54 protein-coding genes (2 of these 54 only partly in view) are annotated in these 56,113 nt (G+C 63.3%); 32 read left to right on the top strand and 22 right to left on the bottom strand.

Annotated features, from left to right (window positions below):
• The 7 genes from AC1DYW_RS14225 to AC1DYW_RS14195 all read right to left on the bottom strand — a co-directional run.
• On the bottom strand, positions 1 to 339 hold the start of the coding sequence (locus AC1DYW_RS14225) for an ABC transporter permease (protein WP_111543179.1). Its footprint begins 645 nt before the window's first position; only the first 339 of its 984 coding nucleotides appear in the window; the start codon lies at positions 337 to 339; the stop codon falls past the left edge of the window.
• A 191-nt stretch (positions 340 to 530) separates the two neighbouring features.
• Positions 531 to 2,261: an ABC transporter substrate-binding protein gene (locus AC1DYW_RS14220; RefSeq protein WP_477226632.1), complete on the bottom strand. Its 1,731-nt coding sequence runs from the start codon at positions 2,259 to 2,261 to the stop codon at positions 531 to 533.
• Between the two features lie 310 nt (positions 2,262 to 2,571).
• A complete protein-coding gene (locus AC1DYW_RS14215) occupies positions 2,572 to 3,459 on the bottom strand; it encodes an ABC transporter permease (protein ID WP_477226631.1) in 888 nt (295 codons plus the stop codon).
• Entirely contained in the window at positions 3,456 to 4,415 is a 960-nt protein-coding gene (locus AC1DYW_RS14210; protein ID WP_477226630.1) for an ABC transporter permease, read from the bottom strand. The genes AC1DYW_RS14215 and AC1DYW_RS14210 overlap by 4 nt, the downstream gene beginning before the upstream one ends.
• A gap of 76 nt (positions 4,416 to 4,491) precedes the next feature.
• Entirely contained in the window at positions 4,492 to 6,129 is a 1,638-nt protein-coding gene (locus AC1DYW_RS14205) for an ABC transporter substrate-binding protein (protein WP_477226629.1), read from the bottom strand.
• A 40-nt stretch (positions 6,130 to 6,169) separates the two neighbouring features.
• Positions 6,170 to 6,946 (bottom strand): DUF427 domain-containing protein, encoded by a 777-nt coding sequence (locus AC1DYW_RS14200; protein ID WP_477226628.1) that lies wholly within the window; start codon positions 6,944 to 6,946, stop codon positions 6,170 to 6,172.
• A 15-nt stretch (positions 6,947 to 6,961) separates the two neighbouring features.
• On the bottom strand, positions 6,962 to 8,320 hold the full coding sequence (locus AC1DYW_RS14195; protein WP_477226627.1) for an LLM class flavin-dependent oxidoreductase: 1,359 nt from the start codon (positions 8,318 to 8,320) through the stop codon (positions 6,962 to 6,964).
• Positions 8,321 to 8,513: 193 nt separating this feature from the next.
• Between AC1DYW_RS14195 and AC1DYW_RS14190 the strand changes: the two genes are divergently transcribed.
• From AC1DYW_RS14190 to AC1DYW_RS14115, 16 genes are all read left to right on the top strand, one after another.
• The gene (locus AC1DYW_RS14190; RefSeq protein WP_477226626.1) at positions 8,514 to 10,322 is read left to right on the top strand and encodes a dipeptide ABC transporter ATP-binding protein; all 1,809 of its coding nucleotides are present in this window, start codon (positions 8,514 to 8,516) and stop codon (positions 10,320 to 10,322) included.
• A 161-nt stretch (positions 10,323 to 10,483) separates the two neighbouring features.
• Positions 10,484 to 10,849 (top strand): hypothetical protein, encoded by a 366-nt coding sequence (locus AC1DYW_RS14185; protein ID WP_477226625.1) that lies wholly within the window; start codon positions 10,484 to 10,486, stop codon positions 10,847 to 10,849.
• A 211-nt stretch (positions 10,850 to 11,060) separates the two neighbouring features.
• On the top strand, positions 11,061 to 12,407 hold the full coding sequence (locus tag AC1DYW_RS14180) for a multicopper oxidase family protein (protein ID WP_477226624.1): 1,347 nt from the start codon (positions 11,061 to 11,063) through the stop codon (positions 12,405 to 12,407).
• A gap of 28 nt (positions 12,408 to 12,435) precedes the next feature.
• Complete coding sequence (locus AC1DYW_RS14175) at positions 12,436 to 12,876, top strand: DUF411 domain-containing protein (protein ID WP_477226623.1); 441 nt, start codon at positions 12,436 to 12,438, stop codon at positions 12,874 to 12,876.
• Positions 12,877 to 12,916: 40 nt separating this feature from the next.
• Positions 12,917 to 13,357, top strand: a complete 441-nt coding sequence (locus tag AC1DYW_RS14170) for a DUF411 domain-containing protein (RefSeq protein WP_477226622.1) — start codon at positions 12,917 to 12,919, stop codon at positions 13,355 to 13,357.
• A 171-nt stretch (positions 13,358 to 13,528) separates the two neighbouring features.
• Entirely contained in the window at positions 13,529 to 13,951 is a 423-nt protein-coding gene (locus AC1DYW_RS14165; protein WP_477226621.1) for a hypothetical protein, read from the top strand.
• Positions 13,952 to 14,248: 297 nt separating this feature from the next.
• Entirely contained in the window at positions 14,249 to 16,111 is a 1,863-nt protein-coding gene (locus tag AC1DYW_RS14160; RefSeq protein WP_477226620.1) for an ABC transporter ATP-binding protein, read from the top strand.
• Positions 16,111 to 18,003, top strand: coding sequence for an ABC transporter ATP-binding protein (locus AC1DYW_RS14155; protein ID WP_477226619.1), 1,893 nt, complete (start codon positions 16,111 to 16,113; stop codon positions 18,001 to 18,003). Before AC1DYW_RS14160 ends, AC1DYW_RS14155 begins: the two co-directional genes overlap by 1 nt.
• 111 nt (positions 18,004 to 18,114) lie before the next feature.
• A complete protein-coding gene (locus AC1DYW_RS14150) occupies positions 18,115 to 18,375 on the top strand; it encodes a hypothetical protein (protein WP_477226618.1) in 261 nt (86 codons plus the stop codon).
• A 95-nt stretch (positions 18,376 to 18,470) separates the two neighbouring features.
• The gene (locus AC1DYW_RS14145) at positions 18,471 to 19,163 is read left to right on the top strand and encodes a helix-turn-helix domain-containing protein (protein ID WP_457150706.1); all 693 of its coding nucleotides are present in this window, start codon (positions 18,471 to 18,473) and stop codon (positions 19,161 to 19,163) included.
• A 3-nt stretch (positions 19,164 to 19,166) separates the two neighbouring features.
• Positions 19,167 to 20,249: an extracellular solute-binding protein gene (locus AC1DYW_RS14140; RefSeq protein ID WP_477226617.1), complete on the top strand. Its 1,083-nt coding sequence runs from the start codon at positions 19,167 to 19,169 to the stop codon at positions 20,247 to 20,249.
• A 26-nt stretch (positions 20,250 to 20,275) separates the two neighbouring features.
• Positions 20,276 to 21,184, top strand: a complete 909-nt coding sequence (locus AC1DYW_RS14135; protein ID WP_477226616.1) for an ABC transporter permease — start codon at positions 20,276 to 20,278, stop codon at positions 21,182 to 21,184.
• On the top strand, positions 21,181 to 21,969 hold the full coding sequence (locus AC1DYW_RS14130) for an ABC transporter permease (protein ID WP_477226615.1): 789 nt from the start codon (positions 21,181 to 21,183) through the stop codon (positions 21,967 to 21,969). Before AC1DYW_RS14135 ends, AC1DYW_RS14130 begins: the two co-directional genes overlap by 4 nt.
• Position 21,970: 1 nt before the next feature.
• Complete coding sequence (locus AC1DYW_RS14125) at positions 21,971 to 23,089, top strand: ABC transporter ATP-binding protein (protein WP_477226614.1); 1,119 nt, start codon at positions 21,971 to 21,973, stop codon at positions 23,087 to 23,089.
• A 30-nt stretch (positions 23,090 to 23,119) separates the two neighbouring features.
• Entirely contained in the window at positions 23,120 to 24,502 is a 1,383-nt protein-coding gene (locus AC1DYW_RS14120) for an NAD(P)/FAD-dependent oxidoreductase (protein WP_477226613.1), read from the top strand.
• A gap of 54 nt (positions 24,503 to 24,556) precedes the next feature.
• Entirely contained in the window at positions 24,557 to 24,916 is a 360-nt protein-coding gene (locus tag AC1DYW_RS14115) for a cupin domain-containing protein (RefSeq protein WP_477226612.1), read from the top strand.
• Positions 24,917 to 25,007: 91 nt separating this feature from the next.
• On the opposite strand, the gene AC1DYW_RS14110 is transcribed toward AC1DYW_RS14115, so the two are convergent.
• From AC1DYW_RS14110 to AC1DYW_RS14070, 9 genes are all read right to left on the bottom strand, one after another.
• Entirely contained in the window at positions 25,008 to 25,265 is a 258-nt protein-coding gene (locus tag AC1DYW_RS14110) for a BrnA antitoxin family protein (protein WP_095091088.1), read from the bottom strand.
• 164 nt (positions 25,266 to 25,429) lie between these two features.
• Entirely contained in the window at positions 25,430 to 28,300 is a 2,871-nt protein-coding gene (locus AC1DYW_RS14105; RefSeq protein WP_477226611.1) for a nitrate reductase, read from the bottom strand.
• Positions 28,301 to 28,303: 3 nt separating this feature from the next.
• Positions 28,304 to 28,633: a nitrite reductase small subunit NirD gene (nirD, locus tag AC1DYW_RS14100; RefSeq protein WP_477226610.1), complete on the bottom strand. Its 330-nt coding sequence runs from the start codon at positions 28,631 to 28,633 to the stop codon at positions 28,304 to 28,306.
• Between the two features lie 220 nt (positions 28,634 to 28,853).
• Positions 28,854 to 31,304 (bottom strand): nitrite reductase large subunit NirB, encoded by a 2,451-nt coding sequence (gene nirB / locus AC1DYW_RS14095; protein WP_477226609.1) that lies wholly within the window; start codon positions 31,302 to 31,304, stop codon positions 28,854 to 28,856.
• A gap of 4 nt (positions 31,305 to 31,308) precedes the next feature.
• Complete coding sequence (locus AC1DYW_RS14090) at positions 31,309 to 32,106, bottom strand: ABC transporter ATP-binding protein (RefSeq protein WP_477226608.1); 798 nt, start codon at positions 32,104 to 32,106, stop codon at positions 31,309 to 31,311.
• A 10-nt stretch (positions 32,107 to 32,116) separates the two neighbouring features.
• Positions 32,117 to 33,007 (bottom strand): nitrate ABC transporter permease, encoded by an 891-nt coding sequence (gene ntrB, locus AC1DYW_RS14085; RefSeq protein WP_457150717.1) that lies wholly within the window; start codon positions 33,005 to 33,007, stop codon positions 32,117 to 32,119.
• An 86-nt stretch (positions 33,008 to 33,093) separates the two neighbouring features.
• Complete coding sequence (locus AC1DYW_RS14080; protein WP_477226607.1) at positions 33,094 to 34,422, bottom strand: CmpA/NrtA family ABC transporter substrate-binding protein; 1,329 nt, start codon at positions 34,420 to 34,422, stop codon at positions 33,094 to 33,096.
• Between the two features lie 347 nt (positions 34,423 to 34,769).
• Positions 34,770 to 36,008 carry a CmpA/NrtA family ABC transporter substrate-binding protein gene (locus AC1DYW_RS14075; RefSeq protein WP_477227076.1) on the bottom strand — a complete coding sequence of 413 codons (1,239 nt, stop codon included), beginning with the start codon at positions 36,006 to 36,008 and terminating at the stop codon, positions 34,770 to 34,772.
• Positions 36,009 to 36,010: 2 nt separating this feature from the next.
• Positions 36,011 to 36,613: an ANTAR domain-containing response regulator gene (locus tag AC1DYW_RS14070; protein ID WP_477226606.1), complete on the bottom strand. Its 603-nt coding sequence runs from the start codon at positions 36,611 to 36,613 to the stop codon at positions 36,011 to 36,013.
• Positions 36,614 to 36,937: 324 nt separating this feature from the next.
• On the opposite strand from AC1DYW_RS14070, the gene AC1DYW_RS14065 reads away from it, so the two are divergent.
• From AC1DYW_RS14065 to AC1DYW_RS14010, 12 genes are all read left to right on the top strand, one after another.
• Positions 36,938 to 38,104, top strand: a complete 1,167-nt coding sequence (locus AC1DYW_RS14065) for an alpha-D-ribose 1-methylphosphonate 5-triphosphate diphosphatase (protein ID WP_477226605.1) — start codon at positions 36,938 to 36,940, stop codon at positions 38,102 to 38,104.
• 48 nt (positions 38,105 to 38,152) lie between these two features.
• Complete coding sequence (gene imm45 / locus AC1DYW_RS14060; protein WP_477226604.1) at positions 38,153 to 38,536, top strand: Imm45 family immunity protein; 384 nt, start codon at positions 38,153 to 38,155, stop codon at positions 38,534 to 38,536.
• Positions 38,537 to 38,632: 96 nt separating this feature from the next.
• Positions 38,633 to 39,100 carry a hypothetical protein gene (locus AC1DYW_RS14055; protein WP_477226603.1) on the top strand — a complete coding sequence of 156 codons (468 nt, stop codon included), beginning with the start codon at positions 38,633 to 38,635 and terminating at the stop codon, positions 39,098 to 39,100.
• 276 nt (positions 39,101 to 39,376) lie between these two features.
• Positions 39,377 to 40,426 carry a PilN domain-containing protein gene (locus tag AC1DYW_RS14050; protein ID WP_477226602.1) on the top strand — a complete coding sequence of 350 codons (1,050 nt, stop codon included), beginning with the start codon at positions 39,377 to 39,379 and terminating at the stop codon, positions 40,424 to 40,426.
• 2 nt (positions 40,427 to 40,428) lie between these two features.
• On the top strand, positions 40,429 to 41,028 hold the full coding sequence (gspM, locus tag AC1DYW_RS14045; RefSeq protein WP_477226601.1) for a type II secretion system protein GspM: 600 nt from the start codon (positions 40,429 to 40,431) through the stop codon (positions 41,026 to 41,028).
• A complete protein-coding gene (locus AC1DYW_RS14040; protein WP_477226600.1) occupies positions 41,025 to 41,618 on the top strand; it encodes a hypothetical protein in 594 nt (197 codons plus the stop codon). Before gspM ends, AC1DYW_RS14040 begins: the two co-directional genes overlap by 4 nt.
• The gene (locus AC1DYW_RS14035) at positions 41,615 to 42,526 is read left to right on the top strand and encodes a hypothetical protein (RefSeq protein ID WP_477226599.1); all 912 of its coding nucleotides are present in this window, start codon (positions 41,615 to 41,617) and stop codon (positions 42,524 to 42,526) included. The genes AC1DYW_RS14040 and AC1DYW_RS14035 overlap by 4 nt, the downstream gene beginning before the upstream one ends.
• Positions 42,523 to 44,190 (top strand): GspE/PulE family protein, encoded by a 1,668-nt coding sequence (locus AC1DYW_RS14030; RefSeq protein ID WP_477226598.1) that lies wholly within the window; start codon positions 42,523 to 42,525, stop codon positions 44,188 to 44,190. The genes AC1DYW_RS14035 and AC1DYW_RS14030 overlap by 4 nt, the downstream gene beginning before the upstream one ends.
• Entirely contained in the window at positions 44,190 to 45,407 is a 1,218-nt protein-coding gene (locus tag AC1DYW_RS14025; protein ID WP_477226597.1) for a type II secretion system F family protein, read from the top strand. The genes AC1DYW_RS14030 and AC1DYW_RS14025 overlap by 1 nt, the downstream gene beginning before the upstream one ends.
• Entirely contained in the window at positions 45,404 to 45,877 is a 474-nt protein-coding gene (locus tag AC1DYW_RS14020) for a GspH/FimT family pseudopilin (RefSeq protein ID WP_477226596.1), read from the top strand. Before AC1DYW_RS14025 ends, AC1DYW_RS14020 begins: the two co-directional genes overlap by 4 nt.
• Positions 45,874 to 46,230, top strand: coding sequence for a PulJ/GspJ family protein (locus AC1DYW_RS14015; protein WP_477226595.1), 357 nt, complete (start codon positions 45,874 to 45,876; stop codon positions 46,228 to 46,230). Before AC1DYW_RS14020 ends, AC1DYW_RS14015 begins: the two co-directional genes overlap by 4 nt.
• Positions 46,227 to 46,952 carry a PulJ/GspJ family protein gene (locus AC1DYW_RS14010; protein WP_477226594.1) on the top strand — a complete coding sequence of 242 codons (726 nt, stop codon included), beginning with the start codon at positions 46,227 to 46,229 and terminating at the stop codon, positions 46,950 to 46,952. The genes AC1DYW_RS14015 and AC1DYW_RS14010 overlap by 4 nt, the downstream gene beginning before the upstream one ends.
• Positions 46,953 to 46,965: 13 nt before the next feature.
• Here the strand turns inward: AC1DYW_RS14010 and gspG are convergent, their stop codons facing one another.
• Genes gspG through gspD form a run of 3 tightly spaced genes read right to left on the bottom strand, consistent with a single transcriptional unit; the run spans position 46,966 to position 50,062 of the window.
• On the bottom strand, positions 46,966 to 47,442 hold the full coding sequence (gspG, locus tag AC1DYW_RS14005; protein ID WP_477226593.1) for a type II secretion system major pseudopilin GspG: 477 nt from the start codon (positions 47,440 to 47,442) through the stop codon (positions 46,966 to 46,968).
• Entirely contained in the window at positions 47,442 to 47,936 is a 495-nt protein-coding gene (locus tag AC1DYW_RS14000; protein ID WP_477226592.1) for a prepilin peptidase, read from the bottom strand. Before AC1DYW_RS14000 ends, gspG begins: the two co-directional genes overlap by 1 nt.
• 2 nt (positions 47,937 to 47,938) lie before the next feature.
• Positions 47,939 to 50,062, bottom strand: a complete 2,124-nt coding sequence (gspD, locus tag AC1DYW_RS13995; protein ID WP_477226591.1) for a type II secretion system secretin GspD — start codon at positions 50,060 to 50,062, stop codon at positions 47,939 to 47,941.
• A gap of 125 nt (positions 50,063 to 50,187) precedes the next feature.
• On the opposite strand from gspD, the gene AC1DYW_RS13990 reads away from it, so the two are divergent.
• A complete protein-coding gene (locus AC1DYW_RS13990) occupies positions 50,188 to 50,496 on the top strand; it encodes a KTSC domain-containing protein (protein ID WP_245331348.1) in 309 nt (102 codons plus the stop codon).
• Here the strand turns inward: AC1DYW_RS13990 and AC1DYW_RS13985 are convergent.
• The 3 genes from AC1DYW_RS13985 to AC1DYW_RS13975 all read right to left on the bottom strand — a co-directional run bounded on the left by AC1DYW_RS13985 (position 50,391) and on the right by AC1DYW_RS13975 (position 53,503).
• Positions 50,391 to 50,822: a hypothetical protein gene (locus AC1DYW_RS13985; RefSeq protein ID WP_477227075.1), complete on the bottom strand. Its 432-nt coding sequence runs from the start codon at positions 50,820 to 50,822 to the stop codon at positions 50,391 to 50,393. The two genes, AC1DYW_RS13990 and AC1DYW_RS13985, sit on opposite strands and share 106 nt — an antisense overlap.
• A 235-nt stretch (positions 50,823 to 51,057) precedes the next feature.
• Positions 51,058 to 51,285, bottom strand: coding sequence for a hypothetical protein (locus AC1DYW_RS13980; RefSeq protein ID WP_477226590.1), 228 nt, complete (start codon positions 51,283 to 51,285; stop codon positions 51,058 to 51,060).
• Positions 51,286 to 51,466: 181 nt separating this feature from the next.
• Positions 51,467 to 53,503, bottom strand: a complete 2,037-nt coding sequence (locus AC1DYW_RS13975; RefSeq protein ID WP_477226589.1) for an oxidoreductase — start codon at positions 53,501 to 53,503, stop codon at positions 51,467 to 51,469.
• A gap of 148 nt (positions 53,504 to 53,651) precedes the next feature.
• On the opposite strand from AC1DYW_RS13975, the gene AC1DYW_RS13970 reads away from it, so the two are divergent.
• The 3 genes in view from AC1DYW_RS13970 to AC1DYW_RS13960 are tightly spaced (at most 48 nt apart) and all read left to right on the top strand, a layout consistent with a single transcriptional unit that may run on beyond the window.
• Positions 53,652 to 54,281, top strand: a complete 630-nt coding sequence (locus tag AC1DYW_RS13970) for a TetR/AcrR family transcriptional regulator (protein ID WP_457154040.1) — start codon at positions 53,652 to 53,654, stop codon at positions 54,279 to 54,281.
• 15 nt (positions 54,282 to 54,296) lie between these two features.
• Positions 54,297 to 55,091: a pyrroline-5-carboxylate reductase family protein gene (locus tag AC1DYW_RS13965; RefSeq protein WP_477226588.1), complete on the top strand. Its 795-nt coding sequence runs from the start codon at positions 54,297 to 54,299 to the stop codon at positions 55,089 to 55,091.
• Between the two features lie 48 nt (positions 55,092 to 55,139).
• Positions 55,140 to 56,113, top strand: the start of a protein-coding gene (locus AC1DYW_RS13960) for an oxidoreductase (RefSeq protein WP_457154038.1). Its footprint extends 1,012 nt past the window's final position; only the first 974 of its 1,986 coding nucleotides appear in the window; it begins with the start codon at positions 55,140 to 55,142; the stop codon falls past the right edge of the window.

The following is a 56,113-nucleotide window of genomic DNA, read 5'->3' as shown; positions in this document are numbered from 1 at the left end:
GGAAAAGATGATCGCCGTGGTGACCAGGAACGCGGTCCAGCCGGCCGAACGGGCGAGGACCTGGGTGACGGTCTGCGGGTAGTATTTGACCGACACGCCGAGATCGAGCCGGGCGAGGCCGGTGATGTAGTCGACGAATTGTCCCAGGATCGGCTGTTCGACGGCACCGAAGCGGGCCTTGATCGCCTCGATCGCCGCCGGTGTCGCGCGCGGCCCAAGCTGTGCGATCATGCCGTCGACCGGGCTTCCCGGCATCAGCCGGGGAACGGTGAAATTCATCACGATGGCAAACAGGAAGGCGACGAAATAGACCCCAAGCCGTCGAAGAGGAATCCGCATCGGCTGTTCCTTGTGCTCGATTGCCTTCTCCGTTTGGCGGAGAAGCTGTCGCTGGAAGCGACGGACGAAGAAGCGGCTGCAGGCATCTTACCATGTCCGGCATCCGGCCTCGCGTCGACCGCCGCCGAAGCCAGGATTTTGCGACACGGACCCCTCTCCCCTCATGAGGGGAGAAGGGCATTACTTCAGACTTATTGTACCGGCTTCAGGCGCAGCAGATGCATCAACCGCATGCGGTTGTTGTCGTGGTTCTCCGGGTTCATCACCGGTTCGTCCTTGGTCACCCAGCCGGTGAAGCGCTTGGTCGAATACTGATACCAGGTCGGTCCGTTGAACACCGGCACCACCGGGAAATTGTCGGCGATGATCACCTGCACCTGGTCGAACAGCTTCTTGCGGTCTTCGTCGGTGGTCGCCTTGCGGTAGGCGTCGAACACCTTGTCCAGTTCCGGATCGGAGTAGCGCGACGGCGCACTGGTGATGCGCCCGGCAAAGGCCGTCGACAGCGACTGGTAGTAGCCGCGGAACGGCGTCGGTCCGTCGGCGCGGGAGTTCATCACCGCATCGAACGAGCCGTCGAGAATCTGCTTTTGCCACTGTTCGTATTCCGGTGTCGCCACCGAGGCGTTGATGCCCGCCTTGCGCAGGCCTTCTGTGGCGATCTGCACAGCGTCGATCCAGTCGGTCCAGCCATTGGGAACGATGATCGCGAAGGCGATCGGCTGGCCCTTCGGCGTGGTGCGCATGCCGTCGGCGCCCTTCTTGTAGCGGGCGTCGTCAAGCACCTTGTTGGCCTTGTCGACGTCGTAGGTCATCCACACATCCTTGTCGCCTTCGGCCGCCTTGTTGCGCCAGGCGTCGAAGCGCGGCGGCAGGCCGCTGGCGTGCAGGTTGACCACCGGATAGCCAAAGCCGGCAATGTCCACCATCGCCGTGCGGTCCATGACCAGGCTGAAAGCGTGACGGAAATTGATGTCGTTGAAGGCCTCGGCCAGCGCCGGATTGGCGGTCTTGAAGTTCACCTGGAAGGCGATGGTTTCCGCCGGCGGCTGCCAGTAGCCATTATGGTCCTTGTCGAGCGCGACATAGGTCTTGTCGATCTCGGGCAGGAACGAGCCGATCCAGTCCATCGAACCCTCCGGCAATAATGCCAGCATCTGGTCGTTGCCGGAGATCTGCGGCAGCTTCAGGCAGTCGACATGCAGCGAGGCGGCGTCCCAGTAATTCGGGTTGCGGCATTGCTCATAGACCTGCGGCGTGAAACGGCGGATCTCGGTCATCGGGCCCGAGCCGATCGGTTTCTCGTTCTTGAAGGCGAGCGGATCGGCCACATCCTTCCAGATGTGCTCGGGCACGACAGGGAAATCGGCCATCGATTCCGGGAAATGCGTGTCGACATCCTTCAGAGTGATCTTCACTTCGGTCGGCGAAGGCGCTTCGACCGAGGCGACGCTGCCGCCGACGCCTACAATGTCGACCGCCGGGTTCTTCAGCATCAGCTCGAGCGTGAATTTCATGTCGGCCGAGGTCAATGGCTGACCATCCGACCATTTGACGCCGTCGCGCAGCGTGTAGGTGATCGATTTCAGATCGTCGGAGAATTTGTAGCCCGTCGCCAGCCGGAAGATCGGCTTGCCGCTGTCATAGTCGTTGAAGATGACGAGCGGCTCGTAGGCGAAATCCATCGTGCTCTGGCGGCGCCCGCCAAGGTCGAAGGGGTTGAAGTTCTGCACCCAGCTCGTCTGCTCCTCGATGTGCATGGCGAGCACCGATTCGGCGGACGCCGGTCGCGCGCCGAAGGAGAAAGTCGTGGCGATGGTCGCGGCGACGAAAGCCGTGCCAATCAACAACCGCCGGCGTGAAACAGCCGTCGACGGGTCTTGCAGGGAACGCATATGCGGGTCTGGCAGCCTGTCAGTCATACTTCATCTCCCATTGTTGATCGGCATTTCCGCCTCTTCGGGCGAGTAACGTAAATCAATTTGATTTAATCCTAGGAGGTAAAGGGGGCCAGCGTCAACGGCTCTGTTCGGCCGTCCCCATGAAGCACGCTCCCGCCCTTGTCGAAACGTGCGGCAACGAGGGAAGGGTTTCGTCAGCGGAAGGACCTGGATCGCGATGCGGAGGGATCGCGTCGAGCCCTATTCCAGGTGTTCAATGCACCGGTGTCGCGGGACGATCATTGTGACGGGATGGTTTCCCTCTCCGCCGCCGGCGGAGAGGCATCAAAGCTCACACATCGCTATTTTCGAAGGCACCGATGCCTTGTGCGATGAGGTTGGTCGCCATCACCAGCGATACGATTGCCGCGGAATTGAAGACGACGACCCACCATTTGCCGCCGGTCAGGAAGCCGTAGCCGTCAGCAACGGCCAGTCCCCAGTCGGCGGAAGGCGGCTGGATGCCGAGGCCGAGAAAGCTCAGGGTGGCGATCGAGAAGAACGCGTAGCCCAGCCGGGTGACGAGCTCGATGAGGATCGTTTCCCGAACATTAGGCAGTATCTCCAGTAACATGATGGCGAGAGCACCCTCCCCGCCGAGCCGGGCGGCACTGACATAATCGCGCTGCTTCTGCTCGCGCACGGCGGCCCGAACGGTGCGCGCCACCAACGGCGCGTAGGCGATGGCGATCACCAGAACAACGGTCAGGTTCGATGGGCCGATTGCGACAAGTGTCATGGTCACGAGAACGATGAACGGAAACGCCATCAGCGTGTCGAGCAGCCGCGCCCCGATGGCATCGACCAGGCCATCGAAATAGCCGAGCACCAGACCGATGATGCTGCCGGCGGTGACACCGGCAAGCGTGGCGAGCGGCGCAACCAGCAGGATATCGCGCGATCCGACGACGATGCGGGACAGCACGTCGCGGCCGAGTTGGTCGGTGCCGAACCAATGCACGGCATCGGGCGGCGTCAGCATCGCCAGAAAATCCTCGGCATAGGGATCGTAGGGAACGAAGAGATTGCCGAACAGCGCGCACGCGATCCAGAACAGCAGCACCAGCGAACCGGCCACGACCGACGGAGGCAGTCCGGCAAAAGCACTGCCGATCCTGCGCGTCGCCGCCAAGCCGACCACCGCGCGCCGCGGTGCGGGAAACTCCGCCAGGTCTGTCATGATGATACCCTTCGGCGTTGTCGCGGATCGAGCAAGGCCAGCACGAGGTCGCCTGCCGCCGCCGACAGCACGAATATTGCCGCCATCACCAGCACACCGGCTTCAAGCATCGGGAAATCGCGTGCCTTGGCCGCATTCAGAACCAGATTGCCAAGGCCCTGGATACCGAACAGCGCTTCGATCACCACCAGCCCGCCAAGCATGTAGCCGGTCTGGGTCGCAAGCACCGCGATGGTCGGCGTCAGCGCATTGCGCAGCACATGTCGAAAAATGATCTCGCGCCGCTCGAGCCCTTTCAGGATGGCGGTGCGTGTATAGTCGGCGGCCACAGCCTCGATCACGCCTGCCCGCGTCATGCGGGCGATATAGCCGGCAAGGTTCAGCACCAGCGGCAGCGCCGGCAGGATCAAATAAAAGCCATTCGTCCAGAAGCCCGCGCCATCGGGTGCGACACCCGAGATCGGGAACCAGTTCAGCCACAGGCCGAAAACGATGAGCAGCATCAGGCCCGACACAAAGTCCGGGACAATGCCGAAGGAAACGCCCGCCATCACGATCAGCCGGTCGATGAAGCGGCCCGCATTGAGACCGGCGATGACGCCGGCGCCGACCCCTAGCGGAACAAGGAAAACCAGGATGATGCCGGCAAGCGCCGCGGAGCGCTTGAGGCTTTCCAGCACGAACGGCGCCACCGGTCCGCCCATCGACAGCGAGGTGCCGAAATCGCCGGTGAGCGCGTTGCTGAACCAACGCCAGTACTGGACGAGCACCGGCTGGTCGGCGCCGAGCCGCTTGTTCAGTTCCGCCACCGCTTGCGCATCGGCAAAAGGCCCGAGCATGACGCGGCCGACATCGCCGGGCAGAACCTGCCCGGCAAAGAAGACCAGAATGCTGACCAGCCATAGCGTGAGCAGAAGTGTGCCCGCGCGCGCCGACACGGTGCGGCCACTCAGCATCGCGTCCTGCTGCCTCGCCTTGAACCAGTCCCATTCCGATGGAATCGGAATGGGAAGCTATCTCCGCGCTCGAGCATCATGCCTGGACGAAGGTAACGCGGTCGAGCAGCAGGTGCGAGATCGCCGTGAAGCGCACACCCTCCACCTTGGTGCTGGTGATCCGGCTGTACTGCGAGAAATAGCTGATGATCGCCGGCGTTTCGTCAAGCAGGAGGGTCTGGATCTTGCCCGCGGCGAGGCGCTGGGCGTTGAGGTCGCGCGCTTTGGAGTAGTCGAGCAGCAGAGCATCGTAGGCCGGGTTCTTGAAATGCGCCGCGTTCCAGGCCCCCGAACTCTTCAGGGTCGCGTTGAGGAAGATGTCGGGCGTGCCGCGATGGCCGTAATCGGTGATGCCGAGGACCGAATCCAGCCAGGGCGAGCTGCCGAAGGTCGCCGAGCCGTAATAGGCGTCCTGCGGCAGGACATTGAGCTTGACGTCGATGCCGGCCTTCTTGGCGAAGTTCTGTATGATCACCGCATAGTCGGGAATGTCATAGGCCCGCTCGGTGGTCAGCGTCACCTCGAAGCCGTTCGGCACACCCGCCTCGCCCAGCAGCCGCTTGGCCTCGGCGATGTCCTGCTTGCGCTGCGGGACCGACGGGTCGGCGGAGGGGAAGATCGGCGCGAACGGGGTGTCGTTGCCGACGATGGCGCGGCCTTTCAGCAGCCCCTTCACGATCGCCTCGCGGTCGAGCGTAAGCGCCAGCGCGCGACGGATGCGCTTGTCGGTGAACGGCGCCTGGTCGGTCCGCAGGTGCACCTGGTCATGCGAGCTTGCCTGCACGCTCAGCAGCTTGAAGTTGGGATTGCCCTCGATCGCCAGCTCCAGCCGCGTCGTGCTCGGGATGACGTCGAGCTGGCCGGCCTGCAGCGCCAGCACCTGGGCCTGCTCATCGTCGAAGAACTTGATCTCGACGCGGTCGGGCAGCGCCTTGTCGCCCCAATAGTCTGGATTGCGCACGAAGCTCGCGCCCTGCTTGGGACGGAAGGATTCGAGCTTGAACGGGCCGGTGCCGTTGAAGGTCTTCTCGAAATCGCCGGCATAGTCGGCCGGCAGGATGACGGCATTGTAGACGTCGGAGGAGACATAGAAGGGGAAGTTGCTGTTGGGACCGTCGAGGTCGAAGGCGACGGTTTCGTCGTCGACCGGCTTGGCGCCGCCCTTGGACAGGATGCCCTTGTAGGCCGACAGCGCCGATGAGCCGCTGGCCGGATCGACAAGCCGCTCGAAGCTCGCCACCACGTCCTTGGCGGTGACCGCGCGGCCATCGTGGAATTTCACCCCTGGCCGCAATTTGAAGGTCCAGCGGCTGGCGGTCTCGTCGGCCTCCCAGGACAAAGCGAGCTTCGGCTGCAGCCCGTCCTTCGGATCGTCGAGGATCAAATATTCGCCGACCTGGCTGATCACCCCGATGCTGGCCGGATCGGTGACCGATACGGGATCGATCGCCTTGGTCGGCTGGCCGAGGCCGACGCGGACAATGCCGCCGGCAGCGGCTGATGCGCGCGCGCCTCCAAGTCCCTGCGACGCGGCAAAGCCTGTGAGGCCGAGCAGCGCTGCGTATTTCAGCAGATCGCGGCGCTTGAGAAAGCCGCCCTGATATTCGTCGACGGCGACATTCCATATGTCCCCCGACAGATTGCGAACGGCGTCGATATCTCTGTGTTTGGTCATGTTCTAAACCCCTGTCTGAAATGAAGATTGAAAAGATGCTCTATGCGACGGGTTCGCCGTCGAGATGGATGCGATCCACGGCCTGCGGGTAGAAGGCGACGAGGCCCTTGATCTTGGGCATCTCGGCGATCGGGTCGCCGTAGCTCCAAGCGATGTCCGGGCGCACCGAACCGTCGCTCAAGAGCCCGGACCAATAGGAAGCGATGCCCTTGTAAGGACATCGCGTCGTTGTGGCGGACGCCGTCAGCCGCTCCAGATTGATGTCATCCGGATGCAGGTAGAAGCGCGTCGGCAGATGCGTCTCGAACAGCAGTACCGGGCGGTGGCTGTCGGCGATCGGCTCACCGTCGAACCAGACCTGCACATGGCTCGTGCTTTGCAGCACATCGATGCGCGCATAGGGATCTCGGGCATGGACGAAGACCTCTTCGTCCTCCTCGAACCACTGGTCCACGAGCTTCCAGCTGAAGGCGATGCGACCGGCGAGCGGCGACAGGTCTTCACCCGGTGGCGACACGAACGACCAGGCCGCGTTGGCGCTTCGCCTGTCGCCGGTGTCGATATCCCAGTAGGCCGTCTCGCCACCGACCGCGTGCGGCTCGCGATGCAGCGAGGGCTTCAGCACCGACGCATCGACCGACGCCACCGGGAAGAAGTAGATCGGCAGGAAGTGGTTGGAGCGCAGCACCAGCACGTTGCGGCTGTCGGCGATGGTGCGGCCGTCGAATTTGACGCGCACGCGCTTGGGGCTGTGCAGGACATTGACGAGATGCGGCGCGGTCGCTTCGCGCGGCTGAAGTCTGGGTGCGGCGGTCATCTTCGGTCTCTGGGGTCAGGACACGGCGCGCGCATTGTCGCGCTGCTCGGCGAAGCGGTTGGCTGGCCGCGCCAGGCCGAAACGGTCGCGCAGCGTTCCCGGCGCGTATTCGGTCGGGAACACGCCGCGGCGCTGCAGCTCCGGCACCACCTGCTCGGCGAAATTCACCCAGTCCTCCGGCAGCAGCGGGAACATCAGGTTGAAACCATCGGCGGCACCCGAGACGTACCAATCCTGCAACTGGTCGGCGATCTGCGCCGGCGTGCCGGCCACGGTCGGCACCGAACCGCTGTTGGCCAGCTTGCGGGCAATCTCGCGCAGGCTGAGATTCTGCTTCGACCACTGCCGGACCCGGTTGAGCGACGTGCGTCCGCCATTGAAGGTGCTCTCGTCCGGCAGCGGCGGCAGCGGCCCGTCCGGCGGATAGGCGGAGAGATCGATACCGCTCCAGCTCGACAGAAGGTCAATGCCGACCTGGTCGGGAAGCAAGGTCTGCAGATACTCCTGCTTTTCCCGGCCTTCCGCCTCGGAGGCGGCAACGATCGGCAGGATGCCGGGCAGGATCTTGAAGCTCTCCGGCCGCCTGCCGTGACGGGCAAGACGCTCGTTGATGTCCTGGCGATACTTGATGCCGTCTTCCCTGGTGCTGAAGATGGCGAAATGCACATCGGCCTGGGCGGTGGCAAAGTTCTTGCCGTCCTCGGACGAGCCGGCCTGGACGATCAGCGGATGGCCCTGCGGTGGCCGCGAGACGTTGAGCGGTCCGCGCACCTTGAAGTGCTTTCCCTTGTGATCGATCGGGTGGACCTTGTCGGGATCGGCGAAATAGCCCGATGCCTTGTCGATCAGCAGCGCTTCGTCTTCCCAGCTGTCCCACAGCGCCTTGACGATATCGAGGAATTCGGCTGCGCGCTCATAGCGGAATGCATGTTCGATATTGCCGTCGCGGCCGAAGTTGCGTGCCTCCTCGTCCATGGCCGAGGTGACGACATTCCACGACGCCCTGCCCTTGCTGATATGGTCAAGCGAGGCGAAGATGCGCGCCACATTGTAGGGCTCGCTGTAGGAGCTCGACGCCGTGGTGATCAGGCCGATATGCCTGGTCACGCCGGCCAGCGCCGACAGCAGCGTCAGCGGCTCGAGCCGGGCATTGGCATAGTGGGCGACGCCGCTCTTGACCGAATCCCAGATCGACACGTGGTCGGCGACGAAGATGGTATCGATCTTGGCGCGCTCGGCCGTCTGTACGAGATCGCGGTAGAAGTCGAAGTCCAGCACCTCCCGGCCCGGCGCCCGCGGATGGCGCCACGACATCCGATGATCGCCCTGCGGGTTGAAGAAAAATGCGCTGAGGATCATGTGATCTCGAGCCATGCCGGCCTCCTTCCAAATCTGCTCTCCGGAGACCGTCGCGCTGCTTTGGCAGACGGCAACAATCTCTCGTGAGCGATGAAAGGTAGATTGCGCTCCGGCTTAATTCGAGTAATTTTATAGAGATTATGTATTGCCAAAGCGGAAGCGATTGCCCTCGATCGCCGCGCTGGAAGAAAGTAGTTTCAAGCTCCCAATGTCCTCCTCGGTTCTCAACGTCGATCAGCTTTGCATCGCCTATGACGGGCGCAACGGATCGCATCCAGCCGTCAGCGGCGTGTCGCTGCACATAGGCCAAGGCGAAGCGCTTGGCCTGGTCGGCGAGTCGGGATCGGGCAAAAGCTCGGTGGCGCTCGCCATCCTGCGCTATCTGCCGAAAAATGCCCGCATCGCGGCATCGGCGCTTGAGTTCCAGGGCCGAGAAATCCGCGACCTCTCCGCCGAGCAGCTTCGCCAGTTGCGGGGCAACCACATCGCGGCCGTCTATCAACACCCGGGCGCCGCCCTCAATCCAAGCATGACGATCGGCCGCCAGATCACCGAGACGATCATGCGGCATCGCCCGGTTCGCCACGACGAGGCACGCGCGCGCGCCGCCGAATTGCTCGGGCGCGTCAGGGTAAGCCGTCCGAACCGGGTGCTGGATCTCTATCCGCACGAATTGTCCGGCGGCATGCAGCAGCGCGCCAACATCGCCATCGCGATCGCGCTCGATCCGTCGCTGCTGGTGCTGGACGAGCCGACGACGGCGCTCGACGCCAGCGTGCAGTCGGAGATCATCGCCATCCTGCACGACCTGCGCAAGGATCACAAAACCAGCGTGCTTCTGATCAGCCACGACATCAACATGATCCGCCGCTCCTGCGATCGCGTGGCGGTGATGCAGTCGGGAACGGTGGTCGAGAGCGGGGTCGCCACTGATGTCTTCGACAACCCCCGCCACGCCTACACAAAGGCGCTCATCGCCTCGATCCCGGCCCTCAACTACACCAAGCGGGACGGCAGACTGGCCGAGACCGACGGACCCGGTCTGGCAGTGCACCCGACGCCCAACGATGAAGACGCCGGCGCGCGGAAAGAACGCCAGATCGCGATCGCCTGCAAGGGCATCAGCCATGCCTTCGGCAGCCAGCCAGTACTCAGCGATATCGACCTCGACATAGGCCAGGGCGAAACGTTCGGGCTGATCGGCGAATCCGGCTCCGGCAAGTCGACCTTGGCAAGGATCGTCACCGGCCTGCAGACGCCTGACGCCGGATCGGTCGAGCTGTTCGGCAGGACGGTCGCGCCACGCGTTGAGAAGAGAAAACTGGGCGACCGGCGCGATGTGCAGATGGTCTTCCAGTCGCCGGATCGCACACTGAACCCACGCCAGCGGATCGGCAGGATCCTCGGCCGTCCGCTGCGGCGGCTCGCCGGCCTGCGCCGCGGCGAGGTCAAAGCGCGCGTCAGCGAACTCTTGCAGTCGGTCCGCCTTGCCGGCGCGACGGCCGAGCAGAAATCGCGATCGCTGTCCGGCGGCCAGCGGCAACGGGCGGCCATCGCGCGGGCCTTCGCCGGCGTACCGAAGGTCGTCGTGCTCGACGAACCCACCTCGGCGCTCGACGTCTCCGTCCAGGCGACCGTTCTCAATCTGCTCAACGACCTGCAGCGCGACAAGGACACGACCTATCTGTTCATCAGCCACGACCTCAGGGTCGTGCGCTACATGGCCGACAGGATCGGCGTGCTCTATCGCGGCCGCCTGGTCGAAACCGGTTCATCCGACCAGATCTTCCAGGGCCCCAATCACCCCTACACGCAACTGCTCCTGGCCGCGTCCTCCGATGAGGCCGCGCCGAAACTGTCCGCTCCGGGGGAGATCGAGGCGGCCGGTACGCAGAGCAAGGGATGTTCCTTCGCCGACCGCTGCCCCCTGGTCGTGCCCGACTGCAGAAAGGCCGAACCGCCCGCCAGGCAGGTCGCACCCGGCCACCTGATCGCTTGCTGGCGGCAGGGTTCGTGAACGGATCGCCTGCAGCCCAACGGCTCGCAACGGCATCTTTCCGTTCAGGCTCAGTGCGCTGCCATCATTGTCGCAGGATTGGAATCCCGCTTGCAAATGCCGTCTGTTGAGGCCAGCCTAAAGGGATGATGGCACGCAGGTCGCCAAAACATGTCCTTGTCATGCTGCTCGCGGTGTTCTTGACCGCCGGGTTCAGCCTGTCTGCCGTCCAGGCGAGCGCCATGTCGGCGAAGATGATGACGACCGGCAGCGGCATGACCATGCCTGCCGATACCGGCATGGCCAAGATGGCCGACACCGCCATGAATGGCGACTGCAACGCGTGCATTAGAAGCGCCGGCGACACCGGCAAACCGATGCATTGTCCGCCGACCTGCATCGCACCGGTGCTTGCGGTGTTGCCTCCCGAGTTCGCGGCGATGACCCTGATCAGGGTACTGTTGCCGTCGGCGCTGCCGACACCGTTTCTTCACGGGCTAAGTTCCCTGCCCGACCCATTCCCTCCCAAATCCACCGATCTCGTCTGACGCAGTTTCAGCCATCTCGCGGGTGATTTCTGGCGTTTGATTGCCGCTGGCGCTTTGCGCCGGCGAGCACACTGCAATTCGACGTCGAGGCTCGGCGTCGATCGAGATCACAAAGGGCTTGAGAGTGAGCATCCATTTCAATCATTCCATTTCACGCCGCAGGTTTGTCCTTGCAGCGGCTGCGGCCACCCTGGTGCGACCCGCATCGTCAATGGCATTCGCCGTCGATGAGCGCCGCATCAGGGTCTCGCCGGGCCAGGCCAGGTTCACCGGCTCCAGCGGCCCGCTTACGCCTGTCTGGGCCTATGACGGGATGGTCCCCGGCCCGATGCTGCGCTTACGCCAGGGCCAGCCCGCCCGCATCATCGTCGAGAACGGGCTGAGCGAGGACACGACGGTGCACTGGCATGGCATCCGCCTGCAAAACGCCATGGACGGCGTGCCCGGGCTGACACAGCCACCGATCAAGCCGGGGACAAGCTTCGTCTATGAATTCACGCCGCCGGACGCCGGAACCTTCTGGTATCACCCGCATGCCAACAGTCTCGTGCAGCTCGGCCGTGGCCTTGCCGGCGCCATCATCGTCGAGGAGGCCGAGCCCGTCGCCGTCGACCGCGACCTCATGTGGCTGCTTCAGGACTGGCGGCTTACAGCGGATGGGCAGATGGCGCCCGGCTTCGGCAGCGCGATGGATGCGGCGATGTCCGGCCGTGTCGGCAACGTCATCACCGTCAACGGCACGGTGCCGGCCGACCAGAGCGTAACGGCGGGCGAACGCGTCAGGCTACGGCTCGCCAATGCCTCGCTTGCCCGCATCATGGCGCTGCGCTTCGAGGGTCACCGCCCGGTCATCGTCGCAATAGACGGCCAACCCTGCGATCCGCATGAACCGGAAGATGGCCGTCTTGTGCTTGCCCCGGCCATGCGCATCGACGTCGTGGTCGACATGCAGGGCGACCCGGGCAAGCGCTACGCGGTGGTCGACGAGTTCTATGACGGTCTCGCCTACACGCTGACCACTCTAGCCTATGACACTGCAACACCGCTGCGTGCCCATCCGCTCGATGCGCTTGTCGGCCTGCCCCGCAATCCTTTGCCCGAACCCGATCTCGCGAGAGCCGAGCGCCAGGAGATCGTCCTGCAAGGCGGCATGATGGGTGGCGGCAAGCTCGCCGGCGTCGGCGGCATGATGGGCATGGCGACACCCGGCATGAACGGTGGCGCTGCCTGGGCGATCAACGGCATGTCGATGACCGGCGATGGCCATGCCGGCATGGCGCCACAATTCACCTTGCCGCGCGGCGCAACCTGTCATCTCACCATGCGCAATGAAACCGCCTGGTGGCATCCCATGCATATCCATGGCTTCAGCATGCTGGTGCTCGCGCGCAACGGTTCGCCGGTGCCGCACCGACAGTGGCAGGACACGGTGCTGCTCGCCCCCAAAGACACGATCGAATGCGCCTTCGTCGCCGACAATCCCGGCGACTGGATGCTGCACTGCCATGTCGCCGACCATCAGATGGCCGGCCTCATGACGGTGTTTCGAGTTGGCTGAAATTGAACGCTACCCAAAGGAGACTGCAATGAAACTGACCTACCGCCTCGCCGCCCTTGCCGTCCTGACCGCAACGCCGCTGCCCGCATTCGCGGCGACAATCAATGCTGTGATGTACAAGAACCCAAGCTGCAGCTGCTGCGAGACCTATGCCGCCTATCTCGAAAAGAACCGCTTCAAGGTCGAGCTCAAGCCGTCCAACGACCTGGACCAGATAAGCGCCGGCCTTGGCGTTCCCGAGAAATTGCAGGGCTGCCATTCCGTGGTGATCGGCGATTACGTGGTCGATGGCTTCGTGCCGGTCGACCTTATCAAGAAGATGCTGGCGGAACATCCTGAAATCACAGGCATCGCTATGCCGGGCATGCCGATGGGTTCGCCGGGAATGGGCGGCGAGAAGACCGAGACCTGGACGATTTACGCCTTCACCAAGGATGGCAAGTCGCCAACCGTTTATGCGACCGAGTGACGGCCGACATCGACCTCATTTTCAATCAAGGAGACCTGCCATGAAACTGACTTACTCCCTCGCCGCCTTCGCGGTCGCGATCGCTATGCCGCTGCCCGCTGTCGCGGCGACCATCACCGCTGTGATGTACAAGAACCCGCAATGCAGCTGCTGTGAATCCTACGCCAGGTATCTGGAGCACAACGGCTTCAAGGTCGACATCAAGCCGGTCAACAACCTGTCCCAGATCAGCAGCGATGCGGGTGTGCCGGCCGACCTCGAAGGCTGCCACACGCTGATGGTCGACGGCTTTGTCGTCGACGGGCTGGTGCCGGTCGATATCGTCAAGAAACTGTTGACCGAACGGCCTGCCATCACCGGCATCACCTTGGCCGGCATGCCAACCGGCGCTCCCGGCATGGGTGGCGAGAAGGCTGGCCCTTTCATCGTCTACGCCTTCACCAAGGACGGCAAGGCGCCCACCGTATACGCGACCGACTGAAGGGCAACCGCGATGCCTGCCGATATGTCGGATTGCCCTGCCAGAACCGGAAGCCCGGAGTTCCTGCCACCGTGCTGGGCTTGGGAGCTTCCTCGCATACACGTACATTCGTTTGTGCTAATACATTGTGGTCACGCACATTCGTTCGTGACCAATATGTGGGAGGACGCGATGAAAACCCTGAATCGCAGGTCTGCAATTGCTCTCGGTGTGACGGCTGCCGCAGTATCACCTCTGTTCACCCTGGTAGCATCTGCAAAGACCAAGAAATATGGCCCGAAGGAAGGCAAGGAGATTGCTCCAGGCGTCAGGGTCGTGGAGGTCGGCACAGGAAACTCCGACATTCCAGCCTACAAGAGCATTTCAATTGTCGACGTCGTGTTTCAGCCTGGAGCACACGCTCCCGCGATGATGATGGACAATGACATGGTCTGCACGATTACCGCTGGTGCATTCACGATCAAGAAACAGGACAAGGAATTCAAGCTCGAGGAAGGCGGCATATACACATGCACTAAGGGCAAGACCGACGAGGCCACGAATACAAGCAAAGTGGTCGGCATACATCGTATCGCCGTTTTGATACCTGCCTAGGAGACCACATACGGCCGGACGGAAGGTTGCATGCTGTCCGGCCGGCGCTTGCGCATCGCCGGCTGTTGGCCTCGGCTAACGCCTTCGGCAAGGTGGGCAGACCTCCACGACTTGCCAGGCGTCTGCTGGTGCTGCCCGGCCATGCATTGCGCCGTCTGCTTGCTTTCGTTCAGGCACAGTGTGATGCCGTCATTGGCTCTTGAACGGCCAAGCCGGACCCGCGTAACATCACGCCATCTGAACTGAGTCTGCTCTATTCGTCCGGGCTAATGCCCGGATTGGGTTGGATATTTTCCTTTGAATACGCTAGCAATCGGCAGCGCGCCGGAGCGCGGCAAATCGTTTGCCCATGTGGCCGAAGCCTCCTGGGGCAAGGGCCTCAGCACCTTGCTCCGGATCGTGCGCATGACGCTGCGCCACCCCTGGCAGGTCGCCATCACCCTCGTCTCGACCTTCATCGCCGCGACGCTGCAGCTCTTCATTCCACGCCTTCTGGGACGCGCCATCGACCAGGCGCAGGGCGTCATGACTGCCGGAGCCGGTGCCGCGGCGGAGCACGCGCTGTGGAACACCGCTTTGACGCTGCTCGTGGTCAGCATCCTGCGCGGTCTCTTCACCATGGCGCAGAACTATTACGGCGAGGCCGTCGGCCATCGAACCGGCTATGAGCTTCGCCTGGCTTTCTACGAGAAGATCCAGCGCCTGAGCTTCTCCTACCACGACCGGGTCCACACCGGCGATCTGATCACGCTCGGCCTGCTCGATCTCGATGGCGTGCGCATGTTCTTTTCCACCGGCATCCTGCGCGTCGTCCTGCTCGGCGTGCTGATCGGCGTCGGCGCCTACCTCTTGATCAGCACCGACCTAGTGCTCGGGCTGTTGAGCCTGAGCTTCGTGCCGTTCGTCGCCTGGCGCTCCTCGGTCACCCAGTTGGCGTTGCGCAGCACCTGGCTGACCCTGCAGCAGCGCCTGTCGGTGCTGAGCCGGGTGATGGATGAGAATCTCGGCGGCATCCGTGTCGTACGAGCCTTTGCGGCGCAGCGGCATGAGCTCGAAAAATTCGACCGCGCTAAGCAGGATGCGCTGGACCTCGCCAACAAGCGCGTCGACATCCGTGTCGGCAACACCAGCGCCATGAACTTCTCGTTCCTCGCCGCCATGGGCCTGGTGCTTTGGTTTGGTGGGCAGAAGGTGATTGCGGGTCAAATCAGTGTCGGCACGCTGGCCCAGTTCCTCACCTTCATGACCATCCTGCAGATGCCGGTGCGCCAGCTCGGCCTCATGGTCAATTCCTTCGCGCGCGCCTCGACCTGCGGCACCCGGCTGTTCGAACTGCTCGATGCCGAACTGGACATCAAGGACGCGCCGGGCGCCAGGGACCTCGTCGTCACCGAGGGCGTGCTGCGCTTCGACAATGTCGGCTTCCGCTATGCGGGCGCGGGCGACCGACCGACGCTGTCCGGCATTTCCTTCGAGGCAAGGTCCGGCGAGACCATCGGCATCGTCGGCCCGCCCGGCAGCGGCAAGTCGACCATCGCGCATCTGATCCCGCGCTTCTACGACGTCACCTCGGGCAGCATCATCATCGATGGCCAGGACATCAGCAAGGTCACGCTGCAATCGCTGCGCAAGGCCGTCGGCGTCGTGCAGCAGGACGCGTTCCTGTTCACCACCTCGATCGAGAACAACATCGCCTATGGCAATCCCTGGGCACGCGAGACCCGCATCGGGCAGGCAGCCGAGTTCGCCCAGTTGCACAACTACATCATCGGACTTCCCGCCGGCTACACCACGGTCGTCGGCGAACGCGGCGCCTCGCTGTCCGGCGGCCAGCGACAGCGCCTGACCATCGCGCGCAGCCTGATGCTGCGGCCATCGGTGCTGGTCTTCGACGATTCCACCGCGGCCATCGACGCCGGCACCGAGCAGCGCATCCGGGCGGCGATGAAGCGCTTCGCAAAGGATCGCGTGACGCTGATCATTTCGCACCGGCTGAGTTCGCTCATGCATGCGGACCAGATCCTGTTTGTCGAGAACGGCCGCATCGTCGAGCGCGGCACGCATGAGCAGCTGCTGGCGCTCGGCGGACGCTATCGCGCGCTCTACGACCTGCAGCTGCGGCCGGACGACGATCGGCCCACGGCTCTGGGAGCCGCGTGATGTCGGCACAGAGCGACGACGAGAAGGAAGACACCAGCGGACGGCCGACAAAGGCAGTCGTCGGCTCGCACCGCGACGAGGAAGAGGTTTTCGGCAAGGCCTACGATCCGCGCATCGTGCGGCGTATCTGGAGCTTCGTGAAACCGTATCAGGGCCGGATTTTCATCTCGGTCGCCGCGGTGCTGGTGTTCACGCTGACGCAACTGGCGATCCCGCTGGTCATCCGCTACGCCATCGACCACGGCATGGCGACAGGCAGGCTCGACCAGTCGGTGATGATCTCTGCCATCGGCGCCTTCACGCTGATCATCCTCATCAACTATGCCGCCAGCCATGTGCAGGAAAGCGTCGTCGGCAAGGTTGCCGAGAACGTGCTGTCGGACCTGCGCCGCGCCATGTTCAGCCACCTGCAGCGGGTCTCTCTGAGCTTCATGGACAAGACCGAGGTCGGCCGGCTGATGTCGCGCCTGCAGGGCGACGTCAATTCGATGCAGGAATTCCTCGAAACGTCGGTGATGTCGGTGGGCGACATCGTACTCTTGTTCGGCATCGTCAGCGTCCTTTTGTGGCTGGATTTCCGGCTCGGCCTGCTGACGCTGTCGACCATGCCGGTGCTGTTCGTCGTGCGCCTGTTCTGGCTGCCGCGCGCCAAGGTCGCCTTCATGGCCGCGCACGAGACCAACTCGATCGCCAACGGCGCGCTGGCCGAAGGCATCCATGGCGTGCGCACGGTGCAGAGCCTCGAACGCCAGCACGTCAATTTCGACCTCTACGACGAGAAGGTGCTGGCCAATCTCAATGCCCACCTGACGTCGGCGAAATATGCGCAGGTGATGGTGCCGATCGTCGACACGCTGACGGGCATCGCCATGGCGACCGTCATCGTCGTCGGCGGTTCGATGGTGCTCTCGCACAGCCTCGACATCGGCGTCATGGTGGCGTTCCTGTTCTACATCCAGCGCTTCTTCGACCCGATCCGCTCGCTCACCATGCAGTACAGCGTCATGCAGCGCGCCATGGCTTCGGGGCAGCGCATCTCCGAAGTGCTCGACGTGCCGGTGGATGTCAGCGACAAGGATGGTGCCGTGGCGCTGTCGCGCGACATGGACGGCTCGGTCGAGTTCAGGAACGTCACCTTCGGCTACCGGCAGAACCTTCCGGTGCTGAAGAACATCTCCTTCCGCGTCAATCCCGGCGAGACCGTCGCGCTGGTCGGCCCGACCGGATCGGGCAAGTCGAGCTCGATGGCGCTGGTGCACCGCTTCTACGATGTCTGGTCAGGCCAGGTCCTGGTCGGCGGCCACGACGTGCGTGACCTGACCCAGGATTCGCTCGGCGATCAGGTGGCCATGGTGCTGCAGGAGCCGTTCCTGTTCTCCGGCTCGGTGCTGGAGAACATCCGCTATCACAAGACCGGCGCCAGCCGCGACGAGGTGGTCCGCGCCGCACAGGCCGTCGGCGCGCACGACTTCATCGAGAACTTGCCCGATGGCTACGACACCGAGCTCGAGCAGCGCGGCGGCAATCTCTCACTCGGCCAGCGCCAGTTGATCAGCTTTGCGCGGGCGCTGGTGGCCGACGCCAAGATCCTCGTCCTCGACGAGGCCACGGCCAGCATCGATTCCTACACCGAGATGCTGATCCAGAAGGCGCTGATAAAACTACTGGAAGGCCGCACCGGACTGGTCATCGCCCACCGGCTGGCCACCATTCGCGGCGCCGACCGCATCATCGTCCTGCAGAACGGCGAGATCGTCGAAAGCGGCAACCACGAACGGTTGATGGCACGAAAAGGGCTCTACGCCCGCCTCTACAACATGAACTACGCGTCCTTCGACGACATTTCGGAAGGCGAGCTGGAACTGGACGCGGCGGTCGGCAAGGCGACGTGACTGGGTTCGTCGAATGACGACAGCCGATTTTTTCGGCTTCGGGCCTTAACTTTCGCGGCGTGGATTTTACATCTTAGGGGGCTGGAGACGATCGAGCTTGAGGAGGCTCCCGTGCAGCAACCAGAAGACATCGCCGCCCGCCGATTGGGCATTCTCATCGAGCAATATGTGGAAGCGCGCAAAAAGCGCTACGACTATGTGTCGACCGAGCAGGCCTATCTGGCCATCCGGCAGATCCTCAAACCCGCCATTTCCGATCGCGAACTGGACAACATGGTCGCTTCGCTTGCCGTCAAGAACGGGCTGGCCGTCGTTTTCGATCGCCAAACCAAAGCGCCTTTCGACGATATTCCTCCACCGGCAAGGAGATAGATAGGCTGGCCCATCGGTGATTTTCAGGTGGCCAAGCGAATCCGCTTGCCACGAAGCCTCACTTAATTGCATGTTAAGTGAACACTGAGATCACCATGAAAACCGCTGCGGATCACGCACTCAACGACAACGCCGCAACCGGCGCGGAAGCCCGCCGCTCCACGGTGCTGGGCGATCGCATCAAGGCCTATCGCACCGCGCGACGCCTGACGCTGCGCCAGCTCGGCGACTTGATCGGCACCACCGCCAGTTTCCTGAGCCAACTCGAGCGCGGTCTTTCGGGAGCCAACACCAGCACGCTTATGCTGATCGCCAATGCGCTCGGCATCGGCCTCGCCGATCTTTTCGACGAGAGCGAAGTCTCGCCGCACGCGGTGCTGACACGCGCCGATCGACCGGCGCTGCCGACCAGCGAAGGCTATCGCAAGACGCTGCTGTCGCGCCGGCCAATCCGAGAGATGGAGGTCTATTGTGGCGAATTCGCCGTTGGCGGCTCGACCGGCGACGTGCCCTACACACATGGCAACGCGCACGAAATGTTTCTCGTGCTGCGCGGCCGGCTGCAGCTGACGTTGGGCGACGAGAGCTTCATCCTCGAAGAGGGCGACAGCATCGAATATTCGACCTCGACGCCGCACAGGACCATCAATGTCGGCGACACGGTGGCCGAAGTGCTGTGGATCATCGCACCGTCGACAAGCGGCGCCGTCGATCTCGACCAATATGTGGCCCGGAAATCACTCGCACCCGGACTGCCAAAATCAAACAGCGAGTCATCGGAGGGTTAAAAAATGGGAAGCAGATCAATAGTGTCCGGGCTTGTCGGCGCCGCCGCACTGGCCTTGATTGCAGCCGCCGCGGCTCATGCGCAGAGCGCGCCGCCGGCCGGCACCGTGGTGGACGGTTCGCTGAAAGGAAAGACGCTGACCTTCGTCTCCTATGGCGGCATCTACCAGGACGGCCAGGTCGCCGCCCTCAAGGAATTCGTCGACAAGAGCGGCGTCAAGCTGCTGAACGATGGCCCGACCGAAATCGCCAAGCTTCAGGCGCAGGTCGAGTCCGGCAATGTGACCTGGGATGTCGTCGATACCGACGACTTTCCGCCATTCGTGCATTGCGGCAAGCTGTTTCAAAAGCTCGACCTGACCAAGCTCGACGTTTCGCACATCCCGGCCGGACAGGTCGGCGAGTGCAGCGTGCCGGCGATGAACTACGGCACCGTACTGATGTACAAGAACGCGACCTACAAGGACAACCCGCCGAAGGACTGGAAGGATTTCTTCGACACCAAGAAATTCCCGGGCACCCGCGCCATCGACGGCAGCGGCAGCCCGATCGGCGGCCTGATCGAACAGGGCATTCTGGCCGACGGCGGCTCGGTCGACAACATGACGCCGGCCGACATCGACAAGGGCATTGCCAAGATCAAGGCCATCGGTCCGGACACGATCTTCTGGAAAACCGGCGCCGAGTCCCAGCAGTTGGCAGAGTCCGGCGAAGCCGACATGATCATCATGTGGACAGGCCGCGCCATGACGGCGGTCAAGAACGGCGCTGCCTATACGCCGGTGTGGAAGGACTGGCTGGTCGTCATGGATCAGCTGACCATCCCGGTCGGGGCCAAGGACACCGACGCCTCCTATGCGCTGATCAACGCCTATCTCGGCAAGAAGTCGCAGGAGGTCCTGACCGAGCAGACATCCTACTCGCCGATCAACACCGAGGCGCAGCCCAAGGTGGATGCTTCGGTCGCCGCCTTCCTGACCAACACGCCGGAACACGCCAAGCAGGGCTACCAGCAGAACATCAAGTTCTGGGTCGCCAATTTCGCCACCGCATCCGACAAGTGGACGGCGCTGATGGCCGGCAACTGAGCCGGCCGAGCGCCAAGGCGAAAAGCGTGAGCCAGACATCACATATTCTGGCGGCCGGGGGTGACAATCCCCGGCCGGCGGGTAGCGTGCAGGGGCCGCAACGGCGCCTGCGGCTCGCCGCCTATCCTTCGCTGCTGGCGATGCCGGCGCTGTTCTTGCTCATCGCGGCGATGGGCTATCCGCTGCTGACCGTCACGCTGCGCAGTTTCTCAGACCCCGCCTGGGGAATGCAGAACTACGTCTGGTTCTTTTCCACGCCGGTGAACGTCACCGTTCTGTGGCGCACCTTTTCCATCGCCGCCTGGGTCACCATCGTCTGCGTTATCGCCGCCTACCCCTACGCCTACCTGATGACGGCGGTTGGGCCGCGCATGCGGCTCGTCCTCATCCTGTGCGTGCTGGTGCCGTTCTGGGTCAGCGGCGTGGTGCGCACATTGGCCTGGGTCATCCTGCTGCAGGATTCCGGCATCATCAATTCCGTGGTCAGGCTGTTCGGCCTTGACACCGTGAAGCTGATCCGCACCCAGACCGGCGTGGTGATCGGTATGGCGCAGGTGCTGCTGCCGTTCATGATTCTGCCGCTCTATTCGGTCATGCGCGGCATCGACCTGCGCCTCGTGCAGGCGGCGCGCAGCCTCGGCGCGCGGCCTTCGCTGGCTTTCCTGCAGATCTATCTGCCGCTGTCGCTGCCCGGCGTATTCGCCGGCGCCATCATCGTCTTCATCCTGTCACTCGGCTTCTACATCACCCCGGCCCTGCTCGGCGGACCCCGCAGCACCATGCTGTCAACGCTGGTGCAGACCCAGGTGCTCAGCCTGCTCAACTGGGGCCGTGGCGGCGCCATGGGTGTCGTGCTCCTGGTGGCGACCTTCGTGCTTCTGGCGCTCGCCGCGCCGCTGATGCGCCAGCGCCACAAGCAGGCGTCCAGATCATGAGGCTGGCGCCGTTCCGCATTCTGCTCGGTCTGTTCTGCCTGCTTGTTGCCGTGTGGCTGGTAATGCCGACGCTGGTCATCATCCCGATGTCGTTCAACGAGAAGAAGTCGCTTGCCTTCCCGCCATCCGGCTTCTCATGGCAGTGGTACGAGAATTTCTTCACCAACCCCGACTGGCTGACCAGCTTCTTCAATTCGCTCAGGGTCGCGGGCCTCGTTGCCGTCGCCGCCACGCTGATCGGCACGCTGGCGGCACTCGGCCTCAGCCGCATGAAGCATTCCGGCGCCGGCCTGCTGCGCGCCATCCTGATCACACCGATGATCGTGCCCGGCGTGGTGCTGGCGATCGGCATCTATGCCGTCTATCTCGACTACCATCTCGTCGGCACCACCACCGGCTTCGTCATCGCGCACACGATGCTGGCGATTCCCTTCGTCATCATCGCCGTGTCGGCAAGCCTCGAAGTCTTCGACGTGCGGCTGGAGACGGCGGCGGCAAGCCTTGGCGCCGACCGCTTCACCGCATTCCGCACCGTGACCTTGCCGTTGATCGCGCCCGGCATCCTTTCGGGGCTGCTGTTTGCCTTCGTCACCTCCTTCGATGAAATCATCGTCGCGCTGTTCATCACCAGCCCCTATTTGAAGACCTTGCCCGTGCAGATCTTCACCAGCATCACCCGCGACGCCGACCCGACGGTGACGGCTGTCGGAACGATCATCTTCATTGCCACGACGCTGGTGATCAGTGCCGGGCTGATCATCAGCTCGAAATCGACGAGGACTTGAGATGGCTGCGTCCAACAGCAAAGAACGTGGCGCGGCCATCGACATCAAGGCCGCAACCAAGCGTTACGGCAATTTCACCGCGCTCGACGACGTCAGCCTTCACATCGAGCCGGGTGAATTCATGACGCTCCTCGGCCCCAGCGGCTCGGGCAAGACCACCACGCTCAACGTCGTGGCCGGCTTTACCGACCTGACCTCAGGCGACCTCGCCGTCGGCGGCAAAAGCATCGTCGCGCTGCCGGCGCACAAGCGCAACATCGGCGTCGTCTTCCAGCACTACGCGCTGTTTCCGCACATGACCGTCGGCAAGAACGTCGCCTATCCGCTCACCCTGCGCGGCATGGACAAGCAGGCGCGCGACCGCCACGTGGCGCGCGCCCTTGACATGGTCAAGATGGCCGACTTCGCGCATCGCTATCCAGCCGAGCTTTCCGGCGGCCAGCAGCAGCGCGTGGCGCTGGCCCGCGCCATCGTCTTCGATCCGCCGCTGCTACTCATGGACGAGCCGCTCGGCGCGCTCGACAAGAAACTGCGCGAATGGCTGCAGCTGGAAATCAAGCGCATCCACCGTGAGCTCGGCACCACCTTCGTCTATGTGACGCACGACCAGGAAGAGGCGCTGGTTCTGTCCGACCGCATCGCCGTGTTCAACCAGGGACGCATCGAACAGGTCGGAACCGGGCGTCAGCTCTACGACGAACCGGCGACATTGTTCGTGGCGAAGTTCATCGGCGAATCGACCAGTTTGCGTGGCGATGCCCAGACGTCGGGCGGCGAGACCAGCCTGACGATCGCCGGCCAGACGGTCGTCGCCGGCGGCAAGCTCGCCGGCAGCCAGAAACCGGTGGTTCTGCTGCGGCCGGAAAAGCTTTCGCTTGCCAAACCGAACACGCCTGCAGCCGCCGGACAGAACAGCCTCACCGGCCAGGTCAGCGAAGCGATCTATCTGGGCTCGGGTTCGAAATACCAGGTGACACTGGGCGATGGTTCCGTGGCCATCGTGCGGGCGACGCTCGAGGCCACGCCTTTCTCGATTGGTGACGCGGTCGATCTGCGTTGGTCGGTCGTCGATGCAAAACTTCTTGCCGACGACGACCGCGCCGACATGACGATGACCTGATCGCTCATTTCCCCCGCAGGATTTTTAGACATGGACGCCAAAGTCAACGGCAACATCTCGTTCTGGTATGCCGACATCGGCCTGCCAGCCTATCGTGCGCCGCTTCCGGGCGACCTCGAAGCCGATGTCTGCATCGTCGGCGCTGGCTACACCGGCTTGTGGACGGCCTACTACCTGAAGAAGGCCGATCCTTCGATCCGCATCGCCATGGTGGAAAGGGAATTCGCCGGCTTCGGCGCGTCCGGTCGCAATGGCGGCTGGCTGTCCGGCGGCTTCAGCTGGTCGCGCGAGAAATACCTGCAGACATCTACCCGTGGCGCCGTCATCGACATGGAAACCGCCATGCATGGCACGGTCGACGAAGTGATCGCGGTGACCGAGGCCGAAGGCATCGATGCCGATATTCGCCGCGTCGACAATCTGACGGTTGCGACCAACCCGCCGCAGCTGGAGCGGATCAAGGCCGCCTATGCGGATGCAATCGGCTGGAGCGTGCCTCAGGACCGCGTCAGCCTGATCGGCCAGGCAGAGGCCAAGGCCCGCATCAACATCAGGAATGTGCTTGGCGGCTACATCCACCACGGCACCGCGCGCGTGCAGCCGGCCAAGCTGGTGCGTGGACTGTCCGAAGCCGTCGAGCGCCTCGGCGTGCCGATCTACGAACAGACGACCGTGACGGGTATTGAGAAGGGCAAGGTCACCACCGATCGCGGCACGGTGCGCGCGCCCATCATCATCCGCGCCACGGAGGGTTTCACGGCCGGCATATCGGGCAATGAGCGGCTCTGGCTGCCGCTCAACAGCGCGCAGATCATCACCGAGCCGCTGCCCCAATCGCTGTGGGACGAAATCGGCTGGGACGGCCACGAACTCCTGGGCGACGCAGCACACGCCTATTGCTATGCCCAGCGCACCCGCGAAGGCCGCATCACCATGGGCGGGCGCGGCGTGCCTTACCGCTACGGTTCGCAGACGGACGTGCGCGGACAGACACAGCAGGCGACCATCGAAAGCCTGCACGCGATCCTCACCCGCCTGCTGCCGCAGACCAGCAAGCTTCGCATCGACCACGCCTGGTGCGGCGTGCTTGGCGTGCCGCGCGACTGGTGCACGACAGCCGGCCTCGACCTTGAGACCGGCATCGGCTGGGCCGGCGGCTATGTCGGCCTCGGCGTGTCGAGCTCCAACCTTTCGGGCCGGACGCTGCGCGACCTCATCCTGCGCCGCGACACCGAACTGACCCGCCTGCCCTGGGTCAACCGCCAGGTCAGCAAATGGGAGCCGGAGCCGATGCGCTGGCTCGGCGTCCACTCGATGTACCAGCTCTACCGCGTCGCCGACGAGCGCGAGGAAGCGGGTCTCCAGCACACGTCGAAACTGGCCGCCATCGCCGACCGCATCACCGGGCATTGAGCCCCGCGACATTGCATATCGAGTTGAAAATTCAGTGCCTGCCCGGAGACTGCCATGACCGACTTCCAGACCTTCGCCCATCTCGCTGCAATCGATCTCGGCGAGCCCGAGCCCAAGCCGACCTCGATCAGCGGCGATCAACTCGAAGCGTCGAGGACATTGTGGACCTCGCCGGACGGGACGCTGGAAGTCGGCGTCTGGGAATGCACGCCGGGCCGCTTCACCGCCTCGCGCGACACCAATTCCGAAACCTGTCACATCGTGTCGGGCCGGGTCTCGCTGCATGGTCCCGATGGCCACAGCAAGGAGGTCAGTGCCGGCGAAATGCTGGTGCTGCCGAAAGGCTGGAAGGGCGAATGGACAATCCACGAACCGACGCGCAAGCTTTACATCCTGCACTTCGAAGCGGCGTGAGCTAGAGCAATTCCAGGAAAAGTGTGAAACGGTTTTCCCGGGAAAAGCGCGTAGCGCTTTCCCTGAGGGAATTGCGTCAAAACAAAGGGCTCTAGTCGTCGTCCGAACCGCTGGCGACCGGCTTGCCTTCGATTGCCTGCCGCAATGCGTCGTTGATCCGATCCTGCCAGCCGGGGCCATCGGCCTGAAAATGGTCCAGCACGGTTCGATCGATCCTGATCGAAACAAGCTCCCTGACACCTGGAGCGGCCGCGGGCTCGCGAGGCGGAGCAACCGGCTTCTTGACTGGCTTGAAGGCGGCTTCGGCCGCCGTCATCGGATTTGTCGGTCGGCGCGGGGGATTTGCCATTGGGTGACCCTGACTGGAAGACGACTCATGCTCGCCGATGAGGCGGCGCGCTTGGCATCACAATAGCCCAACTGACGCCATCGCGCAGGCCCATTTGGCCAGGAACAGCTCAGGCCCGCAGTGTGCGGTCCCCGCATCGCCTTCGCGGCACGCGCTGGCACGGGTCACTCGGCGGCTTGAAGGATTTGTGCGGCGACGATGATCCTGATCTCGGCGCGACAAGAGCCGCAATTCGTGCCGGCATGCAGCGCCGCCCCGATCGCCTCGACGCTGGCGCAGCCGCTTCGCACCGCCTGCGCGATCTGGTTGGCGCCGACGCCGAAGCAGGAGCAGACGATGGCGCCGCGATCGACGTCGACCCCGCCCGGCCGCCCGGCCACGATCGCCAGCCTGGCGCGCCGATCAACGTGATCGGCGGTCAATTGGTCCGCCGCCCAGCCGCGCGACACCGCGACCGGACCGGGCGCAACGAACAAGGCGCCGGACAAGTGATCGCCGTCGAAAGCGGCGATGCGATGCTGGCCGGCATCGCGGTCATGATAGGCGAGGATTTCGCCGCCCGGGGTCGTGCCGAACAGGGACCCGGCGAAGCCGGCCCAGTCGATGCCGTCGTCGGCAAAGGCAAGCTCGACCCGCCAGCCGCCCTTGCATTTGGCCGCGGCCCAGTAGGTTGCGGTACCAGGTTCCGGCCTCTGCCGCATCACCGCGAAGCCGAAGGCCTTTGCGGCGAATTTCTCGATGCGGGCGGCGACATGCTTCAGCGCCGGCTGGCCGGAGACCGGATCGGTCAGCGGCGCCGTCAGCGCGTCGAGCCGGCCCTTTGCGGCGAATTGATCGGTCCAGTGCATCGGCGCAAACAGGCTGCCCCGGCGCTGGCGTGCCGTCACCAGCGCGCGCACCAGCACGTCGCCGCGCGGGCTGGAAACGCGCACGATGTCGGCGTCGCCGATACCGAAGCGCTGCGCATCCGCCGGATGGATTTCGACGAAGGGCTCGGCAATGTGCTGGGATAGCCGCGGGCTTTTGCCGGTCCGCGTCATGGTGTGCCAGTGATCGCGGATGCGGCCGGTGTTTAGGATCAGCGGATAGTCCGGGCTGGTGCGGGTCTCCACGGCAGGACGAATGGCAATGAGGCGCGCCTTGCGGTCGGGTGTGTAGAAATTGCCGTCGGCGAAGAAGCGGATGCCGGAAGAGCCACTTGCGGCCTGAGTGCGCTCCTCTGGCTGATGTTCATCTTGAGCACCCCCCTCTGGCCTGCCGGCCATCTCCCCCGCAAGGGGGGAGATTGGCAGTTTCGGCGTCCCTGCTCTTTCTCCAAAGTTGGCGATTGACGAAAGCCGGTGCGACATCCGATCTCCCCCCTTGCGGGGGAGATGGCCGGCAGGCCAGAGGGGGGTGGCTGGGCTCGGCGCTGGCCACTGGAACGGGGCCAATTCCTCATACCCGTCCGCATCAATCCCCGCATAAGCGCCAATATCGAAATCCCGTGCACCATCATTCTCGAATCCCGACAGCGCGGCATGTTCGGCAAACACCTCCCAAGGCGACGTATAGAAAAATGCCTCGCCAAAACCCATCCGCTTGCCGACTTCGGCAACGATCTGCCAGTCGGGCCGCGCCTCGCCGGGCAGGTCCAGGAACGCGCGCTGGCGCGAGATGCGGCGCTCGGAGTTGGTGACGGTACCGTCCTTCTCGCCCCAGGCGGCGGCGGACAGCCGGACATGGGCGTGGCGGACGGTGTCGGTTCTGGCCAGCACGTCCGACACCACGACGAACGGGCAGGCCTTGATCGCCGCTTCGACGGCATCGGCATCCGGCATCGAATCGACAGGATTGGTGGCCATGATCCACAGCGCCTTGATGCGCCCGTCGGCCACCGCCCGAAACATCTCGACCGCCTTCAAGCCCGGCCTTTCGGCAATGGCCGGAGCAGTCCAGAAGCGGCGTACGCGCTCCCGATGTTCGGGATTCTCGATCTCCATATGCGCGGCCAGCATATTGGCCATGCCGCCGACTTCGCGGCCGCCCATGGCGTTGGGCTGGCCAGTCACCGAAAACGGCCCGGCGCCGGGTCTGCCGATGCGGCCGGTGGCGAGATGGCAGTTGATGATGGCGTTGACCTTGTCGGTGCCCGAAGAAGACTGGTTCACCCCCTGGCTGTAGACGGTCACGGTCTTGGAGGTCGCGGCGAACAGGCTGTAGAAACGGCCAAGCTCGTCCTCGCTCAGCCCCGTAGCGGCGGCGATGCCGGCAAGGTCGAGCTCCGATGCTGCGAAAAGCGCTTGCCCGAACCCGGTTGTGTGCGCCGTGATGTAGGCGCGGTCCAGCGCGTTGTGCTGGCCGAGATAGGCGAGCAGCCCCGTGAACAAAGCGACGTCGCCATCGGGCGCGATCGCCAGGTGCATGTCGGCGATGTCTGCGCTCATGGTGCGGCGCGGATCGACCAGCACGATCTTCATCTCCGGCCGTTTTTCCCGAGCCGCCGCGATGCGCTGGTAGAGCACGGGATGGCACCAGGCGAGATTGGAGCCGACCAGCACGATGAGGTCGGCAAGCTCCAGATCCTCATAATTTCCCGGCACGGTGTCGGAGCCAAAGGCGCGGCGGTGGCCAGCGACCGAAGAGGCCATGCACAGGCGCGAATTGGTGTCGATGTTGGCCGAGCCGACAAAACCTTTCATCAGCTTGTTGGCGACGTAGTAATCCTCGGTCAGCAACTGGCCGGAGACGTAGAAGGCGACGGCATCCGGACCGTGCTTGGCGATGGTTTGCGAGAAGGTCGAGGCGATGAGGTCGAGCGTCTCGTCCCAGCCGGCGCGGCGGCCGTGGATTTCGGGATAAAGCAGCCTGCCGTCGAGGTCGATGGTCTCGGCCAGTGCCGAGCCCTTGGAGCAGAGCCGGCCGAAATTCGCCGGATGGTCGGGGTCGCCGCGGACGGACACTTGCCCGTCCGCGGCGACCTTCGCCAGCACGCCGCAGCCCACCCCGCAATAGGGGCAGGTGGTCCTCACCTCGCGCGCAGCGTCAATCTCCATGTGTCAGGCCGCTCGGCTGGCCAGCGCTTCCAGCGCAATGAACAGACGCTCGCCTTCGACCCGCACCGGGATGGTGCGCACCGCGCCCTCGTCGGCGCCGAGTGCCCTGCCCGTCTCCAGCGAGATCACCCAATTGTGCAAGGGACAGGTCACCGCCGTGCCGTGCACGATGCCTTGGCTCAGCGGTCCGCCCTTGTGCGGGCAATGGTCGTCGATGGCGTAGACCTGGTCGTCGGCGGTGCGGAAGACCGCGACCTTCCCTTCCGGCGTGTCGACGCAACGCGCGCCACGGCGGGGGATGTCCGACAAGGAGCCTATTGCGATCCAGTTCATGTGGCCATCCTCGCCTTTGCTCGATCTGAAAGCGCCCAGCCACCCCCCTCTGGCCTGCCGGCCATCTCCCCCGCAAGGAGGGAGATTGGCAGTTGCACTGACAGCGCCCACTCCGCAACGTTGGAGATTGGCGAAAGCCGAAACAGCATCCGATCTCCCCCCTTGCGGGGGAGATGGCCGGCAGGCCAGAGGGGGGTGGGAAGAAACGCTTCCATCGGCCCTACTCCGCCGCCTGCGCAAAACCGACAGAGGCCATCGGCCGGAATTCGTGCTTGTCCTTGCCGGACACGCGTTCCGACCACGGGTCGACCTGGGCGAATTTCTGGCTGAAGACGAAGCGGTCGAAATAGGCCTTGCGCTTGGCATCGTCGTCCATGATCTGGCGCTTGATTTCGGGGATCCCGATGCGCTTGGCCCATTTGTAGATGCGCTCGAGATAGCGGCCCTGCTCGCGATACATCTGCGTCAGCGCCACGATATGCTCCAGTGCCTCGTCCTCGGTCCTGACCAGGCCGAGCACTTCGGTGCCTTTGATGTCGAGGCCGGCCGCCCCGGCGAAATGGATCTCGTAGCCACTGTCGACGCAGATCACGCCGACATCCTTGCAGGTCGCCTCCGCGCAGTTCCTCGGGCAACCCGACACCGCCATCTTTACCTTGGCCGGGGTCCACGAGCCCCACATGAATTTCTCGATGCGGATGCCAAGGCCCGTCGAATCCTGCGTGCCGAAGCGGCACCAGTCTGAGCCGACGCAGGTCTTCACCGTGCGCAGGCCCTTGGCATAGGCATGGCCGGAGACAAAGCCGGCCTGGCCGAGATCGGCCCACACCGCCGGCAGGTCCTCCTTGCGGATGCCGAGCATGTCGATGCGCTGGCCGCCGGTGACCTTGACCATCGGGATCTCGAACTTGTCGACGACATCGGCGATGGCGCGCAGTTCGGCCGCATTGGTGACGCCGCCCCACATGCGCGGCACCACCGAATAGGTGCCGTCCTTCTGAATGTTGGCGTGGACGCGCTCATTGATGAAGCGCGACTGGTAGTCGTCGGCATAGTCGTCCGGCCAGTCGCAGACGAGATAGTAGTTGAGCGCCGGCCGGCATTTGGCGCAGCCGCAGGAGGTCGTCCATTCCAGTTCCTGCATGACGGCCGGAATGGTCTTCAGGTGCTTGGCCTTGATCAGCCGGCGCACTTCGTCATGGCCGAGCGTGGTGCAGCCGCACATCGGCTGCACGGCCGCAGGGTTGTAGGTGTCGCCGAGCGTCAGCACCATCAGCTTCTCGACCAGCCCGGTGCAGGAGCCGCAGGAGGCCGACGCCTTGGTGTGAGCGCGCACTTCGTCGAGCGAGGTCAGGCCCTTGGCCGTGATCGCACCCGTGATCTTGCTCTTGCAAACGCCGTTGCAGCCGCAGATTTCCGCATCATCCGGCAAGGCTGCAACGGCCGCCATAGGGTCCAGCGGGGCACCCCCCTGGTAGGACTGGCCGAAAATCAGCGTGTCGCGCATTGGCGAAATATCGGTCTGCTTCTTCTTGAGGTCGTTGAACCAGGCGCCGTCGGCCGTCTCGCCATAGAGCACCGTGCCGATGATCCGGTCGTCCTTCAGCACCAGGCGCTTGTAGACGCCGGCGGCCGCGTCGCGCAGCACGATCTCCTGGCGGTCCTCGCCCTCGGCGAAGTCGCCAAGCGAGAACAGGTCGATGCCCGTGACCTTGAGCTTGGTCGGCGTGTCCATGTGGGCGAAGGCCGCCTTCTCGTTGCCGGCCAGTTGTTGGGCGGCAACGCGCGCCATCTCGTAGAGCGGTGCGACCAGCCCGTAGACCTGGCCGTTCACCTCGGCGCATTCGCCAAGCGCGTAGATGTCGGGATCGTTGCTGCGCATGCCGGCGTCGACGACGATGCCGCGATTGACGGCAATGCCGGCTTCCTTGGCAAGCGCAGAATTCGGCCTGATGCCGACCGCCATGACCACCAGCGTCGCCGGAATGATGGTGCCGTCGGCGAGCTCCACCTGTCCGACCTTGCCGTTGCCCGTGATTGCCTTTGTGTTGGCCTTGGTGATGACCTTGATGCCGCGTTGCTCGACGGCGCGCTGCAGGAGATAGCCAGCGGCCGGATCGAGCTGGCGCTCCATCAATGTCGGCATGACATGCAGCACGGTGACGTCCATGCCTTGCGCGTTCAGCCCGGCCGCCGCCTCCAGCCCGAGCAGGCCGCCGCCGATGACCACGGCCTTCGCCCGCGACTGGGCGGCGAGCATCATCGCCTGGACGTCGTCGAGGTCGCGATAGGTCAGCACGCCCGGCAGATCATGGCCAGGCACCGGAATGATGAACGGCACCGAGCCGGTGGCGATGACGAGCTTGTCATAGGGCTGGGTGACGCCGTGATCAGAGGTGACGGTCTTCGCCGCCCGGTCGATGGCGATGATCTTGTGGCCCTTGTAGAGGGTGATGTTGTTGGCGATGTACCAGCCGTCGCCATGGATGATGATTTCCTCGTAGGCCTTCTCGCCCGACAGCACCGGCGACAGCATGATGCGGTCGTAATTGACCCGCGGCTCGGCGTTGAAGATGGTGACCGTGTAGCGGCCCGGCGCGTGTTCCAGCAGGTGCTCCAGCATGCGCCCTGGAGCCATGCCGTTGCCGATGATGACGAGTTTTTCGCTCATGGTGCTACTCCGCGGCTTCGACGAAGCGGTGGCGTTCGTAGAGGAACTTCAGCACCGCCTCGCGGCAGCGCAGGAAGGTCCGGTCGGAGGCAAGCTCGATGCGTCGGCGTGGGCGCGCCAGCGGCACCGCAAGCACCTCGCCGATGGTCGCCGCAGGGCCGTTGGTCATCATGACGATGCGGTCGGAGAGCAGCACCGCCTCGTCGACATCGTGGGTGATCATGATCGTCGTCGAGCCGAGCCGCGAATGGATGTCCATGACTGCGTCCTGCAGATGGGCGCGCGTCAGCGCATCGAGCGCGCCGAACGGCTCGTCGAGCAGCAGGATCTTCGGCTCCATGGCCAGCGCCCGGGCGATGCCGACGCGCTGCTTCATGCCGCCCGAGATTTCCGCCGGGCGCTTGTCCCGGGCATGCGCCATCTGTACGAGGTCGAGATTGCGCATGATCCACTCATGCCGCTCGGCCTTGCTCTTCGAACGGCCGAAGACTTTCGACACCGCCAGATTGATGTTCTCATAGACGGTCAGCCACGGCAGCAGGCTGTGGTTCTGGAACACCACGGCGCGTTCGGGTCCGGGGCTGTCGACCTCCTTGTCCTCGAGCAGCACGGCGCCTGCGGACACTGTGGTCAGCCCGGCGATCAGATTGAGCAAGGTCGACTTGCCGCATCCGGAATGGCCGATGATCGAGACGAATTCGCCCTTGTCGATGGTCAGCCTTATGTCCTTCAGCACCTCGCTGACCTGATTGCCGCGGGCAAAGGATTTGTCGATATGGTCGAGCTTCAGATAGGCCGTCATGGCGCTGTCCTCACTTTGCCGTTGTGCCGCGGGTGACGAAGGCGCCGACCGCCGCGACCAGGCGGTCGAGACAGAAGCCGGTGACGCCGATATAGGCGAGCGCGACGATGATGTCGGGCAGCCGCGACGAGTTCCACGCGTCCCAGATGAAGAAGCCGATGCCGACGCCGCCGGTCAGCATTTCGGCGGCGACGATGGCCAGCCAGGACAGGCCGATGCCGATCCTCAAGCCGGTGAAGATGTAGGGGGCGGCGGCCGGCACCATGATCTTCACGAAGAATTCGAACTGGTTGAGCCGCAGGATGCGCGCGACGTTGCGGTAGTCCTCGGGGATGTTGCGCACGCCGACGGCGGTGTTGATGATGATGGGCCAGATCGAGGTGATGAAGATGACGAACAGCGCCGACGGGCTGGAATCGCGGAACGCGGCCAGCGACAGCGGCAGCCAGGCCAGCGGCGGCACGGTGCGCAGGATCTGGAAGACCGGATCGAGGCCGCGCATCGCCCAGATCGACTGGCCAACCAGCGCGCCGAGCGCCACACCGACGATCGCCGCCAGGCCAAAGCCGATGGCGACCCGCTGCAGTGAGATCAGCACCCGCCAGGCAAGGCCGATATCCTGCGGGCCATTGTTGAAGAACGGATGCGCGATCAGGTCGTAGGCCTCGTTCCACACCTGGCTCGGCGGCGGCAGGCTGGCGGTCGGCGACGAGCAGGCGATCTGCCAGACGACCAGCATGAGGGCGATGACGATGGCCGGCGGCACCAGCGCGCTCGCCAGTTTGCCGGCGATCACCATCGGATCGAAACGGCGCCGCGCCTTGGCGGTGAAGGCGATGACCTCCGCTGGTTTGGCGGGGAACGCTTTCACCGTTGTGTCCTCGATTGTCTGGATCGACATGTCTGGGAAAAACTCCTTGGTCGGGATCTCCGCAACGGCGCAAGGCGCCGTTGCGACAAACTCCGCAAATGCGCCGTTTGCGCGGGCTATGCCGAGGCCTTGATCTTCAGGCTGTCGAGATAGGCGGACGGGTTGGCCGGATCGAAGACCTTGCCGTCGAAGAAGGTCTCGACGCCGCGCGACGAGGACGCCGGAATGTCGGCTGCCGCCACGCCAAGGTCCTTGGCCGCCTCGCGCCACAGGTCCTCGCGGTTGACCTGATCGACCAGCGCCTTGATGTCGGTGGTCGGCGCGAACTTGCCCCAGCGGATGTTCTCGGCGAGGAACCACGAGTCATGGCTCTTGAACGGATAGGACACGCCGCCCGTCCAGAACTTCATGTAGAGATCGGAGCCGGTGGCGACGCGGCCATTGCCGTAGTTGATGTCGCCCTTGAGGCGGCCGATGATATCGGCGACAGGCACGTTCATCCATTGCCGCTTGCCGATGATGGCGGCCATCTCGTCCTTGTTCTCCTTGGCCTCGCACCATTGCTGGGCTTCCATGACGGCCATCAGGATCGCCTTGGTGGCGTTCGGGTATTTGTCGATGAATTCGGCGCGCAGGCCGAGCGCCTTTTCCGGATGGCCCTTCCACAATTCGCCCGTCGTGGCGGCGGTGAAGCCGACGCCCTGGTGGACGAGCTGCTCGTTCCACGGCTCGCCGACGCAGAACACGTCCATATTGCCGACCTTCATGTTGGCCACCATCTGCGGCGGTGGCACGACGATGGTCGAGACATCCTTGTCGGGATCGATGCCGCCTGCGGCGAGCCAGTAGCGCAGCCACAAATCATGGGTGCCGCCCGGGAAGGTCATGGCGGCCTTGATGTCCTTGCCGGCCGCCTTCTTGGCGGCGAAGGCGTCCTTCAGCTTCGAGGCGTCGAGGCCGACACCGGTGCCGGCATATTCCTGGGCGACCGAAATGCCCTGGCAGTCGTAGTTGAGCCGCGCCACGATCGCCATCGGCATCGGCTGGTTGTTCTGCGTCACCTTGCCGGTGTGCATCAAATAGGGCAGCGGCGTCAGGATATGGGCGCCGTCGATGCCGTTGGCCGCGCCGCCGAGCATCAGATTGTCGCGCGTTGCGCCCCAAGAGGCCTGCTTGAGCACCTCGACATCGGGCATGCCGAACTTCTCGAAAAACCCCTTCTCCTTGGCGATCATCAGTGGTGCGGCATCGGTCAGCGCGATGAAGCCGAGCTTGGCGCCGGTGACTTCCGGCGAGGTCGTGGCCGCATAGGCGCCGGAGGGGAAGAGCTTGCGGGCGGCCATGAACAGCCCCGCCGTCATCGCACTGCTGACCAGAAAATCGCGGCGCGTCACATCCCTAGGCGATGTTCCAGTCCCGATCCATGTCTTCATCGTCTTCTTCATCGTCGTCTCCGGTTGAACGCGGTCCGCGCCGTCGATTGTTGGCCCAAAAACAAAAAAGCCGCCGGCCAGGCCTTCGCGTCCGGAAATCCGGATCGCGTCTTGACCTGAGCGGCAGCTTTGCCTGTGGGCGCCCGTCATTGGACGCCTATTCCGTGACCCCAAGGAGGCCTGGTTATTTCAAAGCATGAACCATGCCAGTTTCGAGAGAAAGGAAAAATAACAATGAAATCAATGAAACGCGCCGTCCGCCTACGCAACAGACGATATGGCGAGCAGGCCAAAGATTGTTCATTAGAGCAATCGCACGCACAATTTTTGTGCAATGCACAAGAATGGCGCGGAAATAATCAGACTTCCGCGCGGGCCGATTTCTGGCCGGCAATGTAGCCTTCGACCTCATCGGGATCGAAGATCTGGCCGTCGAAGAAACCATCGGGACCGAGCACCAGGCCGGCGCCTGTCGCGCCGACGGCGGTGGCTATGCGCAGCGCACCCTCGACCTTCGAATTGGCGCCAGGCAGTGCGACGCCAAGCGGCTTCAGCGCCGAACGGTAGAGATCTGGGCGGTAGCAGTCGCGGGCAATAGCGAGATTGCCAGGCGTGTGTTCGACATGCCCCCAGCGCACCATCTGCGTGTAGAACCACAGCGCATGGCTCTTCCACGGAAAGTTCGCTGCCTTGTCGAAGGGCAGGAAGAAGTCTTCGATATCCAGCGCCGCTCCGCCACCCAATTGTAGATGCCCGGTCAGGATCGGCATCTGGACCGCGGGAGGCAGGCCGAGGAAGCCGGACTGCGCCATCACCGCGGCCAGTTCGCCATGGTTGGCCGGATCCTGACACCAGCGCGCCGAGTGGTGCAGCGCGCGCAGCAGCGCCGCCAAGGCGTCGGGCGACTGCTCGGCCCAGACCTTGCGCACGCCGATCACCTTCTCCGGGCTGTTGCGCCATATCTGCGCCTTGACGGTGACGATGTGGCCGGTGCCGGCGGCCACCGCGGCGCTGTTCCAGGGCTCGCCGACGCAGTAGCCGTCGATCCGCCCAGTGGCCAGCGCGTCGGCCATGAAGGGCGGCGGCACGATGACGATCTCGATCTCGCGCGTTGGATCGATGCCGCAGGCGGCGAGCCAGTAGCGCAGTTCGTAGTTGTGCCCGGAATGTGGATGCACCACGGCGAAGCGCAGCGGGTCACGGCCGGCGGCAGCGCGCTCGCGGATGAGCGCGCCAAGTGCGGCACCGGCGCGCGCCGGGTCGAGATCGGGCGCGGCGCCATGCGTCGCCATGCCGGCCCAGACGGCATTGGAAATGGTGACGCAATTGCCGCCGAGACCGAGTGAGAACGGCACGATGGTCTCTGAAGCGAGCGGCGTCAGCCCGAGATTGCAGGCGAGCGGCATCGGTCCCAGCATATGCGCGAGATGGAAGTGGCCGATGGCGATACGGTCGCGGATGTTGGCCCAGGACGTCTCGCGGTGCAGCGCGAGGTCGATGCCTTCGCGGGCGGCAAAGCCAAGCTCGCCGGCCGCGACCAGCACGGCGCTGTCGAACAGCGGCATGAAGCCGGCGGTGATCTGATGCTCGGCGCCCATGCTCATTCGTCCTCCGCCGGTCCCAGCAAGCCGGCGGCAGTCACCAGGCTCTGGGCGATGTCGCCGATCTTGCGGTTCTGGTTCATCGCCGTCTTGCGCAGCAGCGTGTAGGCGGCCTCTTCGCTCAGGCCGCGCGACTTCATCAGGATGCCCTTGGCGCGATCAATCACCTTGCGGCTCTCGAGCTCGCTGCGCGCCTCTTCCAGTTCGCGCGCCATACGCGAAAAGGCATTGAAACGGCTGACCGCCATGTCGAGGATCGGCTTTACGCGCTCCTGCCGCAGGCCGTCGACGACATAGGCGGAAACGCCGGCATCGACCGCCGCCTCGATCGAGGCCTGGTCGGAGCGGTCGACGAACATGGCGATCGGCCGCTTCACCGCGCGCGACAACTGGAACATGTTTTCCAGCATGTCGCGGTTCGGGTTTTCGAGATCGATGACGATGACGTCGGGTTCGATCTCGGCGATCCGCCGCGCAATGCCGGTCACGTCATGGATGACGGTGACCCGGTCATGGCCGGCCTCGCGCAGCCCCGCCTCGATGATCGCGGCGCGGATGCGGTTTTCGTCGATCACCAGGACGGCGAGTGCGGTTCGGACCATGCCTGCATTGTGCCCAAGCAAAGGAATTGTGCAATGCGGGATAACCCGGCGAGCGCAACATTCGCTGCGCATGGCACGCTGAAACGGCTGCACCGCCACACCACCATGGTTGTGGCCTTGCATGATTTCGGTGTCATCAGAACGACAGCCGACCGGGTTATGCCTGCGCAGCGGGCTTGTGGTGGAACAGGGGCCGACCAGGTCTTCCAGGATCCGCAGCACCCTGTGCCCAGCAACGCGCCGACCTGGAGCTTGATCCGCAAAGCGAATCCGTTTCCGGGAAGATCATGCTCAAACCCAGAGATAGAGCCAAAGAGAGACGCGATGTGGCTGAGTGAATTCGAAATCGTCCTGCGCGACCGCGTCATTGCCAATGGCGCCATCCGGATCGAAAACGGCCGCATCGAAGAGGTCCGCGACGCGCCTGTCGAGAACGCCGATATCGTGGGTGGAGGCCGCCTGCTGCTGCCCGGTTTCATCGACATGCATGGCGACATGGTGGAGAGGGAAGTGGAGCCGCGCCTCGGCGTCCACGTGCCGAAGACGATCGGCATTGCCGAGCTCGACAAGAAGCTGGCCTCCTGCGGAGTGACCACGGCCTATGCCGCGCTCTCCTTCATCGGCGCCAGCGTCACCAGCGGCGTGCTGCGTTCGGAAGAGCATACGTCTGATATCATCGAGACCATCGCTGGACTGAAGGACGACCTTTTGGTCGATCATCGCATCCATGCGCGGTTCGAGGTGACTTTCGCCGCAGCCATCGGCGTGCTGCAAAGGCTGATGGACGCCGGCAAGCTGCACCTGATCTCGCTGATGGATCATACACCCGGACAAGGGCAGTACCGCGACGTCGAACTCTACATCGCCCGCATCGCCAAGGAGCGCGGCATGTCCGTTGCCGAGGCATCCGAGATCGTCGGCCAGCGCATCGCCGGCCGAAACGGACATGGCGACGTCCTCAGCACGCTGCAGGACCTGTCGGCATTTGCCCGCGCCCGCGGCATCGTGCTCGCCTCGCATGACGACGACACGCTGGAGAAAGTGGAATTTGTCCATAGCCTGGGTGCTGCGCTCAGCGAATTCCCGGTGACCCTGGAGGCGGCGCAAGAAGCCCGCAGGCTCGGAATGCACACCGTCATGGGCGCGCCCAATGCACTGCGCGGCAATTCCTATTCCGGCAATCTTTCCGCCCGGCAGGCCTACGAGGCCGGACTGCTCGACATACTGGCCAGCGACTACCACCCGGCCTCGATCCTGCCGGCTGTTCTCAGCCTGGCGGCGCTGGATGACGATGGCCTTGTGGCGGCGGCCGCGCTGACCAGCACCAACCCGGCCAAGGCATTGGGGCTTGACGACCGTGGCGCCATCGAGACGGGACTTCTGGCCGATCTCGTCGTCGCCGACCGCCAGCCGGTCGCACGCGTCCGCGCCACCTTCCGCGCCGGCCGCATGATCTACAGCGACGGTACGCTACGCTCACCCCGGCACTGAACAAGAAAATAGTGTACTGTCGCCGTATTCCGACTTGGATATATAAAAATGACTTGGGTAAAATTAACTAATATACAAGACAAAGACCCACTCTTTCGTGGATCACTGTTTCGGTTCCGAAGAATGATTCCGCGAGAAGAAATATTAGATTGTATGCTTTTCACGGCGTTTGAAGAATCCGGTTTGGGCTTCATTCGCGATTGTGGCTACGACGCAGGGAATATCCTTGTTGTCTTTCCCATAGAAGCGAAACTGGAAGGTATGGTGGCCATTTCACCAACATGGCTGGCTCGCCACTGGCAAAAATGGGTTGATACCTCTTCCACCCCGGACAACGTATGGGTTCTTAAAGGTGGCCGATTGGAACCAAAAAACTGCCAGATGAATAGAGCCGTGGTCTCTCCTGCCTTGAATTACGGTGACAGCGATTAATTCGCTGGGATTGGCTTAAAAAGACGGCAGAAGACCCAAACCACTATACAGCGATGTTTACTAGCGCTGTCACCAAGGAATTGGCACAGGTGTGGCATGACCTCTTCAAGTGATTTCTTGCGCGAGTTCGCACGACATCGCGGATCAAATCGCAATCCCAATTTTAGGATGATTATACCGATTGACTTTTACGACGGGCTAGAAACGGGAGTGGCATTGTTTTCGTCTGGCGGAGCCGTCAGAATTTGGTCTCTCGGTCACTCCCGATCTTGCCTTTTTCGCGCCTTCGGGCTGGTGCCCATTGGTGGAAATTGGCTGGAGACCGAATGGATTTCGAAGCAATCAGATGCAGAGCACGGCTCTTTTTTGGAACCCGACAACAGTGAAGCCCTCCTGAAATTAGAGGCGGACGTCATGGCGGCACAGGCAACCGGTTATTTTGTTGGACTTGGCTCACCCTATTTGCATTGTATCGAAATAGTGGAGGTAGACGAAGACGAAGTTGATTTTTACAGCAGAATGGCCCTTGTGTTGAAAATTTTCAGCGGATTCATGACCTTTTGAAGCACTCACGCTGATTCCCAATTGAGTGACAGTAGAATTACGGTGACAGTGCACGTTTCTCTATGTTCGCCTTGCTGCCGTTGTGTGCAGACCAATCGCCGGCCCGATTGTCGTCCCTGCCTGCCATAGCGTTGCCCTTGGGCATCGCTATCCAACAAAACCTGTGGCCAACCGCCCTTCCGCGCCTTCGCGAATATCCGCATCACGCCAGCAATTGTAGTAGTCTCAGCCTGAAAATCCTGGCTGAGAATCAGCCGGGGTGGCGGGTGGTTGATTGTGGCGACACTCAACGCGCAGGTTCTGGATTTTTTCGACTGGTGGCTCGATGAGCTGCGAGGGGTCTGGTCGCGGGTCGCACGCGGACAAAAGCAATCTTCCACAAGCGACTGGATCATCAACCTGGCGGATGACGGCATCCGGGCTCGCGAGGCCAATGCGCCGGAGTTCCAGTCGATCCCGTTGGCGCTCACCGCGTCCTCGGACGAGGTTCTCGCACTTCTCCAGGGCGGGCCCCGGCGCAAGCGGTCGAGCTTCGATATCCGCATCCAGCCCGGGCTGTTCCTGACCCGGCAACTGGCGGCGCGGCGGCTGCCGCTTCGGCAGGCGCGCGACATGGCCGAGCTCGACCTTCTGGCCTCGACGCCGATCGATCCGGCGCAAGTGCATGTCGTCTTCGCCAGTCAGGTCGGGCAGGACTGCGTCTACCATGTCGTCAAGGCGAAGACGCTTGCGGCGGTCCTTGACACGGTCCGCCGGGCCGGCGGGTCGGTCCGCTGCCTGTCCCTGTCGCAGCCGGAGGGCACGCTGCGGGCCGATCCGCTCAGCCTCGCCGCCATCTGGCCGCCGACCGCGCGCGACCGACGCGCCAGGACCGCCTGGGTGACGGCCTGCTCGATGCTGGCCGCGGCTGTGCTGGTCACATTCGCTCATGCGCATTGGCGCACCTGGCAGGCCGGCGCGGAACTGGACACAGAGATCGCCGATGCACAAGTGCTGGCCAAGGCGGCCCGCACTGCGCTGCAGAAGCGCCAGACCGGCATCGAGCAAATTGAAAAGATCCGCACGGAAAAGAAGACGACCGCGTCGCTGGTGCGCGTCTGGGCCGAACTGACACACCTGCTTCCCGACTCGGCCTGGCTGACCGATCTTTCGGCCAAGGGCGACGACCTGACCATCACTGGCTTTTCCGCTTCCGCCGCCGAACTGATCAAGCCGATCGACGATTCGCCGCTGTTTTCGGCGCCCGAATTCGCCTCGCCGGTGGTCAGGGTTCCTGGCCAGGACGGCGAACACTTCACCATTTCGGCAAAGATCGGAGCGCTCTGACCATGCTCTCCGCGATCCTCAACACCAGCCCGCTGGTCCGCCGCCTGATTGCGCTCGCCCTTGCGGCGGTGACGGCCTGTGTCCTGGCCTGGGCGGTGTTCGCGGGGCTCGACAGCGTCGCCGCGGCGCAAGCCGGGATCGAGGAAAAGCGCGAGCTTCTCGGCCAGTTGCAGAGCGTGGCGGCGCTGGCCAAGCGCCTCGACAGCGCCGCCAGCCCCGTGGCCGCGGCAAATCCCGAGTTTCTCACCGGCGAAAGCGAGGCGATCATTCGCGGCGGGCTGCAGACCCGGCTGAACGCGATTGCCACGGCCAACGGGGTCAACGTGCTGTCGGCCGGCAATGCGCCGGTGCTGAGCGAAGCGGGCGTCGATTTCATCGGGCTGCGGGCCAACCTTTCGGGACCGCTGGAGGGCATCCACAACGCCGTTCTCGCCATCGAAACGTCGCTTCCGGTGCTGTTCATTCGCGAGGCCACCCTGCGCACGACCGATGTCGGGCCGGTCGCCGGGCGCACCGGCGACCCGGAGATCTTTGCCGAAATCCTGTTTTACGGCCCGCTGGAAACGCCGGTGGTGCCGGCGCCTGGAGGGGTCAAGCCATGACCCGGAAATTTGCCGGCCTGGCGATTGCGGCCATGATCGCGGGCCTCGTCCTGGTCAATGTCGTCCTCTACGACACGCCGGTCGACATTTCGCCGGTCGCCTCCGGCAAGGGGCATGACGGCGGCCTGGCCTCGGCGGCGGGAGCGCTGCAGTTTCCCGAGGCCGGCAATTTCAGCGAGACGTTCGAGCGGCCGCTGTTCACGCCGATGCGCCGGAAATTCGTCGCCCCGCCGGTCGGGCCGCCGCCGGTTGCGGTCGTCGCGGCCGCCGTCGAACAAACGCCGCCACCGCCCGAGGCCGCGCCCGCCGCCGCGCCTGCGCTTCTGGGCATCAGCATTCACGGCGGGGCGGCGAAGGCCCTGATGCGCGTCGCCGGCAGCGAAACCGCGATCTGGTACGGCAGCGGCGAGAGCGTCGACGGCTGGACGGTGTCGGCGATCGACAAGGATCAGGCCGTGCTGGAGCGCAATGGCAAGGTGGCGCGGGTCCCGCTCTATCCGCCATGGAAGAACGCCCCGCCGCCACCCCCAAATGCCCCGCCAGCGGCCCCGGATGTCCCGCTGCCAGCGCCGAACGAACCGCAACTATGAGCGACCGCCACGAAAGCCCGAACCCAGGCGGCGAAAGCGCGGGCAGCGGCTTTTCGCTAGTCGCCGTGCTGGTGTTCATGCTGATCGTCTCGGCCATCGTCGTCCCCTTCGCCGTGACGGCAAAAACGCGGCTGATGATCGCCAACAACGAAGTCGAGCAGGAGCGCCTGTCGCTGCTTGCCGAAGGCCTGGGCAATGTCGTTGCAAGCGAGTTGGTCGGCGGCTCGGCGGCGACAACATTGCCGCTGGATTCCACACCCGCAGCGTGCCGGGAGGGAGACTTCAGCTTCGATGTCCGCGTCCAGGATCATGACGGGCTGATCGATCTCAATACCGCGGACGACCAATTGCTGGCACTTGGTTTCGCATCCCTCGGCTTCGAGCGGGAGATGGCGCAAGCCTTGGCCAAGGCCGCGATCCGGTTTCGTGACAATGCCACGCTGTTCGCTGGCCAGCCCAGAAGCCCTGTCGGGCCGCCCCAAGACAAGCAGGCGCCGTTCGAATCGGTGTCCGAACTGCAGGAGTTTTCGGCCCTTGCGTCGATGCCCTTGCAGACCCTCCACGCTGTTTTCACGGTCAACTCGAAGCGCGGCACGATCGGCGCCGATCGCGCGCCCAACCGTCTTCGCGCCGCTCTTGCCGGCGCCAGCAGCGCATCGGTCACCGAAGCGCCGGCCGACGCATCGGCCTACACGGTCGACGTGGTCGTGAGGCGGGACGGATCCGCGATCACGGCCGAAGCCGGGTTCATCATCGAGAGGTCCCCGCTCAGCCCGACGGCATTTCAGCGCGTTGCCCGAAGCCCGGTCCCTGCAGCCTCCGCACTGCCGCCAGTCGTCGGCACAGCCGGCTGCGAGGTGCTTTTCGGCGCCGAGGCGGCGCAGATCCTGCGCGGGTGGAGCTCATGAACGCGTCTTCGCAGCCCGTTGGCCAGACCCGGGGCCAGACCCAGGGGATCGAGGCGTTCCTTGCCTTTCTCGAGGGTGAGAAGGTGCTGACCGCGCACGCCGCCCAGCGCGCATTGGGGGCATCGCGAACATCTGGACACCCGTTCGATACGGTGATGACCGAACTCGGCCTGATCGGCGAGCAGGACCTTGCCAACAGCCTCAGCCGCTACCTGAACGCACCGACGCCGGTCGAGATTCCCGAACAGGTCAGCCCCGAAATGCTGGCAGGCGTGCCGCTGGCCTATCTGCGTGAAAATGCGATCCTGCCATTGCAGATGGACGCCGAACGGCTGGTCGTCGCCGTGGCCGATCCGTTCTCGTCGGCAACCATCGACGCGCTCGCCTTTCACTATGAGCGGACGCTGGCACTGCGCATATTGCCCAGGCGCATGATTGCAGAAAGCATCGACCGCATCGAGCAATCGGCCATGGCGGCCGTTGCAAATGGCGGCAACGGTGGCGAAACCCTGGATTTCGGCCCCGACGACCTCGAACGGTTGAAGGATTTTGCCCGCGAGGCGCCGATCGTTCGCTTCGTCGCCGAGACCATCCACAAGGCGGTCGATGCGAGAGCCACCGACATCCATATCGAGCCGCTCGAGGATCACGTCCGCATCCGCTTCAGGCATGACGGCATGCTGTCCACCGTCGACACTGCGTCCATTGCGATGCTGTCCGGCATCTCCACCCGCATCAAGATCCTGTCGCGGCTCAACATTGCCGAACGGCGCCTACCGCAGGACGGACGCATGCGCATCGCCGTGCGCGGCCGCGACGTCGACCTGCGCGTCTCGGTCATTCCGTCCATTCACGGCGAAGCCATCGTGCTTCGAATCCTCGACCGCGCGGGCGTCGAATTGAAGTTGGAGAAGCTGGGGTTCGACGGCGCCGCGCAAGCGAAAATCCGCACCATGTCGCAAGCCGCCAACGGCATCGTGCTGATCACCGGGCCGACCGGAAGCGGCAAGACGACGACGCTCTATTCCATCCTCGCGGAACGTTCGCGGCCGGACGTCAAGATTTTCACCGTCGAGGACCCGGTCGAATACCGGATGGCCGGCATCACCCAGTTGCAGGTCAATCCGGCGATCGACCTCGACTTTGCCGCTGCCCTGCGTTCGATCCTGCGACAGGATCCCGATATCATCCTGCTCGGTGAAATTCGCGATCGCGAGACGGCGCAAGTCGCGGTCCAGGCGGCCCTGACCGGCCATCTGGTGTTTTCGACGCTCCACACCAACAGTGCCGCGGGCGCACTCACCCGCCTTCGCGACATGGGCATCGACGGCTATCTGCTCGGCGCGACGATCAGAGGCGTCATCGCACAGAGGCTGTTGCGACGTGTCTGCCCGACCTGCCATGGCGCCGACCAAACCGGTCCGGCCTGCCGCACCTGCAACGGCTCCGGCTACAGCGGGCGCACGGTGACCTACGAAATGCTGCAGGTGTCGCCGCGCATCGCCGAACTTATCGACCAGGGTGCCGGCGAAATGGAGATCGGGAAAATTGCAGCCGAGGACGATCTCGTGCCGATGTCGGTCCACGCAACCGCGCTTGCCCGGTCGCAGGTCACCACGATGGACGAAGTCCGGCGCGTCATCGATCTCGCAGGAGGCGACTGATGCCGGCCTTTGCCTATCGCGCCTATCTCGTCGACGGCAGCACCGAGACCGGCGTTCTCGATGCTTCGACCAAACAGGATGCCGCCCGCAAACTGGCGCAGCAGGGCCGCCGCTCTTACCATCTTGCCCCGGTGAACGGCGAAAGGCAGCAGCTTCGCCTGCCGGGGCGCAGCGTGCTGACGTTCACCCGCAGAGTCGATCTCAGCCGGCTGTTTTCCGAGCTTTCAGTGCTTCTGAACGCCGGCTTCACGGTCGACCGTGCCTTGAACGCGGTTATCTCGGGCGAGGCCAACCGCCAGCGGCGGCAACAGCTGCAATCGGTGCTCGATCTCACGACAGGCGGCCGGCCGATCGCCGAAGCATTTGCCAGCCTGCCGGGCATCACCTCCGACGTTGCCGCCTTGCTCGCCAGCGGCGAGCGCAGCGGCAAGATGGCCTATATATGCCAGCGGCTGGCCGATACGTTCGAGGCAACGGCCAAGCGCCGCGCGGCAATCGTCGAGGCGCTTGCGTATCCGGCTTTCCTGCTACTGGTCATGAGCGGGGCGCTGGTCATTCTGGCGACGGTGCTGGTGCCGGCGCTGGAACCGATCTTCGAAGGCTCATCCGCCCCCAAGCCGTTCACCATGACCGTGCTTTCGGCGCTCGGCACGGTGTTCAGGGACTATCCCTTCGTCTTCCCGCTGGCGGCGGTGCTGGGCCTGCTTTCCTATCTTTTCCTGTCCCGGTCCACAGGCGCCAGAAAACAGTTTTCACATTGGCTGTTGAAGGTCCCGTTGATCGGTGCGCTGGTCAGGGACGCCGTGGTCGCGCGCTACCTGGAAACGCTTGCACTGCTGCTCGGCAATGGGGTGGCGATGACCGAGGCGCTTGGGCTGGCCGCCAACGTTTCCAGGCAGAGTTCACTGGCGGCAAGCTTTGCTTCGATCGAAGAAACCGTCGCCAATGGCGCCCGCCTGCATGGCGCGATCGTCAAGGCGGGGATTTTCGACAACGCGACGATGTCGCTGGTCTCGCTCGGCGAAGAGGCGAATGCGCTTCCGGTGGTGCTGGATCGCGCCGCGAAAATGCTTCAGCTGACGCTGACGCGGCGGATCGACACGGTGCTGAAGCTGTTGACGCCGGCCTTGACGATTTCGCTCGGTTTTCTCGTCGGCAGCCTGGTCATTTCGGTGATGACCACGATCCTCAGCATCAACGATCTGGCGCTGCAATGACGGCCGCGCCGGAAGCCAGCGCATCGACGGACGCAACGGCTGGATTTACCCTGGTCGAAATGCTGGTCGTGCTGGCGATCATGGCCCTCGTCGCGGCGATCGCCGCGCCGGGGCTCGTCAGCAACTATCGCACCAAGAACGTGGAGACGATGGCCGGCGAAATCACCATGCGGCTGCGCCTGTCGCGCACATCGGCAATCGCCACCGCCAGGCCGAAGCAGGTCGTTGTCGATCTCGGCACCCGCATCATCCGTTTTGGCGAACGAGACATCGTCGCCCTGCCGGACGATGTCAAAATGACCGTGGTCACCGGCCAGGCGACCGTCGTCGCCGACCGGCAGACGGTCCTCACCTTCCTTCCCGACGGCAGCGCTTCCGGCATGGATATCTCGCTGCAGCAAAAAGGCCGGACCGCGCGTATCGCGGTCAACTGGCTGACCGGGCTTCCGACGTGGCGCACGCTGCCATGACCGGGTCATCATCGCAGGCCTCCCCCGAAGACGGATTCTCTATCCTCGAGATGATCGTCGCCATGACCATCCTGGCGCTTGTGCTTGGTATCGCCAGCCAGTCGATCGTGCTGGCGAGCCGCAGCATCGCCGTGGCCAAGCGCCAGGCCGAAGCGGCCAGGACCGTTCGTGTGATGCTGGCCGACTACGAAGCCCAAATCCACACGGCTCAATCCGGCTGGACCCTGAAGACCCGCACGATAGACGTGTCGAAGGCAAGGGTAACCGCTGTCGTCATCGAGAGCAGCGGCGGTGCGTTTCCAGGCGGGCCGTTTCTGACCTTCGTGCCTGTGCGGGACCCGGCTATCCCATGAGCGGCCAGTTCTTCCGCCCTCGTTCCAAGATCCGAGCCGGCAGGCTGCGGGAACGTCTTCCAGGCGCCCGTCGGCCTGGCCGCAAATCGCCGCCGGGACCATCGGCATCGGTCGAGGGGTTTGCGCTCATCGACGTGTTGGTCGGGCTGGCCCTGATTGGCGTGATTACGTCGCTGATGATGGTCTTCCTCAGCCAGGCCCGAACGATGATGCGCATCGAAAAGGCAACCGAATTCCAGATGGAGGTCGACGCGGCATCGCGGTTTCTGGAAACGGCGATCAGCCATGCCGAGCCGTTGCCCCTGTCCAAGTCGTCGCCGGACATGGTGCTTTATCTCAATGGCAACAGTGCCCGGATCGAATTCAGCGCCGTTCAGGCGATCGGTTTCAAATCCTCCGCGCTGCGCGAAATTGCTGTTTCGCTTGGCCAGGCCGAACGCGCGCTGGCCATCGTCCAGAAAACACGGCGCGGCAGCGGATCCAACGCATCGACGCCAGGCGAACCGGTGCGGTTGATCGGGGGCGTGAGCGCCATGAAATTCGAATATCTCGACGGTGCGGCGGCGGCCTCGTCGTGGTCGTCGAGTTGGACCGCACCACGGCGCCTGCCGGCCGCCGTGCGCTTCACCATCTCGGTTCTGCGGGATGGCGCGGCCTATTCGGCGAGAGGTTTTGCACGCCTCGACCTGGCAAATGCCCAGGTGCTGCCGCGCACGAAATGATTCCCGGGCCCTGTCAGTTGCTGACGTCCTGGTCTTCGCCGGTTCCGTCCGGCTTGCCGTCCTTGCCCAGGCTGCGGATGACCACGCCGCTCGCATCGGCCTTCACTTCGTAGGAATAAGGCCTCCCCCACGGATCCTTCAGGCCGGTTGTTCCCTTGAGATAGGGCCCGTTCCAGCGCGCTTCGCCGGCAGGCGCGGCGACCAGGGCCGAGAGCCCCTCCTCCGCGGTCGGGTATTTCGCGTTGTCGACATAGTAGAGCTCGAGCGCGCTTTCGATGTTGCGAATTTGCGCCTTGGCGGCGTTGGTCCTGGCTGAGCCGAGATAGCGCAGGACCTGCGGCGCGGCCAGTGTCGCGATCAGCGCGATGATGGCGAGCACGACCAGGAGCTCGACCAGGGTGAAGCCGCCCTCACGGTGGTCGCTCTCACCGACAGATTTTCTGGCGCGGCCGGATTTTTCGGAAAGTTGAGTGAAGCGCTGAGTGATCATCAGAGCAGTCCCATGTTCAAACCTGCAAATTGCTCCAGCGCCCAGCTGCAGCCGAGGCCGATGGCGATAAACGGACCGAAGGCAACACGAGCCCGCGCCGCTGCGGGCCCTGTCGCAAGCACGTGCCCGCCGACGAACAGCAGAGCGCTGGCGCTGGCGATGAACAACAGCACCGGCAACAGCAGCGGGCTGATCCAGCATGCGGCGGCGGCCAGCATCTTGACGTCGCCGAGGCCGAGACCGATCCTGCCGGTCATCAGGAAATGACCGCGCCGTATCAGCCACGCAGCGGCAAAAGTCATGGCTGCAAACAGGAGCCGCAGCGGCAGGCAGTCCGCCTCCGCCGCCATCTGATAGCCAAGGCCGAGGGCGGCCAGAGCCAGGTTGAGCCCGTCCGGGATGATCTGCCTGCGGAGATCGGCGATCGAAATCGCGGCCAGAACCGCCGCCAGGGCGACCGTGGCAGCCAGCACGAGAGATGGGTGCGTGGCCATCGTCAATACGCCAGCCTCTTCAGATCCTGTTGCAGCTTGGTGCCGCCGCGCCGCTTCTGGATCGGCGTCTGCAGGCTGATCTTGCCGCGGAATTCGTCCGTCACTTCGCGGGCTTCGTTGATGTCGCGGACAACGTGCGGCCGGATGAAGATGATCAGTTCGGTGCGTCCGATACTATCCGTCTTTTGCTTGAATGCGTTGCCGATAATCGGGATATCGCCGAGGATCGGCACCTGCGTGCGGTCGACATTGTTGCGCGACTGGATGAGGCCGCCCAGCGCCAGGCTCTCGCCGTCGTTGACCAGAACGCGGGTCTGGATCTTGCGCTGCTGGATGGTCGGTGAATCGATGCCGGAGCTCGTCGTCTTCGTCACATTGCTGACCTCCTGCTCGATGTCGAGCATGACCCTGCCGGCATTGTTGATGCGAGGCGTCACCGTCAGGATGACGCCGGTGTCCTTCATCTCGACCGAGACGACCGGCGCGCTGCCGAACGACTGGTCCACCACCTGTCTTGTGGCGATCGGTACCTGGTCGCCGACCTGCAAGATCGCTTTCTGGTTGTTCAGGGCCATGATGGTTGGCGCCGAGATGACATTGACGTCGGTGATGCTGGAGAGCGCGTTCAGCGTCACCTGGATGTTGTCGGTTGCGTAGCTCCAGTTGAAGCCGGGCAGTGCCGCCGCGGCGGCTCCCTTCGCCACGTCGGACAGCGAGATCTTCATGCCGCCATTCTCGAAGAACCAGCGCAGGCCGTATTTCAGCTCGTCGTTGAGCGTGACTTCGGCGATGACGGCTTCCAGCATGACTTGCGTCGGCAAAACGTCGACCTTGGCCAGGATCTGCTCGATGCGTTCATAATCGCGCGCCGTGGTCTGGATCAGCAGCGCATTGTTTTCGATATCGGCGACGACCGTGGCGTGGGCGGGCGGCTGTCCGTCCTGCGGGGGCAGCGAAGGCGACGGCCCGGTCAATGGCACCGGCGTGACGCCATCCGATTGCATGGCGATCGGGGTCTGGTCGGGCGACACGTTCGAGCCGCCCGAGTCGCCTTCGGTCTTGACGGTGGTGCCGAGAACGGAGCTCAGCACAGCGGCCAGTTCCTTGGCTGGACGGTTCTGGATCTGGTAGACGAAAAGCTGGCTTTCATTGGTCTCGGCCAGCCTGTCGAGCTTGTTGATCCAGGTCGCTGCACGGGCGAGATAGGCCGGGCGCGAGGTGATCACCAGCACCGAATTCAGCCTGTCGTTGGGGATGAACTGGATGAGCTTGGCGCCGGGCCCATCCTTGGTGCCGAAAATCGAATCGAGTTCGGCGGCAACCGCTTCCGGTTTGGAGGTCTTCAGCGGATGCAGCGCGACCGACATGCCGCGCATCCAGTCGACGTCGAACACCGAAACCGCTTCGCGAATGGCATTGAGGTCGCTGTCGTTGCCAGCGACGGTGATCAGGTTGCGGGTGGAATCGACCCGCAGCACCGAGCCCTGACGGGTGATCGGTTCGAGAATGGTCTTCATCTCGTCGGCGGCGATGAATTGCAGCTGCAGCACCTGCACCTTGACGCCGGGGCCGGACGGTGACGTCGACGGCACGCTGACCGGCGGCGTGCTGGACATGATTTCGGAAAGCGGCACAACCTGGTAAGTGCCGGCGCGGTTGGTGATGCCGGCACCATTCACCGCAAGCGCCGATTGCAGGATGTCGACCAGCGCATCCTTCGACACCGGCTGCGATGTCTGCAGCGTCACCGTGCCTTGCACGCGCGGGTCGACGATGTAGTTGAGGTGAAGCGCATCGCCGAGCACGGCCTTGGCCGCCTCGGCAATCGGCGCGTTGACCAGATTGAGCTCGAACTGGCCCGAGCCATCGGTCGTCACCTTGGTGACGGGGGCTCCGGAGGAGACGAACTGGCCCGAGCCCTGATATTGCGCGCCGTTGAAGCGCTGTGCCTGGCCGGCGGCCGACGTGACGGCGCCAGTCCCGGTATATCCCGACCGCAAGGGCGAGTTCTTGGCATGCAGGCTGTCGATGGTCTCGGTGAAGAAGTCCTTGCCCGGCGCGGAAGTGCAGCCGGCAATCGCCAGCAGCGTGCACAACACGACGCGACTACTCGGCTTGCTCGACATCCACCCGATTCCCCTAGATTCCCAGTCTAGGGCTTCTTGCAAGCGGATGTTTGGAATGATGGGCGTATTTGGGGTCTATCCACAGGGTAGGTGGTGCAGAGCAACGCGTGCAACGGGTGCCCAAAATGCCGTCGACTGTGACCCGAAACACCAAATACGATCCGGCAACCAGAACGCTCTCCGTCTGGTTTGTCCCAAGCGGCGACAGCTATGACTACGAAGATGTTGCCCCGGCAACCTACGCCGTCTTCAGCTTGACCCAAACCGGTCAGGTGGGGATCGTATCGAGGTCTGGACAGGTGACGATCCTCACCTCAAACCGGCCAACTCAGTACATGATCCTTTGCCTCAGCCATGCAAAGAATCCCTTCCCTCCGAGCGTTGTGCGAACCCGCGCCGCAGCCCAATGCGCCTTCATGGTTGCGCCGACATGACAATCGCAGACGATTTCGTGCAGTTGCCAGTCGCTCAATTTGAAGAACCGCCTGGCCTCGCCATACGTGTCATCCTTCAGGCCGCATGCGCGCAACACCGGATCGTCGAAGGCAACGGCAAGTGCTGATCCGTCCCCCCGCACGCTGGCACGTTCCTCCAGGTGCAGATATTCGGTACCTGTAAACGCGGCAAGGCATCGCTCGGGATGTTGCTCCAGAAGTTCCGCCCAGCGTTCGATGCGCTGGTTGCGTGTCATTTCCGAATATGCGGCCGAAGTTTCAATCTTGGCGACCGCATGCAGTTGATCGAGTGTCTGATGTTTCATGGCAGTCTCCTGTCGAGAGGGAGAAGCGCCCACGCCTTCAAGGGAATTATCGCGCTGGGATGCTTCGACAAGAGCCGGAAACCGCTGGGAAGGAATCAATCTTTGGTACCGCCAGGCCGGGCCGGTCGAGACCATGAGAGTCTACTCGGTGTTCCACCTTCCGGGTTGGCCATGAGCCAATTGCCGATTTCGCACCGACCGGCACCGGGGGGCTGGCGGAGCCAGTGGCAATCGATCAATCGCGAGCGTCAAAAAGGACGGCCAGTCCCAGTTCCCTAGCCAAGTCGACGATCTCCTCCGTCAACTCGTCATCTGTATCCTGCAGATAAGGCGCGTCCCTGCGAGTTGTCTTGATTGCCGCTTTGACAGAGACGATATCGCCGTATCGCGAACTTGCCAGCTTTACCGCCAGAAAGTCCCTGGCAGTGCCGACAGGTCCTGTTGTGCGTCTGGCGATGCTCATGTGGCTCCTTCCCCATGATCACCTCCGGCTCATTTTGATCTCGTCCAAGATGCAGATCAATCGACGGTACGATTCCGTACGAACCGCCGGTTGACGACAGTTGCAACGTCGCTGGGGTGGCCTGGTGACACCGGGCCAACCCTTGTCGTGATTGAGCGGACGCATTTGTCCGCCTCGCCAATCAGATATCTTTCGCCAAGCGAAGTGCGTCGTAAATCGCAGCGTGGGTGTTGCGAGCTGAAACGGCGTCGCCGATGCGGAAGAGTTGGAACTGGCCCTGCGCATTGCGCACCACCGACTGCGGTTGTCCGGTGATGAGTTCATCGTGCGAAATCTCGCCGTGGTTGGTCGATTTCGGTTTCAGTTCGAAATAGATGTCGTCGAGCGGAATGGTGCCGTGATTGACGACAACCTGATCCACGATGCGCTGTTTGGACACGCCGCCATAGTCACTGCCGACATGGGCAATGAGCTGGTTGCCGTTCTTTTCAACAGACTCCAGCCGATACGTGACTGTGAAGGTCACATCGAGTTTTTGAAGCGACCTCATGTACGGCACGAGGTTCATTGCCATGACCTCGGGTGAGAAGGACCGGTCCGGCGTCATGATTTCAACCTTCGCTCCGGCGCCCGCGAGAAATTCCGCGGCCTGGAGTGCCGCGTGGTCACCCGCGTCGTCGTAGATGAGGACATTGGTTCCCGGCTTCACGTCTCCGGAGATGATGTCCCACGAAGACACCACCAACTCGTTGCCCTTCGAAAGGACGTCGGTGTGCGCCACCCCGCCCGTGGCAATGATGACGACGTCCGGGTTTTCAGCCTCGATGGTTTCGGCTTCCGCCCAGCTATTGAACTGGATGCTCACGCCGTGTTTTTCGCACTGGGCCATGCGCCAATCGATGATGCTCATCATCTCCTTGCGGCGTGGGCTCAGTGCTGTCAGGCGGATTTGTCCTCCCGGTCCGCTCGCGGCTTCGAACACCACAACCTGGTGTCCCCGCTCACCCGCCACGCGGGCGGCCTCGAGGCCGGCCGGACCTGCACCGACGACGACGATCTTCTTGCGGGTCTCGGCCTTGGCGACAATGTGCGGCATGGTCAGCTCGCGACCAGTGGCGGGGTTGTGAATGCAGTATGCCGCCCCGCCCTGATAGATGCGGTCAAGGCAATAGTTGGCGCCGACGCAGGGCCTGATTTCGTCTTCGCGCTTTTCGATGATCTTCCGCACGATGTGTGGGTCGGTCATGTGAGCGCGCGTCATGCCGATCATGTCGACCTTGCCCGACGCGATCGCGTGGCGCGCAGTCGCCACATCCGGAATTTTCGCCGCATGGAAGGTCGGAAAGTTGGTCGCGGCACGAATCTCGCCCGCAAAATCAAGGTGTGGGGCGTTCGCCATTCCCTGAATCGGAATGACGTCCGTCAGGCCCGCGTCGGTGTCGATGTGGCCGCGGATCACGTTGAGGTAATCGATAAGTCCGCTTTCCTTGAGGCGTTTGGAGATTTCAAGGCCTTCCGACTTGCCAGTGCCGCCGGGGAGACATTCATCCGCAGTGTATCGCACGCCCAGGATGAAGTCCTCGCCCACCCGTGACCGGATCGCCTTCAAGACATCCATGCAGAAGCGCATGCGATTATCGAGCGAACCGCCATAAGGACCGTCAAGTTCGTTCGTGAGGGGAGACGTGAACTGTTCGAGCAGGTGGCCGTAGGCCTCGAGCTCGACGCCATCCATCCCGCCTGCCTTCATCCGTTCGGCGGCGTCTGCGAAGTCCTTGATGATGCGCTCGATATCCCAGTCTTCAATCTTCTTGGGAAACGCTCGGTGTGAGGCTTCGCGATGATGGGACGGAGCCACAACGGGCAGCCAATCGCCTTTGTCCCAGCGGGTGCGCCGTCCGAGATGGGTCAGCTGGATCATGATGGCGGCGCCCTCTTCGTGCACCGCATCGGTCATTTGCTTGATCCACGGTACGATCTCGTCCTTGTAGGCGAGCAGGTTGTTGAAAACCGGGGGGCTGTCCTTCGAGACCGCCGCCGACCCGGCCGTCATCGTCATCGCCACACCGCCTTTCGCCCGCTCCACCGTGTAAGCAAGATAGCGCTCCTTCGGCATCCCATCCTCCGGATAGGCCGGCTCGTGGGACGTCACGATGATGCGGTTGCGAAGGGTCAAATGCTTGAGTTTGTACGGCTGCAAAAGGGGATCGTTCGACATCTGACGGACTCCGGACTGGGGTGGCAGGTGCAAACGCTATTTGAAAATGTACAGATATGTCAAGTTTGAGTTCTCATAGGTCGATCAAATCGACATAGGTGTACATTTTGCTGGTTTTCACTTTTGCGTTTTGTTAGGTTGGTCGCTCATGGAGCAAATTTCGAACGACAGCGGATGGCGCGGATCGCCGGAGGGGTGGCTTGAAGCCGCCTACGACTTGCTTCTCGAATCCGGCGTCGACACCGTGAGAATTTCGCCCTTGGCCAAGAAGCTGGGCCTGTCCCGCACCAGCTTCTATTGGTTCTTCAAGGATCGAGAAGAACTGTTGGCGGCCCTATTGATCCGATGGCGGGATAAGAATACCGGCAACCTCGTCAAGCAGGCTGAGGCCTATGCCGAGACAGTGGCCGAAGCGATGCTGAACGTTTTCGACTGCTGGCTCGACAAGACCTTGTTCGACTCCCAGTTCGAGTTCGCAGTCAGAAGCTGGGCGCTTCAATCTCCCGAGATCCTGGCGGAGGTACAGACAGCCGATCAGACGCGCCTCGATGCAATGAGCCAGATGTTCGTCCGGTATGGCTACGAAGAAGGCTCGGCCGATGTTCGAGCGCGCACCATCTACCTCGTCCAGATCGGCTACATCTCAATGCAGACCAGGGAAGATCTCGCGGTCCGCATGAAGCGCATTCCCGGGTACGTTGAGATTTTTACGGGCGAGGCCCCACAGAAGCGGGAGCTGGATCGGTTCTTCGCCAGACATGGCCATTCCGCGGGTTGAGGAAGAGTTTCGACGATGGGCGAACCCTTGAGCATCGGAATAATTGGCGGAGGTGGCTGGCTTGGACGGGCCATCGCCGAGGCCATCATCGATGCACAGATAGTCGCCGCTCAGCACCTCACGCTTTCTTACAGAAGCGGGCAACCCGGCTTTCTGCCAAACGCCACATGGACCAGGGACAATCAGGAACTGGCCGACCGATCCGATGTCATCATCGTATCGGTCCGCCCCCAGGACTGGCCTGCCATCGACATCTCTGCGTATGGCAAGCTCGCCATGTCGGTCATGGCCGGAGTGCCTCTCGACCAACTGGCTCGACGTCTCAAGACCGAACGCGTCGTGCGCACGCTTCCGAATGCTGCGGCAGAGGTGCGCAATTCCTATACTCCCTGGATAGGTTCTCGGGGTGTCACTGCGGATGACCGCGATGTCGCCCGTCGGATTCTGGAGGCCTGTGGCGCCGCCGATGAAGTCAAAAGTGAAGCAGATATCGACTATCTGACGGGCCTCACCGGATCCGGCCCGGCCTTTCCGGCCCTCCTTGCCGCAGCGATGATGGACGATGCCGTCGGTCGAGGAATAAGCCCGGACATTGCCCGAAGGAGCGTCAGCGCGGTGCTGGTTGGAGCGGGAAAACTCCTCGAGGCTCGCGCAGACAATCCCAAAGACATCGTCCAGACCTTCCTCGACTACCGCGGCACCACCGCAGCAGCAATCGAGGCCATGCGCGCAGCCGGATTTGAAGCGACCGTGGCAGACGGACTTGCTGCAGCGCTTCAGAAATCCGTGAGTATGGGACAAGCCTCCTGATTGCCACACGAGGCGGTTTGCCGTCCTCCGACCCGCAGGTGATGTACAATGTCAAAACTCTTTCCGCATCTGTTTTCACCTGTAACGCTGGGCAGTCGCACCCTGCGAAACCGGATCGTGTTCGGGGCTCACACCGCCAACATGGCCGAAAATGGCGTGCCGACCGAACGGCACGTTGCCTACTATGCCGAACGAGCGATTGGCGGGGCCGGCATGATTGTTGTCGAACCCATGCCCGTCCATCAAGCCGCCGTGCTGACACGCGGCAATTTCCGACCTGGCGACGATAGCGTCATTCCTCATTTCCAACAGGTCACGCGGGCGATCAAGGACCACGGGGCGATCGCCATCCAGCAACTCTACCACGTCGGTGCGCATGGCGATTCGGACAACTCATTTCACGCACATTGGTCGCCCTCGGGCCTTCCGAGCTACCATGACAGCGACGGTTCCCACGCTATGTCGCAGGATGAGATCTGGGAGACCATCGACGGCTTCGTTCAGGCCGCGCGCCGCTGCCGGGAAGCCGGTTTCGATGGTGTCGAAGTCTGGGCTGCCTATGTCGGGCTGATCGATCAATTCTGGACGCCCTGGACAAACCAACGCGAAGACCAATGGGGAGGCTCGCTCGAAAACCGCACACGGATCTCCCGCGAGATCCTGACCCGCATCCGGGAAACATGCGGTCGAGATTTTATCGTTGGGCTCTCGGTCAGCGATGAGCCCGACTACACAGTCGCGCTCAGTCGCCAGGAACTGGCGGAGATCATTCGGTTGCATGATGAGCAGGGGCTGATCGACTACGTGACCTGCGGAACCGGCAGCTACCTCGATTTCTACAAGATAATGCCGACTTTTCTCTACCCGGAGAAACTTGGCGCCGATCTTGCGGCGACCCTCAAGGGCGTGGTCAAGACGGCCCTCGTGGTGGCCGAGAGCCATATCAGGACGCCTGAAAATGCCGAAACGGTGCTCGGCGAAAAGGCTGCGGACCTGGTCTCGATCGTGCGGGGCCAGATCGC

This window comes from Mesorhizobium sp. P2_D5, from assembly GCF_056404355.1.
The sequence above is the reverse complement of the archived record's forward strand: the minus strand, read 5'-3'. Positions and strand labels throughout refer to the sequence as shown.

What these genes read in the sequence shown, in the direction of transcription:
- AC1DYW_RS14115 (WP_477226612.1), top strand. Translation starts at nt 24,557, where the DNA reads ATGACCGACTTCCAGACCTTCGCCCATCTCGCTGCAATCGATCTCGGC.
- gspG (WP_477226593.1), bottom strand. Translation starts at nt 47,442, where the DNA reads ATGATCACTCAGCGCTTCACTCAACTTTCCGAAAAATCCGGCCGCGCC.
- nirD (WP_477226610.1), bottom strand. Translation starts at nt 28,633, where the DNA reads ATGAACTGGATCGCAATAGGCTCCTTGTCGGACATCCCCCGCCGTGGC.
- AC1DYW_RS14215 (WP_477226631.1), bottom strand. Translation starts at nt 3,459, where the DNA reads ATGACAGACCTGGCGGAGTTTCCCGCACCGCGGCGCGCGGTGGTCGGC.
- AC1DYW_RS13970 (WP_457154040.1), top strand. Translation starts at nt 53,652, where the DNA reads ATGGAGCAAATTTCGAACGACAGCGGATGGCGCGGATCGCCGGAGGGG.
- AC1DYW_RS14070 (WP_477226606.1), bottom strand. Translation starts at nt 36,613, where the DNA reads ATGGTCCGAACCGCACTCGCCGTCCTGGTGATCGACGAAAACCGCATC.
- nirB (WP_477226609.1), bottom strand. Translation starts at nt 31,304, where the DNA reads ATGAGCGAAAAACTCGTCATCATCGGCAACGGCATGGCTCCAGGGCGC.
- AC1DYW_RS14210 (WP_477226630.1), bottom strand. Translation starts at nt 4,415, where the DNA reads ATGCTGAGTGGCCGCACCGTGTCGGCGCGCGCGGGCACACTTCTGCTC.
- AC1DYW_RS14180 (WP_477226624.1), top strand. Translation starts at nt 11,061, where the DNA reads ATGGCATTCGCCGTCGATGAGCGCCGCATCAGGGTCTCGCCGGGCCAG.
- AC1DYW_RS14020 (WP_477226596.1), top strand. Translation starts at nt 45,404, where the DNA reads ATGACGGCCGCGCCGGAAGCCAGCGCATCGACGGACGCAACGGCTGGA.
- AC1DYW_RS14030 (WP_477226598.1), top strand. Translation starts at nt 42,523, where the DNA reads ATGAACGCGTCTTCGCAGCCCGTTGGCCAGACCCGGGGCCAGACCCAG.
- AC1DYW_RS14010 (WP_477226594.1), top strand. Translation starts at nt 46,227, where the DNA reads ATGAGCGGCCAGTTCTTCCGCCCTCGTTCCAAGATCCGAGCCGGCAGG.
- AC1DYW_RS14025 (WP_477226597.1), top strand. Translation starts at nt 44,190, where the DNA reads ATGCCGGCCTTTGCCTATCGCGCCTATCTCGTCGACGGCAGCACCGAG.
- AC1DYW_RS14090 (WP_477226608.1), bottom strand. Translation starts at nt 32,106, where the DNA reads ATGACGGCCTATCTGAAGCTCGACCATATCGACAAATCCTTTGCCCGC.
- AC1DYW_RS14190 (WP_477226626.1), top strand. Translation starts at nt 8,514, where the DNA reads ATGTCCTCCTCGGTTCTCAACGTCGATCAGCTTTGCATCGCCTATGAC.
- AC1DYW_RS14035 (WP_477226599.1), top strand. Translation starts at nt 41,615, where the DNA reads ATGAGCGACCGCCACGAAAGCCCGAACCCAGGCGGCGAAAGCGCGGGC.
- AC1DYW_RS13985 (WP_477227075.1), bottom strand. Translation starts at nt 50,822, where the DNA reads ATGAAACATCAGACACTCGATCAACTGCATGCGGTCGCCAAGATTGAA.
- AC1DYW_RS13980 (WP_477226590.1), bottom strand. Translation starts at nt 51,285, where the DNA reads ATGAGCATCGCCAGACGCACAACAGGACCTGTCGGCACTGCCAGGGAC.
- AC1DYW_RS14145 (WP_457150706.1), top strand. Translation starts at nt 18,471, where the DNA reads ATGAAAACCGCTGCGGATCACGCACTCAACGACAACGCCGCAACCGGC.
- AC1DYW_RS14165 (WP_477226621.1), top strand. Translation starts at nt 13,529, where the DNA reads ATGAAAACCCTGAATCGCAGGTCTGCAATTGCTCTCGGTGTGACGGCT.
- AC1DYW_RS14065 (WP_477226605.1), top strand. Translation starts at nt 36,938, where the DNA reads ATGTGGCTGAGTGAATTCGAAATCGTCCTGCGCGACCGCGTCATTGCC.
- AC1DYW_RS14170 (WP_477226622.1), top strand. Translation starts at nt 12,917, where the DNA reads ATGAAACTGACTTACTCCCTCGCCGCCTTCGCGGTCGCGATCGCTATG.
- AC1DYW_RS14125 (WP_477226614.1), top strand. Translation starts at nt 21,971, where the DNA reads ATGGCTGCGTCCAACAGCAAAGAACGTGGCGCGGCCATCGACATCAAG.
- AC1DYW_RS14130 (WP_477226615.1), top strand. Translation starts at nt 21,181, where the DNA reads ATGAGGCTGGCGCCGTTCCGCATTCTGCTCGGTCTGTTCTGCCTGCTT.
- AC1DYW_RS14000 (WP_477226592.1), bottom strand. Translation starts at nt 47,936, where the DNA reads ATGGCCACGCACCCATCTCTCGTGCTGGCTGCCACGGTCGCCCTGGCG.
- AC1DYW_RS14140 (WP_477226617.1), top strand. Translation starts at nt 19,167, where the DNA reads ATGGGAAGCAGATCAATAGTGTCCGGGCTTGTCGGCGCCGCCGCACTG.
- AC1DYW_RS13990 (WP_245331348.1), top strand. Translation starts at nt 50,188, where the DNA reads ATGCCGTCGACTGTGACCCGAAACACCAAATACGATCCGGCAACCAGA.
- AC1DYW_RS14015 (WP_477226595.1), top strand. Translation starts at nt 45,874, where the DNA reads ATGACCGGGTCATCATCGCAGGCCTCCCCCGAAGACGGATTCTCTATC.
- AC1DYW_RS14105 (WP_477226611.1), bottom strand. Translation starts at nt 28,300, where the DNA reads ATGGAGATTGACGCTGCGCGCGAGGTGAGGACCACCTGCCCCTATTGC.
- AC1DYW_RS14220 (WP_477226632.1), bottom strand. Translation starts at nt 2,261, where the DNA reads ATGACTGACAGGCTGCCAGACCCGCATATGCGTTCCCTGCAAGACCCG.
- AC1DYW_RS14195 (WP_477226627.1), bottom strand. Translation starts at nt 8,320, where the DNA reads ATGGCTCGAGATCACATGATCCTCAGCGCATTTTTCTTCAACCCGCAG.
- ntrB (WP_457150717.1), bottom strand. Translation starts at nt 33,007, where the DNA reads ATGTCGATCCAGACAATCGAGGACACAACGGTGAAAGCGTTCCCCGCC.
- AC1DYW_RS14040 (WP_477226600.1), top strand. Translation starts at nt 41,025, where the DNA reads ATGACCCGGAAATTTGCCGGCCTGGCGATTGCGGCCATGATCGCGGGC.
- AC1DYW_RS14175 (WP_477226623.1), top strand. Translation starts at nt 12,436, where the DNA reads ATGAAACTGACCTACCGCCTCGCCGCCCTTGCCGTCCTGACCGCAACG.
- gspD (WP_477226591.1), bottom strand. Translation starts at nt 50,062, where the DNA reads ATGTCGAGCAAGCCGAGTAGTCGCGTCGTGTTGTGCACGCTGCTGGCG.
- AC1DYW_RS13965 (WP_477226588.1), top strand. Translation starts at nt 54,297, where the DNA reads ATGGGCGAACCCTTGAGCATCGGAATAATTGGCGGAGGTGGCTGGCTT.
- AC1DYW_RS14205 (WP_477226629.1), bottom strand. Translation starts at nt 6,129, where the DNA reads ATGACCAAACACAGAGATATCGACGCCGTTCGCAATCTGTCGGGGGAC.
- AC1DYW_RS14120 (WP_477226613.1), top strand. Translation starts at nt 23,120, where the DNA reads ATGGACGCCAAAGTCAACGGCAACATCTCGTTCTGGTATGCCGACATC.
- gspM (WP_477226601.1), top strand. Translation starts at nt 40,429, where the DNA reads ATGCTCTCCGCGATCCTCAACACCAGCCCGCTGGTCCGCCGCCTGATT.
- AC1DYW_RS14110 (WP_095091088.1), bottom strand. Translation starts at nt 25,265, where the DNA reads ATGGCAAATCCCCCGCGCCGACCGACAAATCCGATGACGGCGGCCGAA.
- imm45 (WP_477226604.1), top strand. Translation starts at nt 38,153, where the DNA reads ATGACTTGGGTAAAATTAACTAATATACAAGACAAAGACCCACTCTTT.
- AC1DYW_RS13975 (WP_477226589.1), bottom strand. Translation starts at nt 53,503, where the DNA reads ATGTCGAACGATCCCCTTTTGCAGCCGTACAAACTCAAGCATTTGACC.
- AC1DYW_RS14200 (WP_477226628.1), bottom strand. Translation starts at nt 6,946, where the DNA reads ATGACCGCCGCACCCAGACTTCAGCCGCGCGAAGCGACCGCGCCGCAT.
- AC1DYW_RS14075 (WP_477227076.1), bottom strand. Translation starts at nt 36,008, where the DNA reads ATGGGCGCCGAGCATCAGATCACCGCCGGCTTCATGCCGCTGTTCGAC.
- AC1DYW_RS14185 (WP_477226625.1), top strand. Translation starts at nt 10,484, where the DNA reads ATGCTGCTCGCGGTGTTCTTGACCGCCGGGTTCAGCCTGTCTGCCGTC.
- AC1DYW_RS14080 (WP_477226607.1), bottom strand. Translation starts at nt 34,422, where the DNA reads ATGAAGAAGACGATGAAGACATGGATCGGGACTGGAACATCGCCTAGG.
- AC1DYW_RS14055 (WP_477226603.1), top strand. Translation starts at nt 38,633, where the DNA reads ATGACCTCTTCAAGTGATTTCTTGCGCGAGTTCGCACGACATCGCGGA.
- AC1DYW_RS14155 (WP_477226619.1), top strand. Translation starts at nt 16,111, where the DNA reads ATGTCGGCACAGAGCGACGACGAGAAGGAAGACACCAGCGGACGGCCG.